Source organism: Pseudarthrobacter sp. NBSH8 (genome assembly GCF_014217545.1).
In the GTDB taxonomy this organism is placed as follows: Bacteria; Actinomycetota; Actinomycetes; order Actinomycetales; family Micrococcaceae; genus Arthrobacter.
The window spans coordinates 3,089,371-3,143,978 of the sequence record NZ_CP043178.1; the positions used below are offsets into that span (position 1 = coordinate 3,089,371).

Annotated in this window: 54 protein-coding genes, 3 tRNA genes and 3 pseudogenes (2 of these 60 only partly in view); 25 read left to right on the forward strand and 35 right to left on the reverse strand. The window is 65.3% G+C overall.

From position 1 onward, the window contains the following. Window positions 1–295, forward strand: the 3' portion of a protein-coding gene (locus FYJ92_RS14185) for a SulP family inorganic anion transporter (protein ID WP_185261263.1). The gene continues 1,367 nt to the left of window position 1, outside the view; the window shows 295 of its 1,662 coding nt (coding positions 1,368–1,662); its start codon lies off the left edge, out of view; the stop codon is at window positions 293–295. On the opposite strand, the gene FYJ92_RS14190 is transcribed toward FYJ92_RS14185, so the two are convergent. The 6 genes from FYJ92_RS14190 to FYJ92_RS14215 form a co-directional block, all read right to left on the reverse strand. Then, complete coding sequence (locus FYJ92_RS14190; RefSeq protein WP_185261264.1) at window positions 285–509, reverse strand: DUF3188 domain-containing protein; 225 nt, start codon at window positions 507–509, stop codon at window positions 285–287. The two genes, FYJ92_RS14185 and FYJ92_RS14190, sit on opposite strands and share 11 nt — an antisense overlap. Before the next feature lie 260 nt (window positions 510–769). Continuing rightward, window positions 770–1,633: a CoA ester lyase gene (locus FYJ92_RS14195; RefSeq protein WP_185261265.1), complete on the reverse strand. Its 864-nt coding sequence runs from the start codon at window positions 1,631–1,633 to the stop codon at window positions 770–772. A 125-nt stretch (window positions 1,634–1,758) separates the two neighbouring features. After that, window positions 1,759–2,181 (reverse strand): low molecular weight phosphatase family protein, encoded by a 423-nt coding sequence (locus tag FYJ92_RS14200; RefSeq protein WP_185261266.1) that lies wholly within the window; start codon window positions 2,179–2,181, stop codon window positions 1,759–1,761. Further along, window positions 2,178–3,605, reverse strand: a complete 1,428-nt coding sequence (locus FYJ92_RS14205) for an FAD-dependent oxidoreductase (protein WP_185261267.1) — start codon at window positions 3,603–3,605, stop codon at window positions 2,178–2,180. The genes FYJ92_RS14200 and FYJ92_RS14205 overlap by 4 nt, the downstream gene beginning before the upstream one ends. Further along, on the reverse strand, window positions 3,605–4,027 hold the full coding sequence (locus FYJ92_RS14210; protein WP_185261268.1) for an arsenate reductase ArsC: 423 nt from the start codon (window positions 4,025–4,027) through the stop codon (window positions 3,605–3,607). Before FYJ92_RS14210 ends, FYJ92_RS14205 begins: the two co-directional genes overlap by 1 nt. 87 nt (window positions 4,028–4,114) lie before the next feature. Then, entirely contained in the window at window positions 4,115–4,789 is a 675-nt protein-coding gene (locus tag FYJ92_RS14215; RefSeq protein ID WP_185261269.1) for a helix-turn-helix domain-containing protein, read from the reverse strand. A 46-nt stretch (window positions 4,790–4,835) separates the two neighbouring features. On the opposite strand from FYJ92_RS14215, the gene FYJ92_RS14220 reads away from it, so the two are divergent. From FYJ92_RS14220 to FYJ92_RS14245, 6 genes and pseudogenes are all read left to right on the forward strand, one after another. After that, on the forward strand, window positions 4,836–5,576 hold the full coding sequence (locus FYJ92_RS14220) for an MIP/aquaporin family protein (RefSeq protein ID WP_185261270.1): 741 nt from the start codon (window positions 4,836–4,838) through the stop codon (window positions 5,574–5,576). Window positions 5,577–5,685: 109 nt separating this feature from the next. Continuing rightward, entirely contained in the window at window positions 5,686–6,036 is a 351-nt protein-coding gene (locus FYJ92_RS14225) for a metalloregulator ArsR/SmtB family transcription factor (protein ID WP_185261271.1), read from the forward strand. Between the two features lie 62 nt (window positions 6,037–6,098). Further along, a pseudogene (locus FYJ92_RS14230) lies at window positions 6,099–6,293 on the forward strand (N-acetyltransferase family protein); the annotation flags it as partial. Between the two features lie 116 nt (window positions 6,294–6,409). Beyond that, a complete protein-coding gene (locus tag FYJ92_RS14235; protein WP_185261272.1) occupies window positions 6,410–6,748 on the forward strand; it encodes a YnfA family protein in 339 nt (112 codons plus the stop codon). Window positions 6,749–6,803: 55 nt separating this feature from the next. After that, entirely contained in the window at window positions 6,804–7,130 is a 327-nt protein-coding gene (locus tag FYJ92_RS14240; protein ID WP_185261273.1) for a helix-turn-helix transcriptional regulator, read from the forward strand. Next, window positions 7,127–7,771, forward strand: a pseudogene (locus tag FYJ92_RS14245) (cation diffusion facilitator family transporter); the annotation flags it as partial. The gene FYJ92_RS14240 and the pseudogene FYJ92_RS14245, both read left to right, overlap by 4 nt. Before the next feature lie 525 nt (window positions 7,772–8,296). On the opposite strand, the gene FYJ92_RS14250 reads toward FYJ92_RS14245, so the two are convergent. Genes FYJ92_RS14250 through FYJ92_RS14270 form a run of 5 tightly spaced genes read right to left on the reverse strand, consistent with a single transcriptional unit; the run spans window position 8,297 to window position 14,232 of the window. After that, entirely contained in the window at window positions 8,297–9,238 is a 942-nt protein-coding gene (locus tag FYJ92_RS14250; protein ID WP_185261274.1) for an aldo/keto reductase family oxidoreductase, read from the reverse strand. Then, a complete protein-coding gene (locus tag FYJ92_RS14255; protein WP_185261275.1) occupies window positions 9,238–10,950 on the reverse strand; it encodes a glycoside hydrolase family 13 protein in 1,713 nt (570 codons plus the stop codon). Before FYJ92_RS14255 ends, FYJ92_RS14250 begins: the two co-directional genes overlap by 1 nt. Before the next feature lie 53 nt (window positions 10,951–11,003). Next, on the reverse strand, window positions 11,004–11,873 hold the full coding sequence (locus FYJ92_RS14260; protein WP_185261276.1) for a carbohydrate ABC transporter permease: 870 nt from the start codon (window positions 11,871–11,873) through the stop codon (window positions 11,004–11,006). Then, window positions 11,873–12,811, reverse strand: coding sequence for a carbohydrate ABC transporter permease (locus FYJ92_RS14265; RefSeq protein ID WP_185261277.1), 939 nt, complete (start codon window positions 12,809–12,811; stop codon window positions 11,873–11,875). The genes FYJ92_RS14260 and FYJ92_RS14265 overlap by 1 nt, the downstream gene beginning before the upstream one ends. Before the next feature lie 26 nt (window positions 12,812–12,837). Beyond that, window positions 12,838–14,232, reverse strand: coding sequence for an ABC transporter substrate-binding protein (locus FYJ92_RS14270; RefSeq protein WP_255482116.1), 1,395 nt, complete (start codon window positions 14,230–14,232; stop codon window positions 12,838–12,840). 133 nt (window positions 14,233–14,365) lie between these two features. On the opposite strand from FYJ92_RS14270, the gene FYJ92_RS14275 reads away from it, so the two are divergent. Continuing rightward, window positions 14,366–15,568: an ROK family transcriptional regulator gene (locus FYJ92_RS14275; RefSeq protein ID WP_185261278.1), complete on the forward strand. Its 1,203-nt coding sequence runs from the start codon at window positions 14,366–14,368 to the stop codon at window positions 15,566–15,568. A gap of 235 nt (window positions 15,569–15,803) precedes the next feature. On the opposite strand, the gene FYJ92_RS14280 is transcribed toward FYJ92_RS14275, so the two are convergent. Both FYJ92_RS14280 and FYJ92_RS14285 read right to left on the reverse strand, forming a co-directional pair. Continuing rightward, the gene (locus FYJ92_RS14280; RefSeq protein ID WP_185261279.1) at window positions 15,804–16,460 is read right to left on the reverse strand and encodes an SDR family oxidoreductase; all 657 of its coding nucleotides are present in this window, start codon (window positions 16,458–16,460) and stop codon (window positions 15,804–15,806) included. A gap of 75 nt (window positions 16,461–16,535) precedes the next feature. Beyond that, window positions 16,536–17,093: a dihydrofolate reductase family protein gene (locus FYJ92_RS14285; protein ID WP_185261280.1), complete on the reverse strand. Its 558-nt coding sequence runs from the start codon at window positions 17,091–17,093 to the stop codon at window positions 16,536–16,538. A 128-nt stretch (window positions 17,094–17,221) separates the two neighbouring features. On the opposite strand from FYJ92_RS14285, the gene FYJ92_RS14290 reads away from it, so the two are divergent. Then, window positions 17,222–18,607, forward strand: a complete 1,386-nt coding sequence (locus FYJ92_RS14290) for a protein kinase (RefSeq protein ID WP_185261281.1) — start codon at window positions 17,222–17,224, stop codon at window positions 18,605–18,607. A 74-nt stretch (window positions 18,608–18,681) separates the two neighbouring features. On the opposite strand, the gene FYJ92_RS14295 is transcribed toward FYJ92_RS14290, so the two are convergent. The 4 genes from FYJ92_RS14295 to FYJ92_RS14310 all read right to left on the reverse strand — a co-directional run bounded on the left by FYJ92_RS14295 (window position 18,682) and on the right by FYJ92_RS14310 (window position 22,358). Continuing rightward, window positions 18,682–18,755, reverse strand: a tRNA-Met gene (locus FYJ92_RS14295). 62 nt (window positions 18,756–18,817) lie between these two features. Then, window positions 18,818–18,889: transfer RNA gene (locus tag FYJ92_RS14300), tRNA-Thr, on the reverse strand. A gap of 235 nt (window positions 18,890–19,124) precedes the next feature. Then, window positions 19,125–21,296 (reverse strand): DEAD/DEAH box helicase, encoded by a 2,172-nt coding sequence (locus FYJ92_RS14305; protein WP_185261282.1) that lies wholly within the window; start codon window positions 21,294–21,296, stop codon window positions 19,125–19,127. A 405-nt stretch (window positions 21,297–21,701) separates the two neighbouring features. Continuing rightward, complete coding sequence (locus tag FYJ92_RS14310; RefSeq protein ID WP_185261283.1) at window positions 21,702–22,358, reverse strand: MOSC domain-containing protein; 657 nt, start codon at window positions 22,356–22,358, stop codon at window positions 21,702–21,704. 170 nt (window positions 22,359–22,528) lie between these two features. Here FYJ92_RS14310 and FYJ92_RS14315 point away from each other — a divergent pair, with 170 nt between their 5' ends. From FYJ92_RS14315 to FYJ92_RS14330, 4 genes are read left to right on the forward strand one after another with little or no spacing between them, the layout of a single operon-like run. Beyond that, window positions 22,529–23,122 carry a Tat pathway signal protein gene (locus FYJ92_RS14315; RefSeq protein ID WP_185261284.1) on the forward strand — a complete coding sequence of 198 codons (594 nt, stop codon included), beginning with the start codon at window positions 22,529–22,531 and terminating at the stop codon, window positions 23,120–23,122. A gap of 2 nt (window positions 23,123–23,124) precedes the next feature. Then, complete coding sequence (locus FYJ92_RS14320) at window positions 23,125–24,354, forward strand: glutathionylspermidine synthase family protein (protein ID WP_185261285.1); 1,230 nt, start codon at window positions 23,125–23,127, stop codon at window positions 24,352–24,354. A gap of 31 nt (window positions 24,355–24,385) precedes the next feature. Then, entirely contained in the window at window positions 24,386–25,924 is a 1,539-nt protein-coding gene (locus FYJ92_RS14325; protein WP_185261286.1) for an APC family permease, read from the forward strand. Window positions 25,925–25,933: 9 nt separating this feature from the next. Beyond that, window positions 25,934–27,142, forward strand: a complete 1,209-nt coding sequence (locus tag FYJ92_RS14330; RefSeq protein ID WP_185261287.1) for an acyl-CoA dehydrogenase family protein — start codon at window positions 25,934–25,936, stop codon at window positions 27,140–27,142. Between the two features lie 19 nt (window positions 27,143–27,161). Here the strand turns inward: FYJ92_RS14330 and FYJ92_RS14335 are convergent, their stop codons facing one another. Then, the gene (locus tag FYJ92_RS14335) at window positions 27,162–27,620 is read right to left on the reverse strand and encodes a TetR/AcrR family transcriptional regulator (RefSeq protein ID WP_255482422.1); all 459 of its coding nucleotides are present in this window, start codon (window positions 27,618–27,620) and stop codon (window positions 27,162–27,164) included. After that, window positions 27,621–27,773, reverse strand: a pseudogene (locus FYJ92_RS19140) (TetR family transcriptional regulator); the annotation flags it as partial. Window positions 27,774–27,935: 162 nt separating this feature from the next. On the opposite strand from FYJ92_RS19140, the gene FYJ92_RS14340 reads away from it, so the two are divergent. Further along, entirely contained in the window at window positions 27,936–31,067 is a 3,132-nt protein-coding gene (locus FYJ92_RS14340) for a glycoside hydrolase family 2 TIM barrel-domain containing protein (protein ID WP_185261289.1), read from the forward strand. A 3-nt stretch (window positions 31,068–31,070) separates the two neighbouring features. Here the strand turns inward: FYJ92_RS14340 and FYJ92_RS14345 are convergent, their stop codons facing one another. From FYJ92_RS14345 to FYJ92_RS14365, 5 genes are all read right to left on the reverse strand, one after another. Continuing rightward, a complete protein-coding gene (locus FYJ92_RS14345; protein ID WP_185261290.1) occupies window positions 31,071–32,393 on the reverse strand; it encodes an MFS transporter in 1,323 nt (440 codons plus the stop codon). Next, complete coding sequence (locus FYJ92_RS14350; RefSeq protein WP_185261291.1) at window positions 32,390–32,878, reverse strand: helix-turn-helix domain-containing protein; 489 nt, start codon at window positions 32,876–32,878, stop codon at window positions 32,390–32,392. Before FYJ92_RS14350 ends, FYJ92_RS14345 begins: the two co-directional genes overlap by 4 nt. 72 nt (window positions 32,879–32,950) lie before the next feature. Further along, window positions 32,951–34,114, reverse strand: coding sequence for a cystathionine gamma-synthase (locus tag FYJ92_RS14355; RefSeq protein ID WP_185261292.1), 1,164 nt, complete (start codon window positions 34,112–34,114; stop codon window positions 32,951–32,953). Between the two features lie 13 nt (window positions 34,115–34,127). Then, a complete protein-coding gene (locus FYJ92_RS14360) occupies window positions 34,128–35,513 on the reverse strand; it encodes a cystathionine beta-synthase (protein WP_185261293.1) in 1,386 nt (461 codons plus the stop codon). Window positions 35,514–35,556: 43 nt separating this feature from the next. Beyond that, entirely contained in the window at window positions 35,557–35,949 is a 393-nt protein-coding gene (locus tag FYJ92_RS14365; protein ID WP_185261294.1) for a VOC family protein, read from the reverse strand. Between the two features lie 132 nt (window positions 35,950–36,081). Between FYJ92_RS14365 and FYJ92_RS14370 the strand changes: the two genes are divergently transcribed. Together FYJ92_RS14370 and FYJ92_RS14375 are read left to right on the forward strand one after the other, a co-directional pair. After that, entirely contained in the window at window positions 36,082–37,053 is a 972-nt protein-coding gene (locus FYJ92_RS14370) for a DNA-3-methyladenine glycosylase (RefSeq protein WP_185261295.1), read from the forward strand. Between the two features lie 148 nt (window positions 37,054–37,201). Beyond that, entirely contained in the window at window positions 37,202–38,644 is a 1,443-nt protein-coding gene (locus FYJ92_RS14375; RefSeq protein WP_185261092.1) for an IS1380 family transposase, read from the forward strand. Window positions 38,645–38,873: 229 nt separating this feature from the next. On the opposite strand, the gene FYJ92_RS14380 is transcribed toward FYJ92_RS14375, so the two are convergent. After that, window positions 38,874–39,794: a hypothetical protein gene (locus FYJ92_RS14380; protein WP_185261296.1), complete on the reverse strand. Its 921-nt coding sequence runs from the start codon at window positions 39,792–39,794 to the stop codon at window positions 38,874–38,876. Between the two features lie 141 nt (window positions 39,795–39,935). After that, a complete protein-coding gene (locus tag FYJ92_RS14385; protein WP_185261297.1) occupies window positions 39,936–41,612 on the reverse strand; it encodes an AMP-binding protein in 1,677 nt (558 codons plus the stop codon). A gap of 115 nt (window positions 41,613–41,727) precedes the next feature. Here FYJ92_RS14385 and FYJ92_RS14390 point away from each other — a divergent pair, with 115 nt between their 5' ends. Continuing rightward, on the forward strand, window positions 41,728–42,006 hold the full coding sequence (locus FYJ92_RS14390) for a putative quinol monooxygenase (protein ID WP_185261298.1): 279 nt from the start codon (window positions 41,728–41,730) through the stop codon (window positions 42,004–42,006). 81 nt (window positions 42,007–42,087) lie between these two features. On the opposite strand, the gene FYJ92_RS14395 is transcribed toward FYJ92_RS14390, so the two are convergent. After that, window positions 42,088–42,534: a co-chaperone YbbN gene (locus FYJ92_RS14395; RefSeq protein WP_185261299.1), complete on the reverse strand. Its 447-nt coding sequence runs from the start codon at window positions 42,532–42,534 to the stop codon at window positions 42,088–42,090. 160 nt (window positions 42,535–42,694) lie between these two features. On the opposite strand from FYJ92_RS14395, the gene FYJ92_RS14400 reads away from it, so the two are divergent. After that, window positions 42,695–43,648: an ABC transporter ATP-binding protein gene (locus tag FYJ92_RS14400; protein WP_185261300.1), complete on the forward strand. Its 954-nt coding sequence runs from the start codon at window positions 42,695–42,697 to the stop codon at window positions 43,646–43,648. After that, window positions 43,645–44,445: an ABC transporter permease subunit gene (locus tag FYJ92_RS14405; protein WP_185261301.1), complete on the forward strand. Its 801-nt coding sequence runs from the start codon at window positions 43,645–43,647 to the stop codon at window positions 44,443–44,445. The genes FYJ92_RS14400 and FYJ92_RS14405 overlap by 4 nt, the downstream gene beginning before the upstream one ends. A gap of 62 nt (window positions 44,446–44,507) precedes the next feature. On the opposite strand, the gene FYJ92_RS14410 is transcribed toward FYJ92_RS14405, so the two are convergent. Continuing rightward, window positions 44,508–45,062, reverse strand: coding sequence for a thioesterase family protein (locus FYJ92_RS14410; RefSeq protein WP_185261302.1), 555 nt, complete (start codon window positions 45,060–45,062; stop codon window positions 44,508–44,510). A 71-nt stretch (window positions 45,063–45,133) separates the two neighbouring features. On the opposite strand from FYJ92_RS14410, the gene FYJ92_RS14415 reads away from it, so the two are divergent. Both FYJ92_RS14415 and FYJ92_RS14420 read left to right on the forward strand, forming a co-directional pair. After that, window positions 45,134–45,868 carry a potassium channel family protein gene (locus tag FYJ92_RS14415; protein WP_185261303.1) on the forward strand — a complete coding sequence of 245 codons (735 nt, stop codon included), beginning with the start codon at window positions 45,134–45,136 and terminating at the stop codon, window positions 45,866–45,868. A 380-nt stretch (window positions 45,869–46,248) separates the two neighbouring features. Continuing rightward, window positions 46,249–47,232, forward strand: a complete 984-nt coding sequence (locus tag FYJ92_RS14420) for a LysM domain-containing protein (protein ID WP_185261304.1) — start codon at window positions 46,249–46,251, stop codon at window positions 47,230–47,232. A 105-nt stretch (window positions 47,233–47,337) separates the two neighbouring features. On the opposite strand, the gene FYJ92_RS14425 is transcribed toward FYJ92_RS14420, so the two are convergent. The 3 genes from FYJ92_RS14425 to FYJ92_RS14435 all read right to left on the reverse strand — a co-directional run bounded on the left by FYJ92_RS14425 (window position 47,338) and on the right by FYJ92_RS14435 (window position 48,453). Next, entirely contained in the window at window positions 47,338–47,769 is a 432-nt protein-coding gene (locus tag FYJ92_RS14425; protein ID WP_185261305.1) for a CBS domain-containing protein, read from the reverse strand. 167 nt (window positions 47,770–47,936) lie between these two features. Next, a tRNA-Tyr gene (locus tag FYJ92_RS14430) sits at window positions 47,937–48,018 on the reverse strand. Window positions 48,019–48,198: 180 nt separating this feature from the next. After that, window positions 48,199–48,453 (reverse strand): hypothetical protein, encoded by a 255-nt coding sequence (locus tag FYJ92_RS14435; RefSeq protein WP_185261306.1) that lies wholly within the window; start codon window positions 48,451–48,453, stop codon window positions 48,199–48,201. Between the two features lie 226 nt (window positions 48,454–48,679). On the opposite strand from FYJ92_RS14435, the gene FYJ92_RS14440 reads away from it, so the two are divergent. Further along, on the forward strand, window positions 48,680–49,171 hold the full coding sequence (locus FYJ92_RS14440) for a YajQ family cyclic di-GMP-binding protein (protein WP_104061835.1): 492 nt from the start codon (window positions 48,680–48,682) through the stop codon (window positions 49,169–49,171). A gap of 9 nt (window positions 49,172–49,180) precedes the next feature. Here FYJ92_RS14440 and htpX read toward each other — a convergent pair whose 3' ends face one another. Both htpX and FYJ92_RS19345 read right to left on the reverse strand, forming a co-directional pair. After that, on the reverse strand, window positions 49,181–50,047 hold the full coding sequence (gene htpX, locus FYJ92_RS14445; protein WP_185261307.1) for a zinc metalloprotease HtpX: 867 nt from the start codon (window positions 50,045–50,047) through the stop codon (window positions 49,181–49,183). A gap of 74 nt (window positions 50,048–50,121) precedes the next feature. Continuing rightward, window positions 50,122–50,334 carry a hypothetical protein gene (locus tag FYJ92_RS19345; protein WP_370525994.1) on the reverse strand — a complete coding sequence of 71 codons (213 nt, stop codon included), beginning with the start codon at window positions 50,332–50,334 and terminating at the stop codon, window positions 50,122–50,124. 74 nt (window positions 50,335–50,408) lie between these two features. Here FYJ92_RS19345 and FYJ92_RS14455 point away from each other — a divergent pair, with 74 nt between their 5' ends. Genes FYJ92_RS14455 through FYJ92_RS14465 form a run of 3 tightly spaced genes read left to right on the forward strand, consistent with a single transcriptional unit; the run spans window position 50,409 to window position 53,029 of the window. Next, a complete protein-coding gene (locus FYJ92_RS14455) occupies window positions 50,409–51,029 on the forward strand; it encodes a hypothetical protein (protein ID WP_255482126.1) in 621 nt (206 codons plus the stop codon). A 19-nt stretch (window positions 51,030–51,048) separates the two neighbouring features. Continuing rightward, window positions 51,049–51,534 (forward strand): Fur family transcriptional regulator, encoded by a 486-nt coding sequence (locus tag FYJ92_RS14460; protein WP_185261308.1) that lies wholly within the window; start codon window positions 51,049–51,051, stop codon window positions 51,532–51,534. Window positions 51,535–51,541: 7 nt separating this feature from the next. After that, window positions 51,542–53,029: a catalase gene (locus FYJ92_RS14465; RefSeq protein ID WP_185261309.1), complete on the forward strand. Its 1,488-nt coding sequence runs from the start codon at window positions 51,542–51,544 to the stop codon at window positions 53,027–53,029. Window positions 53,030–53,118: 89 nt separating this feature from the next. Here the strand turns inward: FYJ92_RS14465 and FYJ92_RS14470 are convergent, their stop codons facing one another. Beyond that, window positions 53,119–53,997: an ABC transporter ATP-binding protein gene (locus FYJ92_RS14470; protein ID WP_185261310.1), complete on the reverse strand. Its 879-nt coding sequence runs from the start codon at window positions 53,995–53,997 to the stop codon at window positions 53,119–53,121. Continuing rightward, window positions 53,987–54,608 carry the 3' portion of an ABC transporter permease gene (locus tag FYJ92_RS14475; RefSeq protein ID WP_185261311.1) on the reverse strand. 152 nt of this gene lie beyond the right edge of the window, so 622 of the gene's 774 nt are visible here — the last part of the coding sequence; its start codon lies beyond the right edge, outside the window; it ends in the stop codon at window positions 53,987–53,989. Before FYJ92_RS14475 ends, FYJ92_RS14470 begins: the two co-directional genes overlap by 11 nt.

The following is a 54,608-nucleotide window of genomic DNA, read 5'->3' on the forward strand; positions in this document are numbered from 1 at the left end:
CCTCCTGCAGGAAATCAGCCAGGTCCGGGACATCCAGGTGGCAATAATCCGCCTGTCACAGGTCCGGATGCTCGACGCCACCGGAGCCCACATGCTGGTGGAGGTCATCTCCGCGCTGGAACTGCGCGGCGTGACAGTCCTGCTGAAAGGTGTTCAGCCCCAACACCTCGAGCTCGTGACCAACGTCGGCGTAATCCGCTCACTGCGGCACCACAAGCACCTGTTCACGTCCCTGCCCGAGGCTGTGGAACACGCCCGCAGCCACGTACGCCGGAACGCTGCCGCTAACGCTTGAGGTTCTTCCGGATGGTCTGGCCGCGCACCACAATCCCGGCGACGTGCAGGAGGAGGCCGAGACCGATCAGCGGCAGGGAAGCTATGGCCAGGCCCTGGTTTCCGGAGGTGTTGCCGATCAGGTTCAGGATGATCCCGACGCCGATGAGGCCCATGGCGCCGAACACCAGGACTTTGTACGAGGTGGGCGCTGACTCCCAGAATTCTTTGAGCACCGTGACAGTCTACCGAGCACGTTCAGAACAACGGTTCCTGCACTGCCGGAACCTCCGCGACGAAGGTCCCCAGGGCGATGGTCCGGGCAGCCGGCCGGCCAACGTCCACCGCAAACTCTGGCCAGCAAGCGCGCGGACCGCGGCCGCGTGCCGCCGTCGTGCCCTAACGACTGCGGGGCGCCATCCCCAAAGACCCCGTGAACCAGATAGCGGGTATCGGTCACGGGGTCTCTCGTGTGCTTTGGGTAAAACGGGTAGCGCTACAGCGCCGGCTGAACGCCGAACGCCACGGCGAGTTTCATGATCTTTTCGGCGCGGCCCAGGCGGGGCAGGTCCGAGCCGTCGCGGATGACGCGGCCGTTGGCCTCGAAGTCGGACATAAAATCCGTGGCCCAGGCGACGTCGGACGGCGTGGGGCTGATGACCTCGTTGATGACATTCGTCTGATCGATGGCCAGGCACAGCTTGCCGGTCATGCCCATCATCACGGTGATGCCGGTCTGCTCGCGCAGGATGGGGTGGTTGGTGCCGACGGTGGGGCCGTCGATGGGGCCCGGAAGGTTGCCGACGCGGCTGGCAACCACCAGCTTCGCGCGCGGGTAAGCCATGGCCTCCGCGGTTGCCGCCATGCCGGTGTCGCGGCGGAAGTCACCTGAACCGAAGGCCAGGCGGAAGGCACCCTGGGCCTTGGCGATGTTGTTGGCTTCCTCGATGCCGAGAGCAGATTCCACGAGCGGGATGACGGGCGTCTTGCCGTCCATCCGGTGGAAGCTTTCGGTCACCTGGTCAGCTGATTCGGTCTTGGCGAGCATCACGCCCAGCAGTCCCGGCGTCCCGCGCAGCCCTGCAAGGTCATCGGCCCAGAACGGGCTGGTGGCATCGTTGATGCGGACCCAAGCCTGGCCGCCGCCGCTGAGCCAGTCAATCACGTGTCCGCGTGCCTCGTCCTTTTGCGACGGGTCCACGGCGTCCTCGATGTCCAGGATGATCGAATCAGCGCGCGAAACAGCCGACTGGTCAAACAGGTCGGTTTTCATCGCGTTGACCAGAAGCCACGAACGGGCGATTTCTGCTGGGATGTTGCGCTTAGGCCGTAAGGTCTCGGTGGCGGTGGGTGACGTCATACTACTACCGTATCTGCCCGGGCCCCGCCAGCGCTAAGCCATGGCACCGGACGTGCCGAACAATACAGATGCGACCGGGTTGCTCCCCACCCGGAGGACGAGCTGACCCACAGGGTTGGGCCGGCTCAATTGCCCGTGAGTTCCGCGTACAGCTTCCGGACGCGGGTGCTGATGTCGTCGCGCACCAGACGCATACGTTCCATGCCTTCGATGCCCCGGGTGGAAGGTTCGTCGGTTTCCCACGTTTCGAAGCGGGTGCCTTTGCGGGGTTCGAGTTTGGCTTCGGTGCCCAGCACGATAACGACGTCGACGGCCTCAAGCACCTCGTCAGTAACGGGCTTGGGGTGCTCCCCCGTAATGTCGATGCCGAGTTCGTTCAGGGAGTCCACAGCCTCGTTGTTCAGGCAGCTGCCCGGCTTGGTGCCTGCCGAGTGAACGGTGACGTCGTTCCCGGCGAGATCCCGCATGAGTCCGGCCGCCAGTTGGGACTTGCCACCGTTCTTGCTGCAAACAAACAGGATGCGGGGAGCGTTGGTGCCTTCGGTCATGAGTTGATGTCTTCTTTCTTTTCTGCGGAGCGGCCGTGCACCAGCCCGGTAAGGAATCCAATGCGGACCGGTTCGGGTGCGGCGCAGCAGCCGCTCTCAGCCGAGCCGCCAAGATGCGCTGCCGAGGCCGCGGGGACGTCGCAGCTGGTGCCGCCGTCGGTGGAGCACACCCCGGTTTCGGGGAGCTCCAGGTGAACAGTGTCCGCCGCGGCCTGGTCGCCGGCGAGAGCCGCGGCGACGGACCTGACCTGTTCGTAGCCCGTGGCCAGCAGGAACGTCGGGGCACGGCCATAGGACTTCATGCCGACAATGTAGAAGTTTTTCTCCGGGTGGGCGAGCAGCCTGGCACCGTGCGGCTGGACCGTGCCGCAGGAGTGGAATTCGGGGTCGATCAGCGGCCCCAGCCGGACGGGTGCTTCGACGGCGGGGTCAAGGTTGAGCCGGAGTTCGCGCAGGATGCCCAAGTCCGGGCGGAAGCCTGTGCAGGGGACAATGATGTCCGCGTTCAGGGTGCGCCCGTCGACGGCTTCTACGCTCACGTGGGTATCCAGGGTGTTCAGCGACGAGATCCCGACGCCCGTATGCAGTTCGATGGTTCCGGCCTCGACGAGCCGGCGGAGCCGGGATCCGAGTTGGTCGCGGGCGGGCAGGCCATCGGCGTCTCCACCGCCGTAAACCTTCTCGCCGGAGGCACCGCGCACGGCCCATAGGATGGTGGTTCCTGGCGCTTCCTTGGCGAGGTCGGCCAGATTGATCAGCGTGTTCGCGGCCGAATGTCCGGCACCGACCACAAGCACCCGGCGGCCCGCGAAGGAGGCGCTGTCCCGTCCTGTGACGTCCGGCAGCGGAGAGGAGATCCGGCCAGGGGCAGTGTCCTCGCCGATGGCGGGCAGGCCGGAGGTTCCCAGCGGGTTGCGCGTGGACCACGTGCCGGAGGCGTCGACGACGGCGGCCACGGTGTGGTCACGGACCTCGCCACCGTCGTGTTCGACCCGGACGATGAAGGGCGCGGCGTCGCGGCCCCGGACGTGGGTTTTGTCCATGCCCTGGCGTGTCACTGCGATGACCCGTGCGCACGTCTGGAGTCGGGAGGAGATCTCCGGCGTCGCGGCCAGCGGGGCAAGGTAGAGATCAATCAGCTCACCGCCATAAGGGAGTGCCGTCAGGCGGGGGGTCTCCCAGCCGGTGGGTTCCAGCAAACGCACTGCTGCGGCGTCGAGGTTGAACCGCCACGGCGAGAACAGCCGGATGTGGCGCCACTGTTCGATGGCGGATCCCGCCGTCGGGCCGGCTTCGAAGATCAGCGGCTCGAGGCCGCGTTCGAGCAGGTGTGCCGCCGTGGCCAGCCCAACGGGGCCGCCGCCAATGATTGCGACAGGAAGGTTCTTCACCGGATCCACGCCCTCTGGTTTTGTCGTTTCCATCAGCTGTTCGCCGGGATCAGGGACTCGATGAGTCCTTCGATGCGGTTCTTGATTTCGTCGCGGATGGGGCGGACCGATTCGACACCCTGGCCGGCCGGATCCTCCAGGACCCAGTCTTCGTAGCGCTTGCCCGGGAAGTACGGGCATTCGTCGCCGCAGCCCATGGTGATCACGACGTCGGACTCCTTGACGGCCTCTGTGGTGAGGACCTTGGGGATCTCGGCAGACATGTCGATGCCAAGCTCCGCCATGGCCTCGACGGCGGCCGGGTTGACGTTGTCGGCGGGCTGGGAACCGGCGGAGCGGACCTCGATCCCGCCGTTGGAGAGTGTGGCGAGGAAGGCGGCGGCCATCTGGGACCGGCCGGCGTTGTGGACGCAGACGAACAGAACGGAGGGCTTTTTGACGGTTTCGGTGCTCACGTGGTTCTCCTGGGATCAAAACATTGATACTTGTCGATACAGTGAGTATCGGATTATATATTGACGCTTGTCAATATCTAGTAACGACTAGGCGGCGCGCAGTCGGGGCGCCAGGTCCCGGACGCGGTGGGAGATGTCGGTAAAGGCATCTTCAAAGGCCTCCCTGGTGTTCAGTCGCAGTGGATCCGGAATTGACCAATGGATACCGCGACGACCGGAGAGCTCCTCGTGGGCGTTGTCGCACACGGTCACAACGAAGTCGTCGTCGCGCCCCACATCCTCCAGCCGGCGCGGGGAAACGTGGGCAAGGGCCACGCCGTGGCGGCGGGCGACATCGATGGCCCCCGGGGAAATACTGCCCGCCGGATGCGTTCCGGCCGAGATGCAGGGAATTCCGCTGACCTGATTCCAGAGCGCGGCGGCCAGTTGCGACCGGGCACTGTTCCGCGTGCACAAAAAAAGCACGCGGCTGGCCCCGCGCCCGGCCCCCGGAGCGAGCCCTTCGAGTGCATCGGCGGCGAGCCGGAAGTAGCTGCGCCGCCTGTCCGCTTCTGAGCGGTGGCGGGTCGCCAGGCCCGCCCCCTCCAACGCGCGCAGGTGATGGGAGAGCAGATTTGACGGCATCCCGAGCTCGGCCTGCAGTTCCGTGGGGGAAAGGTCGCCCAGTGTCAGCAGGTCCACGATGCGCAGCCGTGCGGGATCCGCGAGGGCGGCATGCTTGGCAACCCGCGCCTGAAAGGCTTCAGCTGGCTCAGTATTCATTGGTTCAATTTTGACTGAGATAATATCTTGGGTCAAGCTAGTTGGCATGACTTCCAATCAGCCGCCGCTGTGGCGCCGCGCCGTCGCCGAACTGCTGGGCACCGGCCTGCTCGTCACCATCGTCGTCGGCTCCGGGATCGCGGCACAGCAGCTATCCCCCGGTGACGTGGGCCTACAGCTACTGCAAAACAGCACCGCCACATTCCTGGGATTGACTGTATTGATCCTCATCCTCGGCCCCGTCAGCGGCGCACACTTCAACCCCGCGGTCTCGCTCGTGGACTGGGTCCTGGGCCGGCGCCGCGGAACCGGGTTGACACTGCCGGAGCTCGGCACCTACGCGATTGCACAAACCGTGGGTGCCATCGGCGGCAGCGTGCTCGCGAACGCCATGTTTGAGGTGGGAACCTCCATCTCGATGAAGGACCGTGCCACCACCGGGCACCTGTTGGGTGAAGTCGTCGCCACCGCAGGACTCGTCCTGCTGATTTTCGCTCTGGCCGCTACCAACCGGGGCGCCCTTGCAGCTCCGGCGGTGGGTGCCTACATCGGCGCCGCCTACTGGTTCACGTCCTCGACGTCGTTCGCGAACCCGGCCGTGACGGTCGGCCGCATCTTCAGCGACACCTTCGCCGGCATCGCACCGGGCTCCGCCCCCGGCTTCGTGGTGGCGCAGCTGCTCGGGGCAGCCGTAGGTCTGGGGCTACTGCTCATCCTGTTCCCCTCCGCCGCGAACTATTCGGACGACGTCGTTCTGCCGCGCTCGTCAGAAAAGGCCAGCTCCTAGTACGGCCCGGCCGGCCGGGTCGGCATGGTGCCCCTCCCGGCAGCGGAGCCGCGACGGAACCGCGATGCTTATACATTGATGACGGTCAATATTCAGGCATAATGGGTACATGAACTTGATGCCCCTCCTCGACCAGGCCACGGATGACGCCTGCTGCACCCCGGCAGGGCCGACTACACTGGGGGCCGAGGAAGCGAAGCAGAAAGCCCTGGTCTTCAAGGCGCTGGCCGATCCGAACCGGCTGCGCCTGCTTTCCATCGTCAAGGCCGACGCTTCCGGTGAAACCTGCGTGTACGACCTGACGGCACCGCTGGACCTGGGCCAGCCCACGGTCTCCCACCACCTGAAAATCCTGGTGGAGGCAGGGCTGCTGCACCGCGAAAAACGCGGCACCTGGGCCTACTACTCCCTCGTCCCCGGCGCCCTCGACGTCGTCGCCGGCATCCTGGGCAACTTATGACCCCCACGATGATCCTGCGGAACACGGTGACCCTGCGGAACATGGAGCCGTCCGACTGGCCGTCAGTCCGGAGCGCTGGAATCTGGACGATCCAGGCCAGCGTGTTTCCCGAGAATGGACTCAGCCTCGACCTCCACCAGACCGCCGGTTTCGTTATCGTCGGACGCAGAAACCGCATTGCCCGCATGTCACATGGTCCCCTTAACGGCCAGTGGCGGGACACGATCTTGATCGAACGCCGCTCCCCCTCCATCTAGTCAGCGAAAAGCCGGCCGGTCCCGGAAAGTACGGACGGCTCATTCCCCAATGACTCCGCATACTCGCGCGCCAGCCATACTGCTGCCCGCGCCGACAGCCCTGCAATGATGAATCCGTGACTATCGCAAAAACAGTTCTGTTGTTCATCCTCGCCGCCGCGGCCGAAATTGGTGGGGCCTGGCTCGTTTGGCAGTCTGTCCGCGAGGGCAAGGACTGGTGGTGGGCGGGCCTGGGAGTGCTCGCCCTCGGAATCTACGGCTTCGCCGCGACCCTGCAGCCGGACGCCCACTTCGGCCGGATACTCGCCGCCTACGGAGGCGTGTTCGTGGCCGGATCACTGGCCTGGGGCATGATCTTCGATGGGTTCCGGCCTGACCGGTGGGATGTCACCGGCTCCGTGATCTGCCTGCTCGGGGTGGCCGTGATCATGTTCGCACCACGCACCGCTGTCTGAGAATCCGCATTGAGTACACATTTCGTGAATACATCCCTGGCTGTACTATCAGCTGATGGAAACCCTTGTACGTGCCCCGATTCTAGCCCGGTTCGGCTACGCGGTCTCTGACCCTACTCGGGCGCGGATTCTGCTTGCCTTGGCGGATGTGCCCGGATACCCGTCGGACCTGGCCGATTCACTGGGCGTCTCGCGGCAGAGCATGTCCAATCATCTGACATGCTTGCGGGGCTGCGGCCTGGTGGTGGCCGTCCCGGACGGCCGGCGGACCCGGTATGAGCTTGCTGATGCACGGCTGGGCCACGCGATCATGGATCTGTTGGGCGTAGTGCTGGCCGTGGACCCTGCCTGCTGCGCACCCGACGGGACGTGCCTGGTGTGACCACGGAAATTCAAAGTGGGCCGACGGCTGACCGCCGCATTGTCCTGAGCCGCCGCATCCGCCTGTTCGCGGCCGCGACGATCACCTACAACGTCGTTGAGGCCGTGGTCGCACTGTGGGCGGGCAACCTGGCCGGTTCCTCGGCCCTCGTCGGATTCGGGCTTGATTCGGTGATCGAGGTCGCTTCCGCGGTCGCCCTGTCCTGGCAGTTTTCCGCGCGGGACCCGGAACGGCGCGAGCACATCACCCTGCGGATCATCGCTATATCCTTCTTCGCCCTTGCACTGTTCGTCGCCGCGGACTCGGTCAGGGCCCTGTCCGGAGGTGACCAGGCACAGCATTCCACTCCCGGTATTCTGATCGCTGCCCTGTCCCTGGCCATCATGCCCGTCCTGTCCTGGCTCCAACGCCGAGCGGGCCGAGAACTCGGCTCCCGAACCGCGGTCGCAGATTCAAAACAGACCCTGCTTTGCACCTACCTGTCCGCCGTTCTCCTGGTGGGCCTGGTTCTCAACAGCGCACTGGGATGGTGGTGGGCAGACGCCGGTGCAGCACTGATCATCGCCGGGATCGCCACGTGCGAAGGCCTCAACGCCTGGAAAGGGGACGTCTGCTGCGCCGTCCCCGAGCCGGGCACCGGACCGGCCGATTTGGGCGACCCGGCATCCCGGAAGTCGGATATTGCGCAAAGCCATCCTCCCGGCTGCTGCGCCGTAGCCGAATCGGGCACCGGCAGCAAAGTGAGAATAGAACTCCTCCACATCGATGACTGCCCGAATGTGGCAAAAGCACTCGAGCAGGTGGAAGCCGCCCTGATCGCCTTGGGTCGCCAGGACGTCCGCGTCCATATGCGGCACATCAAGACTCCGGCAGATGCGGCCGGGACGAGCTTCGCCGGTTCTCCAACGATCACGGCAGACGGGGCTGACATCTTCTCCGCCGGGGCGCCGGCCAGCGATCCAGCCTGCAGGATCTGCATCACGCCAGACGGTCTTGCCGGCGTTCCGACCATCGATCAGGTGGTGGAAGCACTGACGAACCATGGCCTCTGACACTTACCATCAGTGTTCCTTCTTGCCGTGGCCAACTCATAAGGCTTCCCCCGTGATCGAGCCTGAGGAGATATCGTCGAAACTTTGGATCTCGACAGACTCGATCACCGGGGCTCAGGGAAGGTTGCGGCCCCGCGCCGCAATCCACAGCCCGTACCAGTCGGCCCGGGTCATGGCGTCCGCAACGCGGGCGGCGTCCGCGCAGGCCGCGATTCTCGGCGTATTTACGGTGCCGATCACGGGCGCAATTCCGGCCGGATGCTTCATCAGCCAGCCGAGAAGGACAGCCTCCACCGTGGTGCCGTACTGACCGGCAAGCTCCGCAACCATCGCGGCCGCGGCAGTCTCGGCCGCCGTCGGGTTTTCCGGAGCTGCCCCGGTGTACAGGCCCTGGGCCAGCGCACCGTAAGCCTGCACGGTGACGCCGTTGCTGCTGCAGTATTCCAGGGTCCCGTGCGGGAAGCTGTAATCCACCGACTCCGGATGGTTCACCAGCACCTGGCTCTCCAGCCAGGCCCGCTTCAGCAGGCTCATCTCCAACTGGTTGGCCACCACCGGCACCTCCAGCCGTTTTTGCAGCGCCTCGATCTGCGCGCCGGACATGTTGGACACCCCTAGCGCCCGTACCTTGCCGTCAGCCAAGAGTTGCCCGACGGCGGCTGCCACCTCCGCCAGGTCCGTCAGGGGATCCGGGCGGTGCAGCAAGAGGACATCCACGTAGTCCGTCTGCAGCCTTTTCAGGCTGCCGTCCACGCGCTCCAGGATGGCTTCCCGGCTGAGGTCATAGTGCGTGGCCAGCCCTCGTTCGCGGAGCCGGATGCCGCACTTCGTCTGCAGCCGGATCCGGTCACGCAGTCCAGGCGTTGCCGCCAGCACCTCGCCGAACACCGCCTCAGACTTGCCGCTGCGGTAGATGTCCGCGTGGTCGAACAGCGTAATGCCGGCGTCCAGCGCGGCCTCGACGGCGGCAGCGGCTTCGACCAGATGTTCCTCACCATGCGGTTCGTCGGTCCAGCTGCCGCCCAGGCCCATGCAACCGTAGATGAGTTCCTGCATCAGCGCAGCCAGGCGGTGCTGTTGGCGCCCAGCTTGCCGTCTTCCAGCGCAGAGCTGCTTACCAGCAGCGCTCCCGCCGGCAGTTCGACGGCGGTGTCCCCGAAGTTGGTAACGGACTGCCAGCCGCCGGGGCGGCGGAAATGCAGGACATCCGTGGAACCGGTCTCCACCCATTCCAGCTCCTCTCCGGCTTGGAGTTCCCGGCGCAGCTTCAGGGCCGTGCGGTACAGCTCCAGGGTGGAGTTTTCGGTCCCGTCCTGCGCCTCCACCGCGTACTTGCCGAACCAATCCGGCTGCGGCAGATGCGCGCCGCCCTGGCCGAAACCGAACGATGTCCCCTCGACCTTCCACGGCAGGGGCACGCGGCAGCCGTCACGGCCCACCTCAACGCCCCTGTTCCGGAAGAAGGCGGGGTCCTGGCGCTCGGCGTCCGGAATCTCCGCCACTTCCTGCAGGCCCAGTTCCTCGCCCTGGTACAGGTAGGCCGACCCGGGCACAGCGAGCATGAGCAGGGTTGCGGCGCGGGCACGGCGCTCGCCAAGGTCCACGTCGAGTTCGTCCTTGGGGCCACCGGCCAGCAGCCAGCCCTTGCCATCCTGGCCCTTGGCGTGCTTCTTGCCCTTGGATGCCTTGGGCAGGCCATAGCGCGTGGCATGCCGGACGACGTCGTGGTTGGAGAATACCCAGGTGGAGGACGCACCCGTCGCGGCAGCCTCAGCGAGGTTGCGGGTGATGATTTCGCGGAAATCCTCGGCATCGAAGTCGGCCTGGAGCAGGTCGAAGTTGAAGGCCTGGCCCAGGCCCTCAGGGCTGGCGTAGCGGGCGCGGCGCGTGGCATGCACCCATGCTTCCGCGACGGCGGTGCGTGGCGGGTTGTATTCGTTGAAGACCTCGCGCCATTCGAGGTAGATGTCGTGGACGTCGTCCCGGTCCCAGAAGGGGTGCGAACCGTCGTCGAACCCGTCCGTCCCCGAGTTGGCCTCGGTCAGCTCCAGCTTGGAGAGAAGCGGCTCGGTGAGGTCCTTGGTGAGGGCATGGGCAACGTCCACGCGGAATCCGTCCACGCCGCGGTCGGACCAGAAGCGCAGGGTCTTGAGGAAGTCATCGCGGACCTCGCGGCTGGCCCAGTTCAGGTCCGGCTGCTCCTTGGCGAAGATGTGCATGTACCACTGGCCGGGAGTTCCGTCGGGCTCGGTGATGCGTTCCCAGGCCGGTCCGCCAAAGACGGAGTCCCAGTCCGACGGCGGAAATTCGCCGTTCGGTCCTTTGCCGTCACGGAAGATGTAGCGCTCGCGCGCGGCGGAGCCCTTCGGCGAGGCGAGCGCCTCCTTGAACCAGTTGTGCCGGTTCGAGGAGTGGTTGGGGACGATGTCGGCGATCAGCTTAATGCCGGCGGCGTGCAGCGCTTTGGCCATCTCGTCGAAGTCCGCCAGCGTGCCCAGTTTGGGGTCCACGTCGCGGTAGTCGTCAACATCGTATCCACCATCGGCGAGGGCTGACGGGTAGAACGGGCTGAGCCATACGGCGTCGATGCCCAGTTCCCTCAGGTACGGGACCTTGGCCGTGATGCCCTTGATGTCACCCATGCCGTCCCCGTTTGAATCGGAGAAACTGCGGGGATAGATCTGGTAGACCGCGGCCTGGCGCCACCAGTTGGGATCGCTCATGCGGTCAGAGTCGGACAGGGTTGCCAGAGTGGCGATGGTGGGCAAAGGATGATCCTTTTCTCTTTGTTGGGTTGTTGTTGCTGGGTTGATTGATCTGGCTATTTAACGGCCCCGCGCATGACTCCGGACAGTACCCAACGTTGGGCCAGGATGTAAACCACCAGGGTGGGCGCCATGGCCATCAGGTAGGACGCGAACGCGAGGCTGTAGTCCGTGTTGAATTCGCCTTGGAACAGCATCTGGACCACGGGGAGGGTCTGCAGCGACGGGTCGGCGATCATCATCTGCGGCAGCAGGAAGTCGTTCCACGAGCCCAGGAAAGCGAAGATGCCCACCGTGGCGTTCATGGGGGCCAGCAGCGGGAAGATGATCTTGCGGAACACCTGCCATGTGGTGGCGCCGTCAATCCTGGCCGATTCCTCCAGCTCCACGGGTATGGAGCGGACGAAAGCGATGTACAACAGCGCGTTGAACGAGATTCCGCCGAGCACGTGCAGGAAGACGACGCCGGCCGGGTTGTCCAGGCCGAGCAATGCCGTCTGTTTGATCAGCGGCAGGATGATCACCGGGAACGGAATGAACATGGCGGAAAGAAGGTACACAAAGGAGCCGCGGAAGAACCGGTGGTTCCAGTTCCGGGCAATGGCATAAGCCACAAGCGAGCTGCAGGCCAGCGAGCCCAGGACGCTGAAGACGGTGACGAAAGCCGTGGACATAAACGCCCGGGGGAAGTTCGTGGCCACATATGCGGCTACGAAGTTCTCCCAGTTCAGCGGGTTCGGCCAGGCAAGCCCGGTCCCGGTGCCGATCTGGTCCGGCGACTTCAGCGCCATGGCCACAGTGAAGTACAGCGGCAGCAGGACGGTCAGCGAGGCCACCAGCATCAGGGCCGTAAGCCACCAGTTGACCTTGAAGCCTTCGCGGCTGTTCCTGCGGTATGTGGCTACGGGAAGAGTGGATGCGGTCATTACAGTGATACCCCCCGGCGCTGAATGAGGCGCAACTGGATGACGGAGATCAGCAAAGTGATCAGGAAGTAGATGACCGCGTTGGCCATCTGGTAGGAGTAGTCGCCGCCTGTGAAGCCGGAGAAGATGCGCATGGCCACTGACTGTGTCGCCATGCCGGGTCCGCCGCCGGTGAGGCCCACGATGATCTCGTACGTCCCCAGGAATCCTTTGAAGCCGAGGATCACATTGATCACCAGGTAGCCGACGATGAGGGGCAGCGTGAGGCTTCGGAACTGGCGGAAGCTGCCGGCTCCGTCCAGGTCCGCGGCTTCGTATACTTCCGCGGGAACGCTCTGCAGGCCCGCGAGGTAGATGATGGTGGCGCCGGGTGCAGCCTGCCACACAGTGACCAGCACAATGGCCAGCCAGGCGAGGTTTTCGTTGGCGAGGATGCTCGTGGCCAACGGTGTAACGCCGAACCGCTCGGCCAGTACCGGCAGGGTGTTCGAGAACAGGTAGTTGAACACGAAGGACACAACCAGCGCGGACAGCACCATGGGGATGAAGAACACCGTGCGGATTCCTGTGCGCCACTTGATCTTCGCGTTGAGGCCAAGAGCGATGGTTAGTGCCACAACGTTCACCACCACGGTGGCGGCCAGGGCAAAGACGAACGTAAAGATGTACGACTGCAGGACCGCCGGATCCTTGAAGATGTTGACGTAGTTGGACAGTCCGATGAACTTCCAGTCGCCGTAGCCTGCGTAGTTGGTGAGGCTGAAGAACACACCAACCAGCGCCGGGAGGGTGATGAAGAAGGCGAAGAGCGCGAGGACCGGCACCACCATCCAGTAGTAGGTGGGGTCGATCCGGCGATTGAAACGGACGCCGGGCGCGCGGGCGGGGCTGTTGTGCGGGGACGGGGTTGTCTCGGCCGCCAGGGCGGTTGCGGTCATGAGGGCTCCTGAGATCGGGGTGGGCATCAGACCGCTGTCCGCTCGGCGACGCGGCGCCATTCGTCGTCCACCGTGGTCAGGAACTGTTCACCGTTCTTGTTGAAGACGAAGGACTGGATGTAGTTGTTCATGGGGACGGACGGGGGAAAGTACGTTCCCGCGCCCTGGTAGTAGCGGCCTTCGCCCACGTGGGCGGCAACACCGCTGAGATGGGGATTGCTAACGGCTGGGGCGTCCAGCAGCGGAGAGAAGGCCGCGTTCTTCTCGTTGTACGTGTTGACCACAGACGGTTCCAGGAGGTAGACGAGGAACCTCTCCGCCGCGGCCCGTTTGCGCGTGTTCCGGGTGATGGAAAGTGCCATGTCCACGTTGACGCGAACCTTGGTCTGGTCCGGGTCGTTGGTGACCGGCAGCGGAAAAGTGCCGAGCTTGATGTCCTTGTTGGCCTGCACAAGCTGGGACAGCGCCCAGGGCCCCTGCAGGTACATGGCGGCCTGGCCCTTGCCGAATGCGGCATTTCCGTCGGAGTAGTTCTTGCTGGCCGCCCCGTTCTGCGAAAAGGAGGCAAGCTGCAGGATTTTCGGCAGCGAGGAGCGGTAATGATTGCTGAATGACTCGGGGGCGGACTGCGGGATGTTGGCACCCTTGGCCATCAGGTCCTTGAAGAACCTGCCGACGTCCAGCATTCCTCCGGTGACGTAGTCGAAGGCCCCCTGGCGGAGGGTCCAGGCGTCCTTGAACGTCCCGTAGATCGGTGTGATGCCCGCGGCCTTGAAGGTCTCACACGCGCCGATGAACGCGTCCCACGTGGTTGGAACAGCCACGCCGTGGGCGGCGAAGATATCGCGGTTGTAGATGACCCCGGCCGCGGCAATGGAAAACGGCAGGGCGCTGGTTTCGTGCCCGTTGTATTGTCCCCAGGAACTGATGAGGTCCTGGAACTTCGGATCAATGGTCTTGGCCACGGGAAGGCCGGACAGGTCGGCGAAGATCCCTTTCCGGACAAACTCGGCCGTTTCGGTGGCGAATCCCCGGGTGACGACGTCCGGCGGATCGTTGCGGACCAGGCCGGGGACGAAGTTACCCTCATTGAAGTCCTGGATGACCCGGATATCCGGGTTCAGTGCTTCGAAGTCCTTGATCACGTGGTTGAAGTAGTCCACCACCTCAGGCTTGTTCTGCATAAATCGCAGGGTGGTGACGCCAGCCTGCTGCCCTCCACCGGCGGCGCAGCCGGTGACGGGAAGCAAGGCTGCTGCGCCGGCCAGGCCGGCCGCCCGGAACAGCCAGCGCCTGCTGGGCAGCGCAGCGGCTACAGCGCCCTTCACAGGACGGGGGCCGACGTACGGCAGCCGCGGGGAGAGTGCGGTGGTGAGGGCGGGCAGTGCTTCGGGATGCGGTTCACGGTTGCTCCTTTGCAAAGGCTGAATGAAGGATTTTGGCGAAGGCCGGTGGTTTGACAGCGGTCAGACCCACCTGGCGAACGTTGTTTATTTTGAATCTAAATTTAGTTTCTCAAGTATTATGTGGTGCAGAACACAGGGGGTCAACACCATGTCCGAAATTTCCGTCGCAACGCCACAGTTGCTCAGGCGCGTGAGTGCCGGAGCCGTCCTGGATTTTATGCGCGCATCGGAGGCCGTAACAGTCACCGAAGTCATGGAATCCACCGGGCTGACACGGGCCACAGCCATATCAGTGTGCGAGGACCTCATGCACCGAGGCTGGATCCGTGAGCTGGAGAACCAGCGGGCCTTCGGCGGCTACCAGAAAGGCAGACCGGCACGACGGTTCGAGCTCAACGAACGCGCAGGCTACGTTTTGGGCATGGACATCGGTGTCTCCAAGGCCACCGTGGTGGTGTCCGACCTTCGCGGAAAGGCACTCGGCAGGTCCAGCCAGCCCTTCGCGGAAGCAGACATACCAGCCGAGGAACGAATCGACGTGATTGACCGCACCGCCATGATGGCTCTCCACAGCGTGGGGGCCTCCCCCGATTCCGTTCTGGCGGTCTGCGCCGGCATTGCGGCGCCGGTGGACCGCAACGGCGTAGTGCTCGTGACGCAGCACTTCTGGGGACTGTTCGACGTCGGCTTGAAGTCTGCACTACGGGACCGTCGGGGCTGGACGGTACTGCTGGAAAACGACGCCAACCTGGCCGCGCTGGGCGACCGCTGGCGGGGCGCCGCCGCCGGCGTGGACGACGTCGTGGTCATTCTCGCGAGTGAACGCCTCGGTTCGGGCGTGATCGACGGCGGACGGCTGCTGCACGGCCGCGGCGGCGGCGCCGGCGAGCTCGCCTTCCTCGACATGGTGGAGGGAGTGGGAGATACCTACGGTATCGCCGCACTGGCCAGGAGATGGGCTGCAGATGCGCTCGCGGGCAAGGCCAAGACGTCGCTCCGGGAATACGCCGCCAAAGGCGCCGAAGCAGAGCACGTCTTCGCAGCCGCGGCGGACGGCGATGCCGTGGCGCTCAAGATCCTTGAACGGCTGGCTGACAGGATGGCCAGGGTTATCGGGGCCATCGCCACCATGATAAACCCCGAACTCGTGGTCATTGGCGGGGCGGTAGCGAACTCCGCCGGGGTGCTGCTCAAGCCGATCGCCAGGCACCTTACGGAGTACACCGTCAACCCCCCGCGGGTGGCCGTCTCGCCGTTGGGGGATTCGGTCGTAACCGTGGGAGCCGTCCGGTGCGCCCTCGACTACGTGGAGAAGAACTCCCTGGACCTGGAGCTCGCGGTTCCGGCGTAACTTATTCCGGCATGATCATGGTCCGCAGGTCCAGCTGGCGCAACAAGGCCGCGGCCCCGAACGCGAAGATCGGCCACGCTTTCATTCCGGAGACTGCCGTCCAGGGGCTCGGCGTGCAGCCAACTGATCCATGTGCCTGCTTCCCCAACAGAGCGGCCTGTCCCGCCGCCCGGCGGGAGGCGCCGGCCGCCTATTTCAGCTTATCGGGGCCAGTAGCCTGAGCCGGTCCCTTCGGCTACGGCTGCGGCTCAAGCGCCGCCGCGATAGGCAGGGTGCCGTCGCGGAATTCGATGGTCTTCCCCGCCGTTTCGGGCAGGTCCAGCACGGCGGCTGCCACACTTGCCGTGTTGCTGCGGGAGGTTGCCCCGCTGCCTTCCCGGCCGGGGTCCACCTCGATAAGCCCCGTCCCCGGCTGGTCCGTCAGCGTCCCGGGGCCCAGGATGGTCCAGGCCAGTGTGGTGCCGCGCAGGTAGTCATCCGCTGCTGCTTTGGCGTCTGCGTAGGCAAAGAAGCTGTTCTCTGCCGGGACTCCATGGTCCGGTCCCGCGCCGAGGTAGGACACCATGATGTACCGCCCGACGCCGGCCTCCGCCGCCGCGTCCATGGACCGGATGGCTGCGTCACGGTCCACCGCATAAGTGCGGTCCGGACTTCCTCCCCCGGCCCCGGCGGACCAGACCACGGCGTCATGGTCCCTGAGTGCGTCGACGATTGCCGCCGTCGTCGAATTTTCAACATCCAGGACCGACGGCGTAGCTCCGGTTGCAGCGACGTCGGCCGCATGGTCCGGGTTGCGGATGATCGACGTGACGCTGTGACCTTCGGTTGTAAGAAGCGCGGACAGGTGGAGGGCCACTTTGCCGTGGCCGCCGATGATAACGATGCGGGTCATGCCCCCATTCTGCCCCTCGCGGCGGCGGGCCGGGCGCATTTGCCGGCGGTATGTGGGCAGCGGTCCCGGCCGCCGTCAGGAGAGCGTGCGGTAACGGAGGTAGACCACGCCGTTTCCAAAGGTGTGCTCTTCGAGGAGTTCCAGCCGCAGGCCCAGCCCGTCCGGCAGGAATCGCCGGCCTCCTCCCACTGCCACCGGATTAAGGAACAAGCGGCATTCCTCCACCAGTCCGGCCCGGAGCGCGGCGGCGGCCAGGGTGGGGCCGCCGATGCTGATGTTCCCGTCAGTGATGTTCTTCAGGTCCCGGACGGCCTCGGAAGCAAAAGTCCGCTCAATCCTGGTTTTGGCCGTGGATGCGGCGGTGAGGGTGGTGGAGTAGACAACCTTGTCTGCCCTCTGCCAGATCCGCGCATAGTCCCGGATATAGGCCGGTAGATCGGGAGTATCCATGGTTTCCCACACCGACATGACATTGTACATACGGCGGCCGTAGAGGTAGGTTCCTACGTCGCGTTCGAGATCGTTGACGAAGGTATGCACTTCCTCGTCCGGCTTACTCCAGCTGAAGTTGCCGTCCCGGTCCGCCATATAGCCGTCCAGGGACGCGATGCCTGAGTAGAAAAGTTGGCCCATACGGCCCATTGTGCCGACGCCGCCCGCCGTCGGATAGACACCGCCGGGAACGCGGTATCCGATCCTTGCGGAGAGGCCGGCTAGTGGATGCTTTAGCGCCGGGTAACCCAAGAAAGTAAGGTTGCTGAATGATTACTCCGGACAGCAGCCGCTCAGATGTGTTCCTCGGCGGCCGTTACCGCGTCCTGGAGCGGATAGGCTCCGGCGCGATGGCCACCGTGTATCGGGCCGCGGATGAATTCCTTGAGCGTGACGTGGCTGTCAAAATTATCAGGAAACCAGCCCGCAGCACCGGCGGCGCAGGCGCGGACGACGATGAGGTGAAGATCCTGGCCCGCATGCATCATCACGGCCTGGTCACCCTTTTGGACGCCGGTGTAGACCGCTCCGTCCCTGGCCGGCCCAGGGTCTACCTGGTGATGGAACTGATCGATGGACCGGATCTGAAGCAGCGGCTTGGCGGCGGCCCTCTTGGCGCGCGCCACACCGCACAAATAGGGCGTGACCTCGCGGACGCTTTGGCCTATATCCATCGCAATGATGTCATCCACCGGGACGTCAAACCAGGCAATATCATGATCTTTGACTACCATAATGACGCCGCGAGAATGCGGGCGAAATTGACCGATTTCGGAATCGCGCGCATTTCAGAAACACCCAAAGATGCCGACGGTGCGTTTTTGGGGACCGCGGCCTACCTCAGCCCGGAACAGGCACGCGCTGAACCCGTTACTCCGGCCAGCGATGTCTATTCCCTCGGCCTGGTCCTGCTGGAGTGCCTGACCGGAAAGGCAGCCTACCCCGGGGACCCACTGCAGAGCGCAGTCGCCCGGCTGTTTCAGGACCCTCCCATTCCTGCCGACATGGATCAGGACTGGAAGACACTGCTTGCCGCCATGACCGCGGCCGACCCGTTGGACCGACCCGCAGCCCGCGAAGTGTCCATGTCGCTCGCTGAGCGGGTCTCAGCGGGCCGGGGCAAACGCAAGGTGGACCCCTCCATCATTCCCGACGACGAAGCGGACCGCATGGCCGCGGTGCACCAATACCGGATCCTGGACACCCCGCCGGACGGCGCCTTCGACAGAATCACCGCACTGGCAGCCAGGCTTTTCAACGTCCCGATAGCAATCGTAAGTATCGTCGATCATGATCGCATCTGGTTCAAGTCCCACCACGGGACCACGGTCGCGCAAATCAACCGGGACCCGGGCCTCTGCGCGTCAGCCATCATGCAGGGCGAGGTCTGGGTCGTGGAGAACGCACCCGAAGATCCACGGACACTCTCCAATCCCCTTGTCGCCGGAGATTTCGGCCTCGGCTTCTACGCCGGCGCACCGCTGAGGACCCGCGAGGGCCACAACCTAGGAACCCTGTGCATACTCGACATCGCCCCCCGGACGATGACGCCGGCAGACACGGCCACCCTGCAGGACCTGGCAGCGTTGGTCATGAATGATCTGGAATTGCGGCTCGCAAGCCGAAAATCGGCTCAAACCGTGCTGTCGCCTTAACCCTGGGGTGTTGCGAACTATCAATAGTCGCCAAAAACCCCCGGAATCTCAAGGATTCCGGGGGTTTTTCTGTGTAGCGGTGGGGAGGCTCGATCTCCCGACCTCACGATTATGAGTCGTGCGCTCTAACCAACTGAGCTACACCGCCACGAATGAGAAAAACCTGCGCCAAGCCGGTCAAAAACCGCCTTGACACAGGCCCTCATCCAGAGCCCCCCACCGGAATCGATCCGGTGACCTCGTTCTTACCAAGAACGCGCTCTACCACTGAGCTAGGGGGGCAACGAGTAAATACTCTACCGGAAGATTTGGCCACCAACAAATCGGCTCCAGAACAGTGTCAAAGGGGCCAAAAATACCGGAAATACGGGCTTCCTGGGGCCTTCGGACGGACCATGCACCGGCCCGGGGACGGATCCCTAAGAGGATGTGACCAAGCGAACATAAGCGGCAAGGTTAAAGCAGAACGGGCCGGCAGACAGCCGGCCCGTTCTCAGTTCACTTTAGGAAGCAGTGGTTACCACTTGTTGCGGGGCTTGAAGCCGCCTTCGGTGCGCGGCTTGCGTGCCGCGTCCGTGCCCACGCTGCGCTCGTTGCGGTCGCTGAAGGAGCGGCCGCCACGGTCAGCGGAGCTACGCTCGCCGTCGGTCTTGCGGAATTCCTTCTTGAACCCGCCGTTGCCCTTGAAGTTGCCGCCACGGTCTCCGCCACGGTCGCCACCGCCGGAGTAGCCGCCGCGGTCGCCGCCGCCACGGTTGCCCTGGTAACCGCCGCGGTCGCCGCCACGGTTGCCCTGGTAACCGCCACGCTCGCCGTCGCCGGAGGGCTTGCGGCCGTTGTCCAGCTCGAGGTGGATCAGCTCGCCGCCGATCCGGGTGCGGGACAGCGCCTTCAGCTGGTCGGCGCTAAGGTCCGCCGGGAGCTCCACGAGGGAGTGGTCGGCGCGAATGTCGATGCCGCCGATGTTGGCCGAGGAGATGCCGCCTTCGTTGGCAATGGCGCCCACGATGGAGCCCGGCATAACGCGCTGGCGGCGTCCGACGGCGATCCGGTAGGTGGCATTGCCTTCGGTGAGCGTACGAGTCGGGCCACGTGAGCCGAAGCCGTCCTTGGAGCGCTCGCGCTTCTGGAAATCGGGAGCTGCAGCCAGTTCCTTGACGAGCAGAGGCTGACCGCCCTGGGCCATCACGGCCAGCGCAGCAGCGATCTCCGAGGCCGGCACGTTGTGCTCTTCCTCGTAGGAGGAGATGAGGTCGCGGAACGCGGCAACGTCCTCGGACTCGAGGGTCTCCGTGATGCGCTCGGCGAACTTGCCCAGGCGCAGCGTGTTGACGGTCTCGGCCGTGGGCAGGTGCATCTGCTCCACCGGCTGGCGGGTTGCCTTTTCAATGGAACGCAGCAGGTACTTCTCGCGCGGCGTCATGAACAGGATGGCGTCGCCGGAACGGCCTGCACGGCCGGTGCGGCCGATGCGGTGGACGTAGGACTCGGTGTCGTGCGGGATGTCGTAGTTGACCACGTGGCTGATGCGCTCAACGTCAAGGCCACGGGCGGCGACGTCGGTGGCCACGAGGATATCGATGCGGCCTTCCTTCAGCGCCTCGACAGTGCGTTCGCGCTGCTGCTGCGGGATGTCGCCGTTGATGGCGGCAGCCTGGAAGCCGCGGGCCTTCAGCTTGTCAGCCAGGTCCTCGGTAGCCATCTTGGTGCGCACGAAGGCGATAACGCCGTCGAACTCTTCAACCTCGAGGATGCGCGTCAGGGCGTCAAGCTTGTGCGGGCCCATAACCTGCAGGTACCGCTGGCGGGTGTTGGCGCCGGTGGTGGTCTTGGACTTGACCGAGATCTCGGCCGGGTTGTTCAGGTACTGCTTGGACATCCGGCGGATCTGGCTCGGCATGGTTGCCGAGAACAGTGCAACCTGGCGGTCCGACGGGGTCTGCTGGAAGATCTGTTCCACGTCTTCAGCGAAGCCCATGCGCAGCATTTCGTCAGCCTCGTCCAGCACCAGGTACTGGAGCTCGGACAGGTCCAGGGAGCCCTTGGAGATGTGGTCGATCACACGGCCCGGAGTACCGACAACAACCTGGGCACCGCGGCGCAGGCCGGCGAGCTGGGGGCCGTAAGCGGAGCCGCCGTAGACGGGGAGGACGGTGAAGTCATCGATGTGCTTGGCGTATGAGGTGAAGGCCTCGGCAACCTGAAGCGCGAGCTCACGGGTCGGAGCCAGGACCAGGGCCTGCGTCTTGCGTGACGGGCCGTTGAGGTCGTGGAGCTCAGCCAGGCGGGACAGCGCCGGTACTGCGAAAGCTGCAGTCTTACCGGTGCCGGTCTGGGCGAGGCCCACAACGTCGCGGCCTTCAAGCAGCAGCGGGATGGTTGCTGCCTGGATGGGGGAAGGCTTTTCGTAGCCGACATCCTGCAGGGCAGCGAGGACGCGGGCATCAATGCCAAGATCGGCGAACTTGACGCCCTCTTCTTCGGCTTCCTCAGCCTTGGCGGGTGCCTCTTCGGACCTAGCTTCCTCAGCCTTGGCTACGGGAGCTTCTTCAACCTTGGCGGGAGCGGCGGGAGCTTCGGTTTCAGTGACGGCGGGCTCTGCTGCGGGGGCAACGGCCTCGGTGAATTCGACGGCGACGGTTTCGACAGTTACTGCTTCAACGGTGGCGTCATTTTGATTTTCGGGCATAGGGAAATTTCCTCATCCATAGGGGGCCAGGCGGCACAACCCGAGGTGAGCGGAGCCGCAGTACGTGTGCCGTGGGTGCCGGGCATACATTGACCGGCCGGTCACTTAGAAGTCCGGCGCTTTCGCAATCCCGTGGCAGGACTTCCCGCTGCATCTCTTGGCTGCTATCTCAGCAGTCTGTACAGCGTTTTCTTTAGCCGGCTCTCCCTATGAAAATGCCCGCATCACAATAGCGGGCCCCAACACTTGCCAGTCCTGCCTCAAAAATTGGGCAGGAATAAGGGATTTCCGGAGTGGGGGATGTTTCAAGTGTAAGGTACAGATCCGCTTTGCGGCTAATTGAACGTACGACGGCGGCGGTGAGCTTGCGCACATGGCTCCCCTGCCAGCCACTCAGCTGGGCCGTTACCCCCGTGAACGCCGTATCAGGGCTTCGAATTTCTGGTTGAATTCGGGCTGCTGCAGGCGGATCTCGCGGTCGGCGTCGGCGTCCCGGAGGAGTTCCATGGACTCCAGGTCGGGCTCGCTGAACCATTTGCCCACCGTAATGCCGTGGTTGGGCACAAAGACGCGGTGGATGTGGTCCCCGGCCTGAATGCTGCCGGTGCGGATCACCCTGAGGTAGGCGCCCACGCGACCGGCCTCCGTGAAGCGTTTGACGAAGCGGGGTTCGTCAAGGCGCCGTTGGAACGTGGCGCAGGGCGTGCGCGGGGAGGTGACTTCCAGTTCCACGTCCAGTCCGATCTTCCAGCGCTCTCCGATGATGGCGCCGGTGGTTTCGATGCCGGCCACGCGAAGGTTTTCGCCGAAGATCCCGGGCGGGAGGTCCCGCTGGAGCTCGCTGGCCCAGTAACCTGCGTCCTCCTGGGAGTAGGCGTAGATGGCCTGGTCCTCCCCGCCGTGGTTGATCCGGTCCGCCTGGACATCGCCGTGCAGGCCGAGCCGATGGACACGGACCGGGCCCTCCACCGGGCGCTTGTCGATAGCCGTCACCCCCACGCTCCCCTCAGTGGCGAGGAGCTGGTGGACGCGGCAGATGGCCAGCACAGATGCGGTTTCCATGGCTCCAGTGTAGGTTCCCGGGCCCGCATTGGGACTGGGCGGCAGGGTGGGGACTTCTGCCCCGGTTTCCGCTCGCAGCCAGCCAGGGCAGCGGCTAGGCTGAACTCAGGATTGAGCTTCCGGCGCACAGCTGCGCCCACATTCAGCATGGACTACCAGGGGGTGACGTCATGGACCCGGAAAAGGGCCAAGGCAACGGTCCGGACAGAGACCAGCCCAAAGACCAGGGCGCCGGTCAAGGCAAGGATCACGGCGCGCCGAAGCCGCCGCCCTGGCAGGTTCCCAAGCCGGAACTGCGCCCTGAACTCCTGAACGAACCCATTCCCACGGTTGATCCCTTCGCCCGTGACCGCGAGCGCCAGACCCATGATGCGGCCGCCCACAAAAAGCGTTCCCAGCGGCGGACCGTAGTGGTGGGGTTGGGAGTCACGGCCCTCCTTGCCGGCACCATCACCGCTGTTGTGGCCAGCAACCAGGATGAGGCCGACTACGCCCAGGTCTGCTTCAACGACGAAACCGGCGAGCGCGTGGAAGATACGCAGTGCAACAGCTCCGCCGGCCGCAGTGGCGCACTCTACGCATGGTACTTCTACTCCCGCGGCGCCAGCGTTCCCGGGGTAGGCCAGAACCGGTCCTCGTACCCGAGCTACACCAGCACCATCCCCAGCGGCGCCAAGGCTTCCACCGGGTACAGCACCAAGGGCGGAACAGTCAGCAGGGGCGGGTTTGGCAGCAGCTCCAAAGGCGGAAGCACGGGGGGCTAGGCGTGAAGCGGTTGTTATCGGAGCCCAGGCCTGACTGGAAGCAGAAGATCGAAGAACAGGGCCTGGTCTTCTCCACCACCACCATGCCCGACGGTAAGAAGATCGAATACTGGAACGAGGCGGCCTACTACGAATTCACCATGGACGAAGTGGAGACGCTGGAGGTCACAGCCGAGGACATGCACAGGATGTGCCTGGAGGCGGCCAGGTTCCTGGCCACCGGCGCCCTGGGGAACATCGGCATCGGCCCGCAGGCGCTGGAGCTCGCGGCTGAGTCTTTGCAGGCCGCTGACATGGATGTCTACGGCCGCTTCGACTTTATCTATGACGGCCAGGGCGGACCGGCCAAGATGCTGGAGTACAACGCCGACACCCCCACGGGCCTGATCGAAGCCGCCGTGGCGCAATGGTTCTGGCTGCAGGACGTGTTCCCCGAAAAGGACCAGTGGAACGGCATCCACGAGGCCCTGATCCGGCAGTGGAAGAAGATGCAGTACCGCACCGGCATGAGCACGCTGCACATTGCCCATTCGGAGGCTGAGGAGTCCGGTGAGGACTGGATGACGGCCGGATACATGCGGGACGTGGCCAGCCAGGCGGGCTGGACCACCATCGGCATCAACATGTCCGATATCGGCTGGGATCCCAACCTGAACCGCTTTGTGGACCTGGACAACTTCATGATCAGCACCATGTTCAAGCTGTACCCGTGGGAGCTGATGATGAAGGAGCCGTTCGGGCACCGGCTGCTGCAGCGTGCGCACAATCCCCGCTGGGTGGAGCCTGCATGGAAGATGCTGCTCTCCAACAAGGCCTTGCTGGCCGCGCTGTGGCATCTGTATCCGGACCACCCCAACCTGTTGCCCGCCTACCTCAACGAACCCGGACCCCTGAGAGAATGGGTGGCCAAGCCGCTGCACGGGCGCGAAGGCGACAACATCAAGATCCACGCTCCGGGCATCAGCCTGGAGCAGCCCGGCGGGTACGGCCGTGAGGGCTGGTGCTACCAGCAGTTCCACGCGCTGCCCGACTTCGCCGGCAACCACCCCGTCCTTGGCCTCTGGGTGGTGGACGGCGAGTCCGTGGGCTGCGGGATCCGCGAATCGGAGGGCCCCATCACCGACTACTTCTGCCGTTTTGTGCCCAACACCATCGACGCCCCGGCGCCGCTTTCAGCGCAGGCCCTGTCCAGCACATCCAGCAAATCAAACAAGGCAGGAATCGCCCTATGAGCCCCCTAACCTTCCCGAGCCCGGTGACCGTATGAGTGCGAAGACGACGACGGCGGCCGGCGCTTCCGGCGGACCCTCCGGCGGTGCCGTCCCCGCCAAGGGCCTCCGGGCGGGGATCCTGGACCTCGGCGACTCGGTCATGCTGGGCCTTGCGTCCACGGCGCCCGTGTATTCGCTGGCCGCCACACTGGGCCTGATCGTGGCCGTCAACGGAAACTACACTCCCCTGATCCTGGTTCTCGGGTTCATCCCTGTCCTGTTCATCGCCTACGCGTTCCGGGAGCTGAACAGCGCCATGCCGGACTGCGGCACCACGTTCACCTGGTCCCGCCGGGCGTTCGGTCCCTGGGCGGGTTGGCTGGGCGGCTGGGGTGTTGCCCTGGCCGGCATCGTGGTCCTGGCCAACCTGGCGCAGGTGGCAGGCCAGTACGTGTGGCTGCTGATCGGCGACGGCTCACTGGCCGAAAACAAGGTGGTGGTCACGGCCACCGGTGTGCTGTTCATCGTGTTTATGACCCTGGTGAACTACCGGGGCATCCGGCTGGGTGAGCACGTCCAGCGGGTCCTGACGTACGTGCAGTACGTCTCGCTGGGCATCTTCGCACTGGCCATCATTGTGCGGATCGTGGGTGGGGTGCCTGGCGAAGCCACCACCAGCCAGGCCTTCGATTTCGAGTGGTTCAACCCGGCCGGCGCCTTCGCGGACCCGTTCGCCGTAGTGCACGGTACCCTCCTTGCCCTGTTCATCTATTGGGGCTGGGATACCTGCCTGGCCGTGAACGAGGAAACCGAAAACCCGACCACCACGCCGGGGCGCGGCGCCGTCATTTCAGCTTTTGTCCTGGTGGCCATCTACGTCTCGATAGCCCTCCTTGTGATGATGTACGCCACAGTGGGTACCGAGGGCATTGGCCTGGGCAACGAAGCGAACCAGGCCGACGTCTTCCTGGCCATGAAGGACGTGGTCCTGGGTCCGTGGGGCTGGCTGATTGTGGTGGCAGTGCTGGCCTCGGTCCTGTCCTCCACGCAGACCACCATCCTGCCAACGGCCCGCGGTACCCTGTCGATGGGTGTGCACGGCGCGCTGCCGCCGAAGTTCGGCGAAGTCCACACCCGCAACCAGACCCCCGGATTCTCCACCCAGATCATGGGCGCAGCAGCCGTGGTGTATTACGTGGCCATGAGCTTTCTCAGCGAAAACCTGCTCTCCGATTCCATCAGCGCCATCAGCCTGTTCATCGCGTTCTACTATGCACTCACCGGCTTCGCGTGCTTCTGGTATTTCCGCGGCACGTTCCGGGAATCAGCCCGCAACCTCTGGTTCCGGGGCATCCTTCCGCTGCTCGGTGCACTGATCCTCACCGCGGCGTTTTTCATTTCCGCCGTCCAGATGTGGGATCCGGCCTACGGTGACACCCGGATCTTCGGCGTCGGCGGGGCCTTTGTCAGCGGCGTGGTGCTCCTGGCCTTGGGAGTGGTCCTTGCCGTTGTCTGCCGGTTCCTGCCGTCAACGCGGGAGTATTTCACCGGGAAGCCGACGGCCGCGGCTGCCACACCCACGTCGGCCTAAGATACTCACATGAGCGACGCTGATGTCACTGCCGAAGTACCTGCCGCACCGGACCCGTCGGACATTCTGGCCCTTGACGCGCTGCTGAGCGCGGACGAGCGTGCACTCAGGCAGCGGATCCGCGACTTCACCGACCAGCGGATCAAACCAAACATCGCCCGCTGGTATGACGACGCCGTCTTTCCGCTGGAGCTGGCTCCCGAGCTCGGCGAGCTGGGCGTCCTGGGGATGCACCTGGAAGGGTATGGCTGCCCGGGCCGTTCCGCCGTCGAATACGGCCTGGCCGCGATGGAACTCGAGGCGGGCGATTCCGGGATCCGGACCTTCGTCTCGGTGCAGGGGTCCCTGGCCATGACAGCCATCCACAAATGGGGTTCGGAGGACCAGAAGCAGGAGTGGCTCCCCCGGATGGCTGCCGGCGAAGTGATCGGCTGCTTCGCACTGACCGAACCCACGGCGGGCTCCGACCCGTCCTCGATGACCACTTTTGCCCGCCGGGACGGTACCGGGGACAACGCCGGCTGGGTCCTGGACGGCGCCAAGCGCTGGATCGGGCTGGCGTCCGTGGCCGGGGTGATGGTGGTGTGGGCCAAAACCGACGACGGCGTCCGCGGCTTCCTGGTGCCGGCCGGCACGCCGGGCGTAACCACCACCCCCATCGCGCAGAAACTCTCCATGCGCGCTTCCATCCAGTGCGATGTGGCGTTCGACGGCGTCCGGCTGGGACCGGAGGCCATGCTGCCGGGCGCACTGGGCCTTCGCGGACCGTTCACGTGCCTGAACGAGGCACGCTACGGGATCGTCTGGGGTGCCATGGGCGCCGCGCGTGATTCCTACGAGGCTGCCCTGACGTATTCCCAGGACCGGCTGCAGTTCGGCAAGCCGCTGGCCGGGTACCAGCTGACGCAGGAGAAGCTGGTGAACATGCTGCTGGAGATCCAGAAGGGCACCATGCTGGCCTACTACCTGGGGCGCCTCAAAGACGAAAGAAGACTGCGGCCCGAGCAGATCTCGCTGGGCAAGCTGAACAATGTGCGCGAGGCCATCAAGATCGCCCGGGAAGCCCGCTCCATCCTCGGCGGCAACGGCATCACGCTGGACTATTCGCCGCTGCGGCATGCTGCCAACCTGGAGTCAGTCCGCACGTACGAAGGCACCGACGAGGTCCACATGCTCGTCCTTGGTCAATACATCACGGGCCTCGGCGCGTTCCGGTAACCCCGCCCGCCCCGCGTGGCTAGTCGGGCAGGATGACCAGCTCAAGGTAGCCACGCAGGCACTTTGCCATATCGACGCTGTCGGGCGACAGCAGCCACTGCGTCTGGATGCCGTCCCACAGGGCAATCAAGGAGGCCGCGGCGACTTCCGGTTCCACACCGGGGCACAGCCGCCCTTCATCTGCGAGCTGCGTGAACCGACGGGCGTAGCTCCCCCGCAGCCGGTCAAATCGTTCGGTGAAAAATTCGCGCCCCGGATGGCCGTCCGTCACGGATTCCGCGCACAGCACGGTGTACAGCTCAATGACGCCTGGGATTTCTTCGTTGAAGCGCGTCTGGCGGATCACGGCGTCAACGAGCCCTTCCCCGGGATCGGGCGGCGTTATGCCATCGCCGGTATTCGAGTCGCGCCAGTTGAGCACGGCAAGCAGCAGATCGCTTTTCGACGGGAAGTAATGCAGGAGGCTCGTCTGGCTCATTCCGAGGTGGTCTGCAACATCCTGCAAGGAGCCCCCGCGGTACCCGTGGGCCGCAAAGACGGCGTGCGCGGCAACAAGTATGGCTTGCCGGCGTTCCGCCGACTTCGCATATGGTCCCCGCCGGGACGGCCGCCCCGCCTCGTTTGTGGTCATGGCATGCCAGTGTACAGGCGGAAGTAACCGATCGAATCAAAACTCGAGTGGTCACTCGAATTTTGTGTTAGCCTGTCTCGTATCGACTCCCCATGTGCCGGCCATCACAGTCCCCGGCACGCGCTTCCGGCGCGGCGGGCGTACAGAAGGAGCAGTCAAGCAATGTCCCAGTCCACAGCGTCCGGCCGCGCCGCCGATGTTTCCTATATCACTGACCGCGGACCGGGTTCGGGCCGGCGGACGGCCGCCCGCTCCTGGCTGCACACCACTGCCCCCACCCAGTCGCTCAACGGCAATTGGCGCTTCCGGCTCCTGCCTGGTGCACCCGGAACCCCCGGGGGCCGCGGCGCCCTACCCGCAGGCGAGGCTCTCGACGGCGTCGCCGATGAGACCTTCGATGACTCGTCGTGGGACGAGATCGCTGTCCCGGCCCACTGGGTGCTGGAAGGCGACGGTAGCTACGGGCCTCCCATTTACACCAACGTCCAGTTCCCCTTTCCCACCGATGCACCCAACGTCCCCGACGAGAATCCCACCGGCGACTACCGGCGCACCTTCGAACTGCCGGCGGCATGGACCGAAGCCGAGCGGATTTTGCTGCGGTTCGACGGCGTCGAATCGCGGTACAAGGCATGGATCAACGGGATTCAGATCGGCGTCGGCGTCGGGAGCCGGCTGGCTCAGGAATTCGACGTAACCGATGCGGTGCGCCCGGGATCCAACGTGCTTGCCGTGCGGGTGCACCAGTGGTCGGCGTCGAGCTATGTCGAAGACCAGGACCAGTGGTGGCTGCCCGGCATCTTCCGCGACGTGTCGCTCCAGGCACGGCCGGCGGGCGGGATCGACGACGTCTGGCTGCGCACCTCGTTCAGCGGCTCCGGTCATTCCGGCGCCGGCACCATTGACCCTGAAATCATGGCAAAGGGCGATGCCTTTCCGGTGACGCTGTCCGTTCCGGAGCTGGGCATCAACGTCACGTGGAACTCTGCTGCGGACGTTGCCCCGGTGGCGATCCACGCCGTCGAACCGTGGTCTGCCGAGATCCCGCGGCTGTACGACGCGACGGTGAGCAGCGCTGCCGAAACGCTCTCCCTACGCCTCGGTTTCCGCACGGTGGAAATCGTGGGGGACCGCTTTCTCGTGAACGGCCGGCGTGTGGTGTTCCACGGCATGAACCGGCATGAGACCCACCCCGACCGGGGCCGCGTCTTCGACGAAGAGTTTGCCCGCGCCGATCTGGCCCTTATGAAGCAGTTCAACGTCAATGCCATCCGCACCAGCCACTATCCCCCGCATCCCAGGTTGCTGGACCTGGCTGATGAAATGGGCTTCTGGGTGGTTCTTGAGTGCGACCTCGAAACGCACGGATTCCATGCCCAGCAGTGGGCCGGAAATCCCAGCGACGATCCCGCCTGGCGCGAAGCCTTCGTGGACCGAATCGAGCGCACCATCGAGCGCGACAAGAACCACCCCTCCATCGTTATGTGGTCACTCGGCAACGAGGCAGGCACGGGCGCGAACCTCGCCGCAATGGCCGCGTGGGCCCACGCCCGCGACACCGGACGCCCCGTGCACTATGAGGGCGATTACAGCGGCACCTACACGGACGTCTATTCGCGGATGTACTCCTCCGTGCCCGAGACCGAGGCGATCGGACGGGACGACTCCGGCTCCCTGCTGCTCGGCTGTTCCGCCGCCGAATCGGCACGGCAACGGACCAAACCCTTCATCCTGTGCGAGTACGTTCACGCGATGGGCAACGGCCCCGGCGCCATCGACCAATATGAGGACCTCGTTGACCGCTACCCACGGCTGCACGGTGGCTTCGTCTGGGAATGGCGGGACCACGGCATCCGCACACGCACGGAAGACGGAACCGAGTTCTTCGCCTATGGCGGCGATTTCAACGAAGTCATCCATGACGGCAACTTCGTGATGGACGGAATGGTCCTCTCCGATTCGACACCGAGCCCGGGACTTTTCGAATACAAGCAGATCGTGGCGCCGATCCGATTGGGCTTCGGCACCGAGGTGCCCGTTGGGACAGCGTCCGACGGCGGTGCACGGCGGTTCTGCACGGTCGCCAACCTGCGGCACTCGGCGGACTCGTCCGACGTCGTGTTCCAGTGGCGGACGGAGGTTGACGGGGTCCGCAGCGACTCGGGCGATCTGGCAGTGGCTGGAACGGCGGGTAAGGCCGTTGCCGCCGGCGAATCAGTGACCCTCGCGCTACCGGAGTTCGCCGTCCCAGGCAACGGCGAGCACTGGCTCACCGTCGAAGCCGTTCTCCGCAAGGACACCGAGTGGGCTCCGGCCGGGCACGTGATTTCAGCGGCCCAGCTGGATCTCTCGGCGCCTGGGCCGTCAGTTCAGGCCCCGCGCCCCCTGGCTTCCGCCGACCGGGCTGGCGCCTCGGGGGCCGGAAGGTTAACCCTCGGGCCCGCCGTTTTCGAGGAGGGCCGCCTTTTGTCGCTTGGCGGCCTGACGGTAGCCGGTCCCCGCTTGGAGCTCTGGCGCGCACCAACGGACAACGACGGCGGAGCCGGCGGCGGCAGTTACGACCTCGGCGACCCGTGGCTGAACAACGGAAACGGGGTGCCGGCTCCGACGTCGGCCTCGGTGTGGCGGACAGCAGGTTTGGACCGCCTGACTGCCCGGGTAGAAAAGGTCGCGGCGAACGACGAATCCGTAGTGGTCCGGACGCGGTACGCGGCCGCGGACAGCGCCGACTCCGTAACGGTCGAAGAGCAGTGGCAGCTCGCGGATGGGGAGCTGTGGCTGCGCCTGGACATCGTTCCCAGTGCCGGCTGGAACATGATCTGGCCGCGCATCGGGGTCAGATTCGATTTGCCCGGCTCCGTGGACGGCGCCTCCTGGTTCGGCGCCGGACCGCGGGAATCGTATCCGGACAGCATGCACGCGGCACTGATCGGGCGGTATTCGGCAGCAATCGACGACCTCACGGTGCCGTACGCGAAGCCGCAGGAGAGCGGGCACCGCAGTGCCGTGCGTTCACTGGAGCTGAACAACGCGGGCGCGCCCTGGCTGAAGATCGAGACAGTGCCGGATGCCCGCGGGCGCCGACCCGGCTTCACCCTGGCCCGTCACACCGCACAGGAGGTCAGCGCCGCCGCCCATCCCCACGAGTTGCCCCGGAGTGAGCACAGCTACCTTTACCTGGACGCTGCCCAGCACGGTTTGGGTTCACGGGCCTGCGGCCCGGACGTCTGGCCGGACTTCGCGCTTCGTCCGGAGGCCCGCACGCTGACGCTGCGCATCGGGACGGCCGGGTAGCGGTCAAGCCGCCACGGCCACCGGCTCCTTCTGGCCTGCGTCCTTGCGGATGGTCGCGCTGATCACGGCGGCGATGGTGCACATGGCCGCCGCGCCGAACCAGGCGTAGGTGTACTGGCCGGTGGCGTCCCGGATGACGCCGGCGCCGAGGGCAGCAGCGGCCGCGCCCAGCTGGTGGGCCGCGAACACCCAGCCGAACACCACGCTGCCGTCTGCGCCGAATGTCTTCCGGCAGATTGCCGCGGTGGGCGGCACAGTCGCCACCCAGTCCAGGCCGTAGATCACCACAAAAACAATCATGCTCGGCTGGATGGTGGCGCTCAGGAGCAGCGGCAGCACCAGCAGGCCGAGCCCCCGGAACTGGTAATACACGGCCAGCAGGATCTTGGGGTTGTACCGGTCGGTCAGCCAGCCCGAGGCAATGGTGCCCACGATGTCAAAGATCCCGACGACGGCGAGCAGCCCGGCCGCAGTGGTTTCGGGCATGCCGTGGTCGTGGGCGGAGGGGATGAAGTGCGTGCCGATCAGCCCGTTCGTGGTGGCGCCGCAGATCGCGAATCCCGCCACCAACGCCCAGAACGTCCGCACCTTGCTTGCCCGCTTGAGCACCTGGAGGGCGCGCACCGCGGCGTTGCTGCTGCGCCCGCTGTCCACGGCGTCTGCTTCCGCAACCGGGGACGCAGCCGTTCCCTCCTCAGGTGCCGTTTCACCGTAAGGCAAGGCGCCGACGTCGGCCGGTGAGTTCTTGAGGAACTTCAGCACCAGCGGCACCACCGCCAGCGCGCCGGCGGCGATCAGCAGCGATGCCTGCCGCCAGCCCGGGTCCTGGGCCAGCATGGCGATGAACGGCAGGAAGACCAGCTGGCCGGCGGCGCTGCCGGCGGTGAGGATGCCGATCACCAGGCCCCGGCTCTTGGAGAACCAGGTGTTGGCGATGGTGGCGGCGAAGACGAGCGCCATGGACCCTGTGCCGAGTCCAATCAAAAGGCCCCAGGTCAGGAGGATCTGCCAGGACTGGTTGACCAGCACCGTGAGCGCGCTGCCCGCGCCGATCAGCACCAAGGCGGTGGCGGTGACGGCCCTGATTCCAAACCTTTCCATCAGGGCCGCGGCGAAGGGGGCGGTCAGGCCAAACAGCACCAGGTTGATGCTGACGGCTGCGGACAGGACGGTGGTGGACCAGCCGAACTCCTGCTGCAGCGGCACCATCAGGACGCCCGGGGCAGCACGGAATCCGGCGGCTCCCACGAGGGCCAGGAAGGCGACTGCCGCGACGATCCAGGCGGGGTGCAGGCGCCGACGCCGGGTTGTTTCCGTGGCGCTCACGCGGCGGTGGACAGTTGCACCGGCGCGTCCGTCCGGGTGAGGCTGTGCCAGCTGGTGTTCTCGGCCGTCAGCCGTTCCCCGCAGCCGGTGCAGGTGTCCGCGGAACTGGTCCGCTGGCCGCAGCCGGAATGGATCACGTACATGTGGGCCTGGTCCGAGGGGGCCGGCAGGTGCTTTTCCGCCCATAAAACCACGGCGTTCAGGACCGGGAGGGCGTCCTCACCCTTCGGGGTCAGGACGTACTCCTGGCGGGCGCGGCCCCCGTCGTCGTACGCCTTCTTCTCCAGCAGCCCCGACTCCACCAGACCAGCCAGGCGCCTGGTGAGCACCGAGTCCGCGACGGCGAGCCGGGACCTCATGGCGTCGAAGCGCCCGTTGCCGAAAAAGACCTCGCGGAGCACAAGCAGGCTCCAGGGGTCACCCAAAATGTCGAGACCTCGTGCCATGCTGCAGTTGCGCTGGGACCAGTCGGAGCGGAGTACCATAAAGGCACCCTAGCTAACTTTCTTGAAGAAAGCCAGGGTGCCCTTTGGCTTGTACCCGTAGTTGGAAAGGTGCTACTTGAGGAAGGTGAAGGCCCGCTCCAGGTCGGCGATGAGGTCTTCCACGTCCTCGATGCCGCACGAGAGACGGATCAGGTTGACCGGAACGGCCAGTTCCGTGCCCTTGACCGATGCGTGGGTCATCTCCGAGGGGTAGTTCATCAGTGATTCGATGCCGCCCAGGGACTCCGCCAGCGTGAACACCTGCGTGTTTTCCGCGACCGTGCGGGCCGCCGCCTCGCCGCCCTTGAACTGGACGGACACCATGCCGCCGAACTTCTTCATCTGCTTCTTCGCCAGCTCGTGGCCGGGGTGGGAGGGCAGGCCCGGATACAGGACGGCCTCCACCTCGGGGCGCTGCAGCAGCCATTCGGCCACGGCCTGGCCGTTGTCGCTGTGCCGGTCCATGCGCACGCCAAGCGTCTTCAGGCCACGGGTGGTGAGGAACGCGTCCATCGGGCCGGACACCGCACCCACGGCGAACTGCACAAAGCCGATCTTCTCCGCGAGCTCCGCGTCGTTGACCACAATGGCGCCGCCCACCACATCGGAGTGCCCGCCGATGTACTTGGTGGTGGAGTGGACCACAACGTCGGCACCCAGGGCGAGCGGGTTCTGAAGGTACGGCGACGCGAAGGTATTGTCCACCACGAGGAGGGCCCCGGCGTCGTGCGCTATCGAAGCAAGGGCCTCAATATCGGTGATCTTCATCAGCGGGTTGGAGGGGGTCTCCACCCAGACGAAGCGGGTCTTGTTCGCGGCCACGGCTTTGCGCACCGCGTCCAGGTCCGCCATGTCCACGGGGGTGTTGCCGATCCCCCAGTCCCCGAGCACGCGGTTGATAAGCCGGTACGTGCCGCCGTAGGCGTCGTTGCCGAGCACAATGTGGTCGCCGGGCCGGGTCAGCGCCCGGATCAGGGAGTCCTCCGCCGCGAGGCCGGAGCTGAAGGAGTAGGCGTGGGTTCCGCCTTCGAGGGCCGCGAGCTGCTCCTGCAGGGCGTCGCGGGTGGGGTTGGTGCCGCGGCCGTATTCGTAACCGTCGCGGAGCCCGCCGATGCCGTCCTGGGCGTAGGTGGAGCTGAAGTGCACCGGCGGGACCACGGCGCCGGTGCGGGGCTCGAAGGCCTGGCCGGCGTGGACGGCGCGCGTGTTGAAACCCTGGTTTTCAGAAACAGACATGGAGTTCCTTTAGCTAGTTGCTGAGGTAGGCGAGGAGGTCGTGGCGGGTGAGGATTCCCACAGGGGCACCGACGAACGTCACCATCACGGTGTCCACATCGGAGAGCAGCTCGCGGGCTGCGGAGATGGTTTCCAGTGAGCCGATGACCGGCAGGCGGGGCCCCATGTGCTCGGAGATCTTGTCCGTCAGCTTGGCTTCGCCGCGGAACAGCTTGGAGGTCAGGCTGCGCTCATCCACGGCGCCGAGGACCTCGCCCATGACCACCGGCGGTTCCTGCGAGAGGACCGGGATGTGGCTGACGCCGAACTCGTTCATGATGTTGATGACATCACGGACGGTCTCGTTGGGGTGGATGTGGACCAGGTCCGGCAGCTCGCCGTTCTTGGTCTTGATGACCTCACCCACGGAGGCTTCTTCGCCGCCGGAGAGGAAGCCGTAGGAACGCATCCACTGGTCGTTGAAGATCTTGGCCAGGTAACCGCGGCCGGAGTCCGGGAGGATGACCACCACCACGGCGCTTTCGGGGAGGTCGCGGGCGGTCTCCAGTGCTGCCACCACGGCCATGCCGGACGAGCCTCCCACCAGCAGCCCTTCCTCGCGGGCCAGCCGCCGGGTCATGGCGAAGGAATCGGCGTCGGTGACGGCGATGACGTCATCCGGAACGGATTTGTCGTAGTTGGCCGGCCACATGTCCTCGCCCACACCCTCGACGAAGTACGGGCGCCCGGTGCCGCCGGAGTAGACCGAACCTGCGGGGTCCGCCCCGATGATCCTGACCCGGCCGCCGTCGGCCTCCGGACGGTCCGCCGAGATCTCCTTGAGGAAACGGCCGGTGCCTGTGATGGTGCCGCCGGTGCCGGCGCCGATCACGCAGTGCGTCACCGTACCGTCCGTGTCCTGCCAGATCTCCGGCCCGGTGGACTCGTAGTGGCTGCCGGGGGCGGCCGGGTTGGAGAACTGGTCAGGCTTGTAGGCGCCCGGAATTTCCGTGACCAGGCGGTCCGAGACACTGTAGTAGCTCTGCGGGCTGTCCGGGGCCACGGACGTAGGTGTGACCACTACCTCGGCGCCGTACGCCTGAAGCACGGCGCGCTTGTCCTCGCCCACCTTGTCCGGCACCACGAAGATGCATTTGTAGCCCTTCTGCTGGGCAACGAGCGCCAGACCAACACCGGTGTTTCCCGACGTCGGCTCAACGATGGTCCCGCCAGGCAGGAGCTTGCCGGTCCGTTCGGCCTCTTCGATCATTTTCACCGCGATGCGGTCCTTGATGGAGCCGCCAGGATTGATGTATTCCAGCTTGACCAGGACAGTGGCCTTGAGGCCTTCCGTCACGTGGTTGAGCTTGATGAGCGGCGTGTTTCCGATGAGGTCCAGGACGGACTGCGCGTACTTCATAGGTACAAAGTTACCGCCTGCCGCTGCAGGTCCTGCCCGGGGCTCAGCTCCCCGCCGAGGAATCTGTCTGCCAGAGGCCCATGATGTTGCCTTCGGTGTCCTTGAAATAGGCGTAATAGCCCATGCCGGGAACGGCGTCCTTGGCCTGCGCCACGGAGCCGCCGGCGGATTCTACCTGCGCCAGAGCTCCGTCCACGTCCTCCACATCGATGGTGATGATGGGGGTTTTGAGGTTATCCGTGCGTGGGAACAGGGCACCGTTGATCGCTCCGGGCGTGCTCGGCATGCCTGTCTGTTCGTCCGACGGCGTAGTGATGGCGCTGGTGTAGTCCATCCCCTGCATGGGGATCAGGGTCCAGCCAAACGCGCTCTGGTAGAAGGTGTTGGCGCGTTCTTTGTCACCGGTGGGGATCTCGAAATGCACAACTCCAGCCACTGCATGCTCCTTTGGATGCGAGGGGGAAGGCGCGGACGCCCCGCGCCACATGTTGGAGTCTAGTCCTGGCACCTTCGGACTGTAAGAGCCTCCGGAAGCTGCGTTGTCAGCCCACCGTGGGACCATGAATACATGACCATCCTTGACGCTCCGGCCCGGCTTGCAGCCGCCGCGGATGCGTCCCTGTGCTGGCATCCGGACGGCCCGTACAGCCTGCACCAAACGCTGGGCACGCTCCTGCGTGGTACCGGAGATCCGTCGTTTTCGTTCGGGCCGGACGGGTTATGGACGGCGTTTACGACGCCGGACGGCCCGGTCACGCTGCGCCTCACCGCTGCGGCGGATGGGGCTGTTGATGCCCTGGCCTGGGGTCCCGGTTCCGCCGCCGGACTCGCCGGGGTGCCCCGGCTCCTGGGCGCCGAGGACGACTGGTCGGCGTTTGACGAGCCGGCTTTCCAGGCCACGCTCCCCCGGCTGGTCCGTGACGCCCGACGCCGGAACCTGGCTGTCCGGCTGCCCTCCACCGGACGGGTGGTTGATTGCCTCGTGCCCACCATCCTCGAGCAGAAGGTCACCGTCATTGAGGCCCGCCGCGGCTACCGGTACCTGATGTACCGGTTCGGCTCACGCGCTCCAGCAGCCGGAAGCGCCGCGCCCGACGGGCTCCGCGTCCAGCCCACCCCTGAGCAGTGGCTGCGCATCCCTTCCTGGGAATGGCACCAGGCAGGAGTGGGACCCCAGCGTTCGGCGACCGTCATGCGGGCCCTGCGATCCGCCGTCGCGCTTGAACGGCTGGCTGCCCTGCCGTCCGCGGAGGCGGCAGCAAAGCTGCAGGTGATTCCCGGTATCGGGGTGTGGACCGCGGCCGAAGTGGTGCAGCGCACGCACGGATGCCCGGACTCCATCGCGGTGGGCGACTTCCACCTCGCCGCCTATGTGGGCGCCGCCCTCACCGGCCGCCGGACGGACGACGCCGGCATGCTGGCCTTGCTTGAGCCGTGGACCGGGCACCGGCAGCGGGTGGTCAGGATGATCGGCCTGAGCGGCTTCCGCAAACCGACGTTCGGGCCGCGGATGACCATCCAGGACCACCGCCGGCACTGACCACCGAAAGCAACGCGGGGTCACTTAGCCCGGGGTTTTCATCAGTCTTGGGCTGACGGGTGTGTTTAAGAGACGAAAAGGTGCTCTGACAAGGGAAAATAGGGGTGTCTACGCCGTTATTTCCGTGTCTTGAAGGAGCACCTTTTCGATGCCCCAGTCTACCAAGGTCTTCCCATCCGTCCCGGTCACTTTCACCGGCCAGTCGCTGGTCTCCCATGCCGGTGCCAGGGTCCTGACTTCATTCATTGACGCCCTCGGGTTCCGGGATCTGTGCGAGGACCGGCTGGGCCAGTTCGTCCCCGCGATGGCCTCGCACCGGCCAGGGAGGCTGCTCGGGTCGCTGGCGGTGATGCTCGCCGCCGGCGGCGAGTACGCCTCCGACCTGGACATCCTGCGCTCCCAGCCCGGAGTGTTCGGGAAAGTGCCCTCGAACGCGACAGTCTCGCGGTTCTTCGAACGCACCGTGAAGAACCCGGACGTTTTCGATTACGGTTTTTCGACCCTGTCCAAGGAACTGCGGACCCGGGCATGGGAAGCCGCGGGTGACCGCAGCCCGGCGGTGACGGCGACGGCCGCGGACCCGCTGGTCATCGACCTCGACGCCACACTGGTGGCCTCGCACTCCGAGAAGGAACGAGCCACCGGCAACTACAAGGGCGGGTTTGGATTCGCCCCGTTCACCGCCAGCATCGATTACGGTTCCGGCCGAGGCACCGGGGAGGAACTCGCGGTGCTGTTGCGCCACGGCGGGGCAACAGCGAACAACGCCGAGGACCACATCCGCATCTTCGAGGCCGCCATCGCGGTCCTGCCCGACGCACTCTACGGTGAAGACGACGAACTGGACGGGGAGAAAATCCTGGTCCGCACCGACAGCGCCGGCGCGTCCCGGAAGTTCCTCTGGTACCTGCATTCGCGCGGCGTGCAGTTCTCCGTCTCGTACCCGGTTCCGGTCGGCAAGGCCCACATGATCGACTGGATCAACGACAAGAAATACTGGCAGCCGGCCCTGGACCAGGACGGCAACGAACGCGACGACGCCTGGGTCATCAACGCCACCCAGGTGATCCCGCTCGAGGACTACCCGCCCGGGACGAAGATCTTCCTGCGCGCCGAACCGCTGCACCCCGGTGCGACACCGACCCTGCTCGACATCGACGGTCACCGTGTAACAGCGTTCCTGACGAATGCCCCACGCTGGCACGGACCGTTCCTGGACGCCCGGCACCGGGCCCGCGGCCGCTGCGAGAACCGCATCAAGACGCTGAAGAACACCGGCCTGAGCAAGCTCCCCTTCTTCGATTTCGCCGCGAACCAGGCCTGGGCGAACCTCGCGGTCCTGGCCGCGAACCTGGTCTCCTGGCTCCAGCTCACCGCCCTGCCCGACGGCCACAAGGCACAGGGCTGGGACATCAAACGCTGGCGCTACCGGCTCTTCGCCACCGCCGGCAAGATCATCACCCGCGCCCGCCGGACCCACCTGCTGCTGCCCGACGCCGCACCGGAGAAACCCCTCATCGCCGCACTGCTCGAAGCGATCAGCCGGATCGCTGCAGCCGCTAACCGCCCCGCACACCTGCTGCGGACCTGACACCGCAGCCCCCGTCAACCAACGAGCCGGAAAGAGCACGCCAACGGGATCAGTGGAAGCCCGCGCCCCGCCCCGCGACCCCGGGGCCCTTCAGCCACGCCCTAAATCCGATCCAGCCCGCCGGGACGACAAAAACCCGGACCCGGCGCCCCGACCGCCGTCCGATGAAAAATCCGGGTTAGCGCCCATGCGGGACGCCAACATGGGCGCTAAGTGACCCCGCGTTGGACTAGAGGGAGCGGAGTTTGGCCTTCTTGATCCTGGCGATGAGGCTGGTGAATCCTTCGGCAAGGTCATCCGCGTTGGCCTTGAAATAGGACCAGCCGGCGTTGATGAAAAATTCGTCGCGGCGGTTATCCCGCGACTGCTGTTCCCTCGTTCGGTGATGCGCGCCGTCGTACTGCACTGCGATCCTGAAGCGCCGGTAGCCCACGTCGGCGGACGGCGACCACGGGTCATCCGGATCAAGGCGGAGCTGCAGTTCCGGCTCAGGAAGTCGGGCGTCCAGCATGGCCAGGCGTAGGAATGTCTCTGGAAACGAGTCCGCGCCGACTCTCATCTCGTCCAGGGCAAGCCGGGCCTTCTCCACACCCTTCATGTTTGGATGCTGCCGGATGAGCAATCGCAGTCCTTCCTTGAAGGCGTATGGTTCGGTCCTTCCTTCAAGACCGGGCCGAGGCATGCGGATCAGCTGGTCGCCCATGGCGATCACGTATGCCAGCGGTAAGTGATGGGCCAAATCAAGCCAGGTCCGGGGCGGGACGGAGACTGGGATTCCGTCGATTTCCATGACCTCGCCGGGCAGCGTATGCACGCGATGGCCGGCCACTCCGGCACGGCGGACCCGAGGAAGTCCGTGGGGTTTGCTGAGGTGGATCGTTTCCTCCTTACCCAGCCCCGGCGGCAAGCCGAGCCCAATCAGTATTGCGGCGCTCTCATGGGAAACCCAGGCTCCGGGCGTTGCCGCGGCAAGGACCCGGGACCGTTCGGCAAGGACAAACTCACGGCCGGCAGGCAGGTAGATCAGCCGTCCGCCGTCGAGCACGTCCCCGGCGCGAAGTCGCTTGGGCGCGACCCCCAGCATCCGGGACTCATAGATGGTGAACGGCTGGGTGTTGAGCGTCTGCGGCAAGGGCGTGATGCGGACCATGTGCACCATTCTGTCCGCACCGTTGAGAGGATACTGAGTTATCCACAGGCCCAGTTTCATCCACCCCAACGCGGGGTCACTTACGGCCCATCCGGGATGCCAACATGGGCCGTAAGTGACCCCGCGTTGCATTAGGGGTGGTCAGAGACCCAGCCGGGCCACGGCTTCCTCGCGCATCTCGACTTTGCGGATCTTCCCCGAAACGGTCATGGGGAAGCTTTCGCGGACGTCCACGTAGCGCGGGATCTTGTAGTGTGCCAGCTTCCCGTGGCAGAATTCGGCGACGGCTTCCACGTCCAGCGGTTCCGCTCCCGGAGCGAGGATGATGCAGGCCATCAGTTCCTCGCCGTATTTGGCATCTGGCACTCCGATCACCTGCACATCCTGGATGGACGGGTGGCTGTACAGGAATTCCTCGATTTCGCGCGGGTAGATGTTCTCGCCGCCGCGGATCACCATGTCCTTGATCCGGCCCTCGATGACCACGTAGCCGCCGTCGTCCATCCGCGCGAGGTCGCCGGTGTGCATCCAGCCGTCGGCATCGATGGCTTCCGCGGTCTTGTCCGGCTGGTCCCAGTACCCCTGCATCACGGCGTAACCCCGGGTGCACAGCTCTCCGATCCCGCCGCGCTCCAGCACCTCGCCGGTGCCCGGGTCCACGATCTGGCTTTCCAGCCTCGGCATGGTGCGGCCCACGGTCTCGGTGCGCTGTTGAGGGGTGTCACCGTTCCGGGTCATGGTGGACACCGGGGAGGTCTCGGTCATGCCGTAGCAAATGGCCACATCCACCATGTGCATCTCCGAGATCACCCGGTTCATCACGTCAATGGGGCACACCGATCCTGCCATCACGCCGGTCCGGAGCGTGGCCAGGTCGTAGGAGGCAAAGTCCGGCAGCGCCAGCTCCGCGATGAACATGGTGGGCACGCCGTACAGCGATGTCCCGCCGAAGTCCTGGACCGCTTCCAGCGCGGCCGCCGGCGTGAAGCCGCGGCCGGGGATGATGGTGGCCGCACCGTGGCTGAGGGCGGCAAGGTTGCCGATCACCATCCCGAAGCAGTGGTAGAACGGCACCGGGATCACCACCCGGTCGTGCTCGGTGTAGCCCAGCAGTTCACCGATGGAGTAGCCGTTGTTCAGGATGTTGTGGTGCGTCAGCGTTGCGCCTTTGGGGAAGCCCGTGGTCCCGGAGGTGTACTGCAGGTTGATGGGATCGTGCGGGCCCAGCTCCGCCATGCGGTCCTTCAAGCCGGAATGCCCGACGGCGTCTGCCCGCTTCAGCAGCTCGGCGTACGTCAGCTCCCCGTCGCTTTGGGGGTCCCCGGCGTCGAGCCCGTCCACGCCGTAGTCCGGCAGGAACACCAGTTCCCGCAGGTCCGGGCAGCCGGCGAGCGCCTGGCGCGCCATCCCCACGTAGTCGCTGTTCCGGTCCGTCGGTGCCGTAACCAGCATGCGCATGCCGTTCTGCTTCACCACAAACTCCAGCTCGTGGCTCCGGTAGGCCGGGTTCACATTGACCAGGATGGCGCCGGCCTTGGCCGTGGCGTACTGCAGCAGCGTCCACTCGGCGCAGTTCGGGCTCCAGATGCCCACCCGGTCCCCCTTGGCCACGCCCGAGGCAAGGAGTGCCCTCGCGAGGCGATCGACGTCGTCGTTCATTTTGGTGTAGCTCCAGCGGCGGGCGTCGGCGCCCGGCACCGGTGCGGCTTCGATCAGCGCGTCGTGGAAGGGGAACCGGGCCATCACCCGCTCGAAGTTCTGGCCGATGGTTTCCTCGAGGAGCAGGACGTCAGTGTCCCCGGCTGTGTAAGCGCGCATGCTGGCACGCTACCGCCTGGCCCCCGGCAATGAAAGCGCAAGAGAAGCGCAACAGCAGGGTGTCCGTGCGTAAACAGGGCGGGCCTGCATGCCGAGTCCCGGTATTGTGAAATCCATGAGTGAACCCATCGACCTGCAGGCAACGTTCATCCCCAACGACGGCGAGTTCTTCCGTGTGAAGCTCGCCCTGGAAATCGCCATCGACGAGGTGGTCAACGAAGCCGGCTGCATCCGCTACGAGCTGACCGAAGCCACCGAAGAGAAGCTGGTCCTGACGGAACAGTGGGAATCCGAGGAACTGCTTGCGAAGCACTCCAAGGGCACCGCCGTCCAGGACCTGAACGAATCCCTGAGCGCGCTGCTGGCCGAGCCCGTGCAGCTGGAACGCCTTTAACAAACAAACGCGGGGTCACTTCGCGCCCATCTAACCAAGATTTATGGGCGCGAAGTGACCCCGCGTTGCAGTTAAGGGCGCTTAGATATCCGGGATCTGTGTGCCGTCCTGGGGGCCGGACGTCCTTCCGGCGGTGGCCGGGTTGCTTTCCGCGGCTGCTGCGGCTTCCGCCTGCGAGCGCGCCACATGGGCGTGGACCTCGTCCATGTCCAGGGCCTTCACGGCGTCAACAACCTGCTCCAGCTGCTGGGCGTTCAGGGCACCCGGCTGGGAGAAGACCAGGACCTTTTCGCGGAACGCCATCAGCGTGGGGATGGACGTGATGCCGGCCTCGGCGGCGAGCTGCTGCTGGGCCTCAGTGTCCACCTTCGTGAACAGGACGTCGGAGTGCTTCTCCGAAGCAGCGCTGTACGTGGGCCCGAACTGCTTGCAGGGACCGCACCATTCAGCCCAGAAGTCCACCAGGACAATATCGTTGCCTTCGATGGTCGATGCGAACTGTTCACCTGTGATATCTACGGTAGCCATGCCTTCAACGGTACGCGAGGCGCGGGCCGATGTCCCGGCCGGGCGTCCCCTGTTCGCTCCCCGCGTCATCGGGAATACCCGGCGGGGGCCGTATACACCGGGCATTGCGAGGCTTACCCTTGGGGTCATCAGCCGCTGACTGCCGCATCCAGGAGGGTTCATGGCCCAGGCTATCTCCACCCAGTCCCTGACCAAGAAATTCGGCCGGCGCGAGGTGCTCCACGGGGTGGATTTTGCGGTCGAGTCAGGCTCCGTGTTCGGCGTGATCGGCCCCAACGGCGCCGGCAAGACCACCACCATGCGCTGCCTGCTTGACATCATCCGCCCCACCTCCGGGCAGGTCCGGGTCCTGGGCAAGGACCCCCGGGCGGGAGGTCCGGAGCTCCGCCGGCGGATCGGTTACCTTCCGGGCGAGCTGTTCCTCGAGGGCCGCGTCACGGGCCGGACACTCCTGGCCCACTACCAGGCCATCAGCGGTCCGGTGCCCCCGGGCAGGATCGATGGCCTGGCCGAACGGCTGGGGCTCGACCTGGACCGCCACACCCGCAAGCTGTCCAAGGGCAACAAGCAGAAGTTGGGCCTGGTCCAGGCGTTTATGCACGATCCCGAGCTCCTGGTCCTCGATGAGCCCACCAGCGGCCTGGATCCGCTGGTCCAGCAGGAATTCCATGCCATGGTCCGCGAGGCGCAGCACAACGGCCAGACCATCTTCCTCAGCTCCCACGTCCTCAGCGAGGTCCAGCAGACCGCAGATACGGTGGCCATCCTCCGGGACGGCCGGATCATCGCCGTCGAGTCCGTGAGCGGGCTTCGGGAAGGTGCGGTGCGCCGGGTCCGGTTCACCGCGAACGGAATAACAGCGCACGACGCCGGCGCGCTGCTGGCTGGGGTACCCGGCGTCGGGCACGTTGAGGTGCTGGCGACCGACGGCAGCATCACCCTTTCGGCGGCTGTGGAGGGGGCCATCCAGCCGCTGGTCAGGGCCCTGGGAACGCTGGAGCTGACGGATCTGGTGCTGGCGGAACCGGATCTTGAGGAGTCAGTGCTCAAGATGTATTCAAGTCCTGCAGACGCGAACCCCGCGGACACCGAACAGCCGGAGGCCGTGCGATGAGCACCACGCTGCCGCTGTTCCGCCGGGCCTTCTTGGATTCCTGGCGCTCCACCACGGCATGGGCCGCCGGCCTGGCAGGCGCCACGTTCCTCTACCTGCCGCTGTACCCGTCCATCGGCGGGAGTACAGAGATGCAGGGCATGATCGATTCCCTCCCGGCCGAGATGACCAAGGCGCTGAACTACGACCAGATCGCCACCGGTCCCGGGTACACGCAGGCCACGCTGTTCGGCCTGATTGGCTTCCTGCTGATGACCATCGCTTCTGTCGGTTGGGGTGCCGCCGCAGTGGGCGGCGACGAGGAGTCGGGGCAGCTGGAGCTGACCCTCGCGCACGGGGTGACCCGCGTCCAGGTGGTCCTGGAGCGAGCGCTGTCCCTGTTCCTGCGCTTGGTGCTGCTCGCGGCCCTGGTCTTTGTGCTGGTCAGGCTGCTTAACGATTCCGCCCAGCTGGCCATCAGGCCCGAGAACCTCTTCGGCGCAGCCGTGCTGTTTGCCGGGCTGGCACTGCTGAGCGGAACAGCCGCGCTATGCGCCGGCGCTATGTCCGGAAGACGGACGTTCGGACTGGCCGCGGGCGCCGCCGTCGGCGTCCTTGGATACACCTTCAACGCCGTCGGCCGGCAGAGCGAGGACGTTGAGTGGCTGCTGAATCTGAGCCCATACCACTGGGCTTACGGTAATTCACCGGTGGTCAACGGTGCGGACTGGGCTGCGGCCGGGTGGCTCTGGGGACTTTCAGCAGCTCTGGTGGCCGTAGCCGCGTTCGCTGTGAACAGGCGCGACGTCGGCACTTAGCCTTCCGGGTGACCGGCGGTCAGGGTTGGCGGCGGTCAGGCCTTGGTTCACAGGTAAGGAGGTCAGGCGCGGGCGTCCCAATGGTGCGGCGCCGGCGTCCGGCTGCCGGGCAGTGCGTTGGCCTCGCGCCATTCGTGGATCCATTCGGGCAGCACCATGTCCGCCGGGGGCTGCCCGAACTCGCGCAGGATCTCCTCCTGGCTCACGGGCCTGCCCTTGCTGACCAGGCGGGTGGCGATGTAGGCACGCGCGTAAATCTCGCCGTCGGATACCATGCGCTGCTCAAAGTAGATGGCCTTGGCATCCAGGCCGAGGATCTTTGTTTCGATGGTGTACCGCTGCCACAGCTGCAGCGACTTCCGGAAGGCGATGGTCTCCCCCGCCGCCACCGGGGTCCAGCTGCGCCGGCGCATCGTCTTCCACACGCCGCTGCGGACCATCAGGTCGAACCGGCCCAGGTCCATGAGGGAAAAGTACATGCCGTTGTTAACGTGCATGGCGATGTCGATGTCGGTGGGCAGGACGCGCAGCGGCAGGGACGATGTGTCCCAGATGGTCAGCGCAGAACGGCGGGCGGCGGTGAACAGCATCAGGAGCGTTCGCAAAAGCAGGTGCATGCCTATATGTTACCCGGCAGTAACTTACTGACAAGTTAAAAGAAGTAGGGCAGCCACGTAGGATGTGGCGCATGACGCAACAACGCTACCGGGACCTTGCCGAGTGGCCGCTGATGGGAACGGCCCTGGTTTTCCTGGCGGCCTATGCGTGGCAGGTGATTGGCCGGGTCGAGGGCAGCGGCGCGGAATGGCTTGAGACGGTGATGTGGTTGACATGGAGTATTTTCGTCCTGGATTACGCCGCGAACCTGTGGCTGGCCAGAGAGCGACGCCGCTGGTTCCTGTGGAACCTGCACGAACTCCTGATCGTGGCCCTTCCATTCTTACGGCCGCTGCGCCTGCTCCGGCTGGTCAGACTGCTTTCGGTCCTACACAGGACCATCGGCGAAACCCTGAGGGGCCGGGTGGTCACGTACGTGGCCGGTTCGGCGGCGCTCCTGGTATTCGTTGGCGCGCTGGCGGTGCTGGACATTGAACAGTCTGCCCCGGATGCCAAGATCCTGACCTTCGGAGACGCCCTGTGGTGGGCCATCACCACCATCACCACCGTGGGTTACGGCGATATGTACCCTGTGACGCCGATCGGCAGGATGGTTGCCGCGGCCCTCATGATGAGTGGCATCGCCGTGCTGGGTGTGGTCACGGCATCCATCGCTTCCTGGTTGGTCCAGCGCGTCGAGGAGTCCACTGAAGCTGCCGCGGAGTCCATAGAGGAACCCTTGCGGGCAGAACTGGCCGGCCTGGTCACGGAGATCGCTGCGCTGCGGCGCGAGGTGGCCGAGCTCAAGGACCGCCCAACGTTGTAGAAATGTCCAGCGGGCCGGGCAGCCGGACACCGGGTAGCCGCCGCCAGGACTGCGAGTAGGCGCCGCCTCCGGGCCACGTACCCGGCGCAAAAATTCAGGTATCGCCTACTGGTGCAGCGCCCGTCGCAGCTTCCTAGACTCGAAACTCGTAGGGCTGAACAAGTTGCCGGCGCATCCTCCGAGCTGGGGTGGATGATGCCGCTTCATAGCGGAGCATCCGTATCTTCTGGGTATGCGGGCGCTCCCATCATGCGCTTCCGTGCGCGGTTCCGTTCAAAGACCGGGACCGCGCAGCGCATCACACCTCGATCCGTCCCGCATATGTAGTTTGCGGCGGCCTTGCCGCCTCAGTTGCGGGTCCGACCTGCGACGGGCCACCCATGTATCAGTTGAGTCCAAAAATTCCCGAACCACCCCGCCGAAATTTTGAAACCGACGTCCCACGGGCCGATCTCCTCACCGGCCGCCAGCCGATGAGCAACAAGCTGTGGGCCGGCATGGCCGCAGCCGCCGTGATTTCCGCTTTCGGCGTCGGCGCCCTGGCCGGCCCCGCCCCCACGGCAGAATTGTCGGTGCCACCGGGGGCCATAACGACGGCGGCCTCTCCCGTAGTGCGGGTTGCCCGGCCTTTGGCCGCGGTGCCCCTGGATGCGCCGTACGTTGGGTCCGTTGAGTTTGATGGTGCGGCAGCCGGCACCGCGCAGCCGGAAGTCGCAGCTGCCGCGCCCGCGCCCCCGGCCGAGGCTCCCCCGCCGCCAGCCCCCGAACCTGCTCCGGCACCTGCGGGCGACACCAACCTCTACACAGTGGTTCCCGGCGACACGGTGGGTGGGATAGCGGCCCGGTATGGCGTCGACGCAAACGCGATGCTGGCCGCCAACGGGCTGGGCCTCTACAGCATCATCGTCCCGGGCCAGACGCTGAAGCTGACGGGACCCGCCGTCGGAGTTTCCGCTCCAGCCCCGGCTCCGGCCGCGGCCGCACCGGCTTCACCGGTCTACAACCCCGCGCCGGCGCCGGTCCAGGCCGCGCCTGCTGTCCGCACCATCTACGTCGCGGGCGCAGGCGGACAGGCCATGCTGGACGCCTGCATCGGGCCCATCCACTACACGCCAAACGACGGCTACTCGCTCTTCATCACGGAGCACGATTTCTGCGGCGGGTGGGCGCGTTTCTCCGGCATCGGCGTGGGCGAGACCATCAGCATCCCGGGCTACGGGACGTACACCGCGACAGCCAGGGGCCAGGTCCCCAACCCGGGAACCACCAACAACGTCATCGCTGTTTTCGGCGGGTTCCCCCGGGCCATCCTGCAGACCTGCATCCCCGGGACCAACCAGATGCTGCTGATCGCGCTGAACTAGGCTCGGGCCCGGCCGAGTTCGCGGTCCAGCGTTTCCGAAGCTTGTTCGCGGTTCCGAACCTTTAGGGCAAGGAGCCGCGAACAAGGCATGCGGTAATCGGCCTGACTAGGCAGGCATCGGATGGCGTTCCGAAATCTGCTCCACCAGTTCGCCCACGCGTTCCTCGGCGTAGTTGCGAGCGATATCACCCTGGCTGAGGATGCCGACCAATTTGTGGTCGACAATTACCGGGAGCCGACGGACCTGGTGCCGCTCCATGATGTCGATGGCCGCGTCGACACTGGCGTCGGCGTCAACCCAGTAGGGCTTGCCGGTGGCCAGTTCGCCGGCCAGCATCTCGAGGGGATCACGGCCGGCAGCAACGCACCTGAGCACGATGTCGCGGTCGGTAATCATGCCCTTCAGCTTGCCATCGTCGCCGCAGATCGGCAGCGATCCACAGTCCAGATCCAACATCATCCGGGCGGCATCTGTGAGGGACTGATGCTCCTTAATACACCGTGCATCCGTAGTCATGAATTCACGTACAACGCTCATTGGTTCTCCTTCATCGATTGATGTATCGACACAGGGCATCGGGGGCACGTGCGCCGATGTTGCCAGCCTACGCCGGGGCCAAACCGATGTCGACGACGGCCCCTCCCCTGATTTCGGGCACAAAAAAAGCCTCCGGAACCTGATGGTTCCGGAGGCTTTTCCTTGGGTGGCAGATGAGGGATTCGAACCCCCGTAGGCGTTGCCAGCTGATTTACAGTCAGCCCCCTTTGGCCGCTCGGGTAATCTGCCGAACTTCAAAAGAAGATCACCCCCGGCTGCAGTGTTCGGAACGTCCGTCTCCGGGTCGTTCCGCTTCCAGTAACCGCGGGCAAGACAACTTTACAGAACTTCTGCCGAAACATCGAATCGGCGCGGCAGACCCCTGAAAAGGCCGCCAGAAGACCCGCAATTCCGCGGAACACGGGGGACTCAGGCGTCGCCGAGAATCCGTCCGGCCAGCCTTGCCTCGAACTTCACGGCCTGCTCCTGGGTGATCTGGTTCAGCTGGACCGCCCGCAGCAGGTCCTCGCTGACACCGTCCATGCGGGCCGAGGCATCCGGGACGGGGCTGAAGATGATGGAGGCGGCGATGGCTGCTGCGGCAACGGAGGTAGCGGCGGTGGCCACGGCGCCGGCTGCTGCGGCGGTGGTTCGGGTGGCGTAACGGACGGCGGTGCGTGGCATGGTGTTCCCTTTCGAGCTACTTCCAACTCGTTCAACTCTCCATCGTCCGGCTTCGTTCCCGCAGTACGTCCGCTATGAGGGAACTGTGAATCCGGAAACTTGCCGAATCCACAACTGCGCCGCAACCGCCACAGCGCCACAGCCGGGCGATCCGTATTAGGCTGGAATGCAGAGATCCACGCCCTGCAGAGCCAATTTCAGGGCACCCACCGGCACAAGGAGAATCATGGCAGGCGAGTCAACGTTCGACGTCGTAAGCAAAGTGGACAAGCAGGAAGTGGCCAACGCGCTAAACCAGGCGCAGAAGGAACTGGTCCAGCGCTATGACTTCAAGGGCGTCGGCGCCGAGGTCGAATTCAGCGGCGAAAAGATCCTGATGAAGGCGAACTCGGAGGAACGTGTCCTGGCCGTGCTGGACGTCCTCCAGTCGAAGCTGATCCGCCGCGGCATCTCCCTGAAGTCCCTGGACACCGGCGAGCCTTACCCATCCGGCAAGGAATTCCGCCTGGAAGCCTCCATCAAGGAAGGCATCGAGCAGGACCTGGCCAAGAAGATCAATAAGCTGATCCGCGACGAGGGCCCCAAGGGTGTCAAATCCCAGATCCAGGGCGACGAACTCCGCGTCTCGTCCAAGTCCCGCGATGACCTGCAGTCTGTTATGGCGCTGCTGAAGGACTTCGATGAGGCGGACCTGCAGTTCGTCAACTTCCGCAGCTAGCACCCCTCCTCAGTTCAGCGGCCGGCCGGCAATCCGTTCCAGCCGGGCGATCCTCTCCTTCATGGGCGGGTGTGTGGCGAACAGCTTGGTCATCGCCCCGCCGCGGAAAGGGTTGGCGATCATCAGGTGCGAGGTGTTGACCAGCTTCTGCTCCTGCGGCAGCGGCGCAATCCGCACCCCCTGCTCAATCTTGCGAAGGGCTGAGGCGAGTGCCAGCGGATCGCCGGTGAGCTCCGAACCGTCCTCGTCGGCGTCGTACTCGCGGGTCCTGGAGATGGCCAGCTGGATCAGTGACGCCGCAAACGGCGCCAAAAGCGCCATCGCCAGCATGGCCAGCAGGTTGGAGTTGCGCCGGTCGCCGCCGAAGAACAGCAGCATCTGGCCCACGGACGTGATGACGCCGGCGACGGCGGCCGCCACCGAGGACGTAAGGATGTCCCGGTTGTACACGTGCATCAGCTCGTGCCCCAGAACCCCGCGCAGTTCCCGGGCATCGAGCAGCTGCAGGATCCCCTCGGTGCAGCACACGGCGGCGTTTTTGGGGTTCCGGCCGGTGGCGAACGCGTTCGGGTTCATGGTGGGTGAGAGGTAGATGCGGGGCATCGGCTGGTTCGCCCGGACCGAGAGCTCCCGGACAATCTGGTACAGCTGTGGCGCCTGTGCCTCCGTTACGGGGTAGGCCTGCATGGAACGGATGGCGATCTTGTCGCTGTTCCAGTAGCCGTACGCTGTGGTGGCCACGCCGATCAGGGCCATGATCCAGATGGGCGCCGCACTGCGGGTATTGATCCCGATCAGTCCACCCAGACCCAGGAGCACCGCCCACAGGACGCCAAAGAGCGCCGCAGTTTTCAGGCCGTTGTAATGCTTGTGCACGTCCACTCCTCCACGTCGCCCTGACAAAGTTACCCCCACGCCGCAGGTACCTAAGGCACCGGGTCACGGGCATTCTACTTCCGGAGGCCCGGCTGCAGCTGTGCCGCCAGCCAGGCCACCGCGATGCACAAAACCCCGCCCAGAAGCAGGACCCGGCCCTCACTCAAAATCTTAGTCCCGGCGCCTGCCAGCAGGTCACCCACCTGCGGGCCGGCTGGTTGATGCGGCACCAGCGCAAACGCGCCCGGCAGATCCGCATGGAAGTTGTCCTGCGTGAGCCTGTACACCTCAACCCTAGGGGGCGCCGGCGTCCTGTTCTGTCACACGATTGGTATCCGCAGGCGGGGAAAGGAATTGCCTTATGAATGTGTCCAGGCGGCTGCTTTTTGCCTCGGCTTTCTGGGAGGTTGCCCGGCCCCGGACTGCCCTGAACGCCGGCCATCTCCTGATCCGGCTCACCAACCCGGCTACGGCATTCGATCTCCGCTCGGCCGCTGACTGGTTGCACTGCCACACCACTGCCCGGCAGGCACTCGCCAATGTCCTGGGTGCCAGCCGCTGCACCGTGGTGTTTGCGCACCAGTGGCACCCCAACGGGGCGGCCATCGGCGAACCGGAGACGGAATCCTCCACCCCCACCTTCCATTTGTTCGGGCGCTGGGACGCCGAGCCGGTCACCCCCGGCGAACAGCTGCGCCTTCCCATCCAGCGCCGGGTGCCGGCCACAGCGGAAGAGCTCAAAGAGTACGACGGCGGCCTCCGCACCGCCCTGCGCTTGCTGGCTGTGACGCACGAGGCAGAGCCCGTCCCGCCGGCGGACGGCACCCTCCCGGCGCTCACTGAGCTGTGTGGTGCCGGAGCCCGGAGCCGGCGGCACGGAAGTCCATGCCGTGGGCCGCTCGGCAGGAGAATCCCTCAACCCCATGCAGGAATTCCTGGATCTGCCGAAAGTAAGCCAAGCCTTATTGTGATCGACTCATAATAAGTGTTTCAATAGAGGCATGACGGAACACTTTGGCGGCCACGATGCATGGGCTGCTGCCCTGCGCGCCCACGGCCGCCGGGTGACCAAGCAGCGGCTCGCCGTGCTGACCGCCGTCGAACATCACCCGCACTCCCCCGCGGAGAGCATCCTGGCCGCCGCGCGCTCCGAGCTTCCGGAGCTGACCGCGCAATCCGTATACGTGGTCCTCGGCGACCTGACCGACCTGCACATGCTGCGCCGCTTCGAACCGCCGCATTCCCCGGCCCTGTACGAGACCCGCGTCGGTGACAACCACCACCACGCCATCTGTATCAGCTGCGGCCGCGTGGAGGACGTCGACTGCGCCGTCGGGCACGCCCCCTGCCTCACTCCGCACTGGGATGAGAACTCCAAGCCGATGACCATCCAGATCGCCGACGTGATGTACCAGGGCATCTGCCAGGACTGCCAGGCGTCCCAAAAACTTCCTTCTGAACGTCCCTCACAAGTAATCGAGAAATAGGAGAAAAATGACTGCGAATATCTCAACAACCCAGTCCGGCGCGCCCGTCACTTCCGACGCGCACGCACAGTCCGTCGGTGCCGACGGCGCCATCATCCTCACGGACCACTACCTGATCGAAAAGCTCGCCCAGTTCAACCGCGAGCGGGTGCCGGAGCGCGTAGTGCACGCCAAGGGCGGCGGCGCGTTCGGTACGTTCAAGGCCACCTCGGACATCTCCAAGTACACCAAGGCCGCGTTCCTGCAGCCGGGCGCTGAGACCGAGATGCTGATCCGCTTCTCCTCGGTTGCCGGCGAAGCAGGCTCCCCGGACACCTGGCGCGACCCCCGCGGTTTCGCCGTCAAGTTCTACACCTCCGAGGGCAACTACGACCTCGTGGGCAACAACACCCCCGTCTTCTTCATCCGCGACGGCATCAAGTTCCCGGACTTCATCCACTCGCAGAAGCGCCTCCCGGGCAGCCACCTGCGCGACGCCGACATGCAGTGGGACTTCTGGACCCTGTCCCCCGAGTCCGCACACCAGGTCACCTGGCTCATGGGCGACCGCGGCCTGCCGGCCTCCTGGCGTGAAATGCAGGGCTACGGCTCGCACACCTACCAGTGGATCAACGCCGCGGGCGAGCGCTTCTGGGTCAAGTACCACTTCAAGTCCAACCAGGGCGTCAAGACCATGTCCGGCGACCAGGCTGAAGAGCTGGCCGGCTCGGACGCGGACTTCTACATCCGCGACCTGCAGGAAAACATCGCCGAGGGCAACTTCCCGTCCTGGGAACTGCACGTCCAGGTCATGCCGTACGAAGACGCCAAGGGCTACCGCTTCAACCCGTTCGACCTCACCAAGGTGTGGCCGCACACGGACTACCCGCTGATCCACGTGGGCACCATGGAGCTGAACAAGAACCCGGAGAACTACTTCTCGCAGATCGAGCAGGCCACCTTCGCGCCGTCGAACTTCGTGCCGGGTATCGCCGCTTCCCCGGACAAGATGCTGCAGGCCCGCATCTTCTCCTACGCCGACGCACACCGCTACCGCGTGGGCACCAACCACGCGCAGATCCCGGTGAACCAGCCGAAGAACCAGGTCAACAACTACAGCCAGGACGGCGCCGGGCGTTACCACTTCAACGCCCCGTCCGTACCGGTTTACGCGCCGAACTCCTTCAACGGCCCCGCTGCCGTTGAGCCGGCTTCCCCGGCCGGTGGCTGGGAGAACGACGGCGAGCTTACGCTCTCCGCACACTCCCTGCACGCCGAGGACGGCGACTTCGTCCAGGCCGGCACCCTGTACCGCGAGGTGTTCGACGACGGCGCCAAGGCCCGTCTCCTGGACACCATCACCGGTGCCGTGGGCGGCGTGAAGAACGCCGAGATCAAGGAACGCGCCATCCAGTACTGGACCAACGTGGACGCCGAACTCGGCGCCAAGCTGCGCGCCAACCTGGGCACGGGCTCCCCTGATTCCGACGCTGAGGCAGCCAACAAGATCGGCTAGTTTCTCCGCCCCTTGTAGCCCGCCGGACCACATTGAAACACCCCGCTACGGATTATCCGTGGCGGGGTGTTTCGTTTGTTGCGTTGTGGTTATGCCACGTCCGTTCCGGCGGCAAGGGAGTCCGACGGCGGGCCGTCCGCCGTCGGGCCCGCCGCCGCGGGGCGGTGGCCCTTTTTCGCGAGCTGGATCTGCTCGTATACGTGGTGGCGGAGTTCGGTGAATCGCGGCAGGGACCGGGTCTCCAATTGGTCGCGCTCTGCCGGAAGGTCGATCACTATGTCTTCCTGGACCACGGTCGGGGAGCTGGAGAGGATGATGACCCGCTCTCCCAGGTAGACGGATTCGTCGATGTCGTGGGTCACGAAGAGCACGGTGATCCCGAGCTTCTTCCAGACCGTGCGGATCAGGTCCTCCAGGTCCGCACGGGTCTGCGCATCCACGGCGGCAAACGGCTCATCCATCAGCAGGACTTCGGGCTGGTACGCGATGGCGCGGGCAATCGCCACACGCTGCTGCATGCCGCCGGAAAGCTGCCAAGGGTAGGAGCGCGGGACGTGGGACAGGCCCACGGCTTCGAGGGCCTCGTCCACGAGCTTGTCGCGCTCGGCCTTGGGCATGCCCTGGTTCTTCAGTGGCAGCTCCACGTTTTCCCGGACCCGCATCCAGGGAAACAGGGACCGGCCGTATTCTTGGAAGACAACGGCCATTTTCTTCGGCGGCCCGGATACGCGCTTGCCGTCCAGCAGCACGTCGCCCTCCGTGGGGGCCATCAACCCGGAGATGCATTTCAGCAACGTAGTCTTGCCCGAGCCGGACGGGCCCACGAGGCAGGCCAGTTCACCTGCGCGCAGGTCGAACGTGAGGTTGCGCACCGCCTCAATGTCGCCGCCGTCGGTCTGGTAAACCTTCTTCAGGCCGCGGACGGAGAGCATCGCCTCCGGCGCCGGGCGGGTGGGGTCAGGCTGCATTTTCTACCTCTTTCTGGCCGTGGTACCAGCGCAGGATATTCCGCTCGGCCCACTGGAAGATAAACGATAAAGCCACGCCCAACAGCCCCAGCACCACAATGCCGGACCACATTTCCGGGATGGCGAAGGACCGCTGGAACTGCACAATGGTGAAGCCAAGCCCCGAGGAGGAGGCGAACATTTCGGAGATGACCATCAGGATCAGCCCGAGGGACAGGGACTGGCGGACGCCGGCCATGATCTGTGGGCTTGCCGAGGGCAGCACCAGATACCGGACCCGTGCCCAGCCGCTGATGCCGTAGGTATGGGCGGAGTCCGAGAGGACGCCATCGACGGCGCGGACCCCTTCGATGGTGTTCAGCAGGACCGGCCAGACGCAGCCGGAGATGATGACCGCGACCTTCATGGGGTCGGTGACGCCCATCACCAGGATCAGGACGGGTACCAGGACCGGAGGCGGGATGGCGCGGAAGAACTCCAGCACCGGTTCCAGAAGTGCCCGGAGCCATCTGACGGAGCCGATCAGCACCCCCCCGACGACGCCGATCACGATCGCCGCGGTGACCCCGAGCAGGAGCCGGCCGACGCTGGGCAGCACATCAGAGAGGAAA

What these genes read in the sequence shown, in the direction of transcription:
- FYJ92_RS14260 (WP_185261276.1), bottom strand. Translation starts at nt 11,873, where the DNA reads ATGACCGCATCCACTCTTCCCGTAGCCACATACCGCAGGAACAGCCGC.
- FYJ92_RS14375 (WP_185261092.1), top strand. Translation starts at nt 37,202, where the DNA reads ATGCCCCAGTCTACCAAGGTCTTCCCATCCGTCCCGGTCACTTTCACC.
- FYJ92_RS14290 (WP_185261281.1), top strand. Translation starts at nt 17,222, where the DNA reads ATGATTACTCCGGACAGCAGCCGCTCAGATGTGTTCCTCGGCGGCCGT.
- FYJ92_RS14200 (WP_185261266.1), bottom strand. Translation starts at nt 2,181, where the DNA reads ATGACCGAAGGCACCAACGCTCCCCGCATCCTGTTTGTTTGCAGCAAG.
- FYJ92_RS14315 (WP_185261284.1), top strand. Translation starts at nt 22,529, where the DNA reads ATGGACCCGGAAAAGGGCCAAGGCAACGGTCCGGACAGAGACCAGCCC.
- FYJ92_RS14250 (WP_185261274.1), bottom strand. Translation starts at nt 9,238, where the DNA reads ATGCAGGAACTCATCTACGGTTGCATGGGCCTGGGCGGCAGCTGGACC.
- FYJ92_RS14310 (WP_185261283.1), bottom strand. Translation starts at nt 22,358, where the DNA reads ATGGAAACCGCATCTGTGCTGGCCATCTGCCGCGTCCACCAGCTCCTC.
- FYJ92_RS14195 (WP_185261265.1), bottom strand. Translation starts at nt 1,633, where the DNA reads ATGACGTCACCCACCGCCACCGAGACCTTACGGCCTAAGCGCAACATC.
- FYJ92_RS14420 (WP_185261304.1), top strand. Translation starts at nt 46,249, where the DNA reads ATGTATCAGTTGAGTCCAAAAATTCCCGAACCACCCCGCCGAAATTTT.
- FYJ92_RS14390 (WP_185261298.1), top strand. Translation starts at nt 41,728, where the DNA reads ATGAGTGAACCCATCGACCTGCAGGCAACGTTCATCCCCAACGACGGC.
- FYJ92_RS14335 (WP_255482422.1), bottom strand. Translation starts at nt 27,620, where the DNA reads ATGAGCCAGACGAGCCTCCTGCATTACTTCCCGTCGAAAAGCGATCTG.
- FYJ92_RS14410 (WP_185261302.1), bottom strand. Translation starts at nt 45,062, where the DNA reads ATGCACCTGCTTTTGCGAACGCTCCTGATGCTGTTCACCGCCGCCCGC.
- FYJ92_RS14360 (WP_185261293.1), bottom strand. Translation starts at nt 35,513, where the DNA reads ATGAAGTACGCGCAGTCCGTCCTGGACCTCATCGGAAACACGCCGCTC.
- FYJ92_RS14220 (WP_185261270.1), top strand. Translation starts at nt 4,836, where the DNA reads ATGACTTCCAATCAGCCGCCGCTGTGGCGCCGCGCCGTCGCCGAACTG.
- FYJ92_RS14275 (WP_185261278.1), top strand. Translation starts at nt 14,366, where the DNA reads ATGTCCGAAATTTCCGTCGCAACGCCACAGTTGCTCAGGCGCGTGAGT.
- FYJ92_RS14470 (WP_185261310.1), bottom strand. Translation starts at nt 53,997, where the DNA reads ATGCAGCCTGACCCCACCCGCCCGGCGCCGGAGGCGATGCTCTCCGTC.
- FYJ92_RS14385 (WP_185261297.1), bottom strand. Translation starts at nt 41,612, where the DNA reads ATGCGCGCTTACACAGCCGGGGACACTGACGTCCTGCTCCTCGAGGAA.
- FYJ92_RS14355 (WP_185261292.1), bottom strand. Translation starts at nt 34,114, where the DNA reads ATGTCTGTTTCTGAAAACCAGGGTTTCAACACGCGCGCCGTCCACGCC.
- FYJ92_RS14395 (WP_185261299.1), bottom strand. Translation starts at nt 42,534, where the DNA reads ATGGCTACCGTAGATATCACAGGTGAACAGTTCGCATCGACCATCGAA.
- FYJ92_RS14330 (WP_185261287.1), top strand. Translation starts at nt 25,934, where the DNA reads ATGAGCGACGCTGATGTCACTGCCGAAGTACCTGCCGCACCGGACCCG.
- FYJ92_RS14340 (WP_185261289.1), top strand. Translation starts at nt 27,936, where the DNA reads ATGTCCCAGTCCACAGCGTCCGGCCGCGCCGCCGATGTTTCCTATATC.
- FYJ92_RS14305 (WP_185261282.1), bottom strand. Translation starts at nt 21,296, where the DNA reads ATGCCCGAAAATCAAAATGACGCCACCGTTGAAGCAGTAACTGTCGAA.
- FYJ92_RS14435 (WP_185261306.1), bottom strand. Translation starts at nt 48,453, where the DNA reads ATGCCACGCACCGCCGTCCGTTACGCCACCCGAACCACCGCCGCAGCA.
- FYJ92_RS14285 (WP_185261280.1), bottom strand. Translation starts at nt 17,093, where the DNA reads ATGGGCCAACTTTTCTACTCAGGCATCGCGTCCCTGGACGGCTATATG.
- FYJ92_RS14225 (WP_185261271.1), top strand. Translation starts at nt 5,686, where the DNA reads ATGAACTTGATGCCCCTCCTCGACCAGGCCACGGATGACGCCTGCTGC.
- FYJ92_RS14460 (WP_185261308.1), top strand. Translation starts at nt 51,049, where the DNA reads ATGACGGAACACTTTGGCGGCCACGATGCATGGGCTGCTGCCCTGCGC.
- FYJ92_RS14370 (WP_185261295.1), top strand. Translation starts at nt 36,082, where the DNA reads ATGACCATCCTTGACGCTCCGGCCCGGCTTGCAGCCGCCGCGGATGCG.
- FYJ92_RS14440 (WP_104061835.1), top strand. Translation starts at nt 48,680, where the DNA reads ATGGCAGGCGAGTCAACGTTCGACGTCGTAAGCAAAGTGGACAAGCAG.
- FYJ92_RS14405 (WP_185261301.1), top strand. Translation starts at nt 43,645, where the DNA reads ATGAGCACCACGCTGCCGCTGTTCCGCCGGGCCTTCTTGGATTCCTGG.
- FYJ92_RS14415 (WP_185261303.1), top strand. Translation starts at nt 45,134, where the DNA reads ATGACGCAACAACGCTACCGGGACCTTGCCGAGTGGCCGCTGATGGGA.
- FYJ92_RS14280 (WP_185261279.1), bottom strand. Translation starts at nt 16,460, where the DNA reads ATGACCCGCATCGTTATCATCGGCGGCCACGGCAAAGTGGCCCTCCAC.
- FYJ92_RS14455 (WP_255482126.1), top strand. Translation starts at nt 50,409, where the DNA reads ATGAATGTGTCCAGGCGGCTGCTTTTTGCCTCGGCTTTCTGGGAGGTT.
- FYJ92_RS14400 (WP_185261300.1), top strand. Translation starts at nt 42,695, where the DNA reads ATGGCCCAGGCTATCTCCACCCAGTCCCTGACCAAGAAATTCGGCCGG.
- FYJ92_RS14425 (WP_185261305.1), bottom strand. Translation starts at nt 47,769, where the DNA reads ATGAGCGTTGTACGTGAATTCATGACTACGGATGCACGGTGTATTAAG.
- FYJ92_RS14215 (WP_185261269.1), bottom strand. Translation starts at nt 4,789, where the DNA reads ATGAATACTGAGCCAGCTGAAGCCTTTCAGGCGCGGGTTGCCAAGCAT.
- FYJ92_RS14205 (WP_185261267.1), bottom strand. Translation starts at nt 3,605, where the DNA reads ATGGAAACGACAAAACCAGAGGGCGTGGATCCGGTGAAGAACCTTCCT.
- FYJ92_RS14350 (WP_185261291.1), bottom strand. Translation starts at nt 32,878, where the DNA reads ATGGTACTCCGCTCCGACTGGTCCCAGCGCAACTGCAGCATGGCACGA.
- FYJ92_RS14240 (WP_185261273.1), top strand. Translation starts at nt 6,804, where the DNA reads ATGGAAACCCTTGTACGTGCCCCGATTCTAGCCCGGTTCGGCTACGCG.
- FYJ92_RS14325 (WP_185261286.1), top strand. Translation starts at nt 24,386, where the DNA reads ATGAGTGCGAAGACGACGACGGCGGCCGGCGCTTCCGGCGGACCCTCC.
- FYJ92_RS14380 (WP_185261296.1), bottom strand. Translation starts at nt 39,794, where the DNA reads ATGGTCCGCATCACGCCCTTGCCGCAGACGCTCAACACCCAGCCGTTC.
- FYJ92_RS14265 (WP_185261277.1), bottom strand. Translation starts at nt 12,811, where the DNA reads ATGACCGCAACCGCCCTGGCGGCCGAGACAACCCCGTCCCCGCACAAC.
- FYJ92_RS14465 (WP_185261309.1), top strand. Translation starts at nt 51,542, where the DNA reads ATGACTGCGAATATCTCAACAACCCAGTCCGGCGCGCCCGTCACTTCC.